At 42.6% G+C, this 44248-nt stretch carries 42 protein-coding genes, 3 tRNA genes and 3 pseudogenes; 3 read left to right on the top strand and 45 right to left on the bottom strand.

The genetic code is table 11. The features are described from left to right. Window positions 1-26: 26 nt before the first annotated feature. The 4 genes from radC to gyrA all read right to left on the bottom strand — a co-directional run bounded on the left by radC (window position 27) and on the right by gyrA (window position 4427). On the bottom strand, window positions 27-710 hold the full coding sequence (radC, locus tag HMPREF2685_RS05835; RefSeq protein WP_003011667.1) for a RadC family protein: 684 nt from the start codon (window positions 708-710) through the stop codon (window positions 27-29). Between the two features lie 54 nt (window positions 711-764). Further along, window positions 765-1043, bottom strand: a complete 279-nt coding sequence (locus HMPREF2685_RS05830) for a porphobilinogen deaminase (protein WP_070465872.1) — start codon at window positions 1041-1043, stop codon at window positions 765-767. Between the two features lie 170 nt (window positions 1044-1213). Continuing rightward, complete coding sequence (locus HMPREF2685_RS05825) at window positions 1214-1957, bottom strand: class A sortase (protein ID WP_070465869.1); 744 nt, start codon at window positions 1955-1957, stop codon at window positions 1214-1216. Between the two features lie 13 nt (window positions 1958-1970). Beyond that, window positions 1971-4427 carry a DNA gyrase subunit A gene (gene gyrA / locus HMPREF2685_RS05820; RefSeq protein ID WP_070465866.1) on the bottom strand — a complete coding sequence of 819 codons (2457 nt, stop codon included), beginning with the start codon at window positions 4425-4427 and terminating at the stop codon, window positions 1971-1973. Between the two features lie 198 nt (window positions 4428-4625). On the opposite strand from gyrA, the gene HMPREF2685_RS05815 reads away from it, so the two are divergent. Next, complete coding sequence (locus HMPREF2685_RS05815) at window positions 4626-5612, top strand: L-lactate dehydrogenase (RefSeq protein WP_070465864.1); 987 nt, start codon at window positions 4626-4628, stop codon at window positions 5610-5612. Window positions 5613-5700: 88 nt separating this feature from the next. Here HMPREF2685_RS05815 and HMPREF2685_RS05810 read toward each other — a convergent pair. The 13 genes and pseudogenes from HMPREF2685_RS05810 to parE form a co-directional block, all read right to left on the bottom strand. Next, window positions 5701-5772: transfer RNA gene (locus HMPREF2685_RS05810), tRNA-Arg, on the bottom strand. 76 nt (window positions 5773-5848) lie between these two features. Then, on the bottom strand, window positions 5849-7048 hold the full coding sequence (rpsA, locus tag HMPREF2685_RS05805) for a 30S ribosomal protein S1 (protein ID WP_003011990.1): 1200 nt from the start codon (window positions 7046-7048) through the stop codon (window positions 5849-5851). Window positions 7049-7216: 168 nt separating this feature from the next. Beyond that, window positions 7217-7288, bottom strand: a tRNA-Gln gene (locus HMPREF2685_RS05800). A 9-nt stretch (window positions 7289-7297) separates the two neighbouring features. Then, window positions 7298-7378 (bottom strand) — tRNA-Tyr (locus HMPREF2685_RS05795). Window positions 7379-7430: 52 nt separating this feature from the next. Further along, window positions 7431-7661 (bottom strand): DUF2969 domain-containing protein, encoded by a 231-nt coding sequence (locus tag HMPREF2685_RS05790; protein ID WP_003003589.1) that lies wholly within the window; start codon window positions 7659-7661, stop codon window positions 7431-7433. Between the two features lie 236 nt (window positions 7662-7897). Continuing rightward, window positions 7898-8920, bottom strand: a complete 1023-nt coding sequence (locus HMPREF2685_RS05785) for a branched-chain amino acid aminotransferase (protein WP_070465861.1) — start codon at window positions 8918-8920, stop codon at window positions 7898-7900. A gap of 175 nt (window positions 8921-9095) precedes the next feature. Next, complete coding sequence (gene parC / locus HMPREF2685_RS05780; RefSeq protein WP_070466683.1) at window positions 9096-11549, bottom strand: DNA topoisomerase IV subunit A; 2454 nt, start codon at window positions 11547-11549, stop codon at window positions 9096-9098. A 174-nt stretch (window positions 11550-11723) separates the two neighbouring features. After that, on the bottom strand, window positions 11724-12542 hold the full coding sequence (locus HMPREF2685_RS05775) for an aminoglycoside 6-adenylyltransferase (RefSeq protein WP_070465857.1): 819 nt from the start codon (window positions 12540-12542) through the stop codon (window positions 11724-11726). A 144-nt stretch (window positions 12543-12686) separates the two neighbouring features. Beyond that, window positions 12687-13061 (bottom strand): GNAT family N-acetyltransferase, encoded by a 375-nt coding sequence (locus tag HMPREF2685_RS05770; protein WP_070465854.1) that lies wholly within the window; start codon window positions 13059-13061, stop codon window positions 12687-12689. Window positions 13062-13087: 26 nt separating this feature from the next. Beyond that, window positions 13088-13534, bottom strand: a pseudogene (locus tag HMPREF2685_RS05765) (DUF6261 family protein); the annotation flags it as partial. After that, window positions 13528-14087 (bottom strand): annotated as a pseudogene (locus tag HMPREF2685_RS05760) (aminoglycoside 6-adenylyltransferase); the annotation flags it as partial. The pseudogenes HMPREF2685_RS05765 and HMPREF2685_RS05760, both read right to left, overlap by 7 nt. A gap of 341 nt (window positions 14088-14428) precedes the next feature. Further along, window positions 14429-15352, bottom strand: a complete 924-nt coding sequence (locus HMPREF2685_RS05755) for a hypothetical protein (protein WP_070465849.1) — start codon at window positions 15350-15352, stop codon at window positions 14429-14431. Window positions 15353-15354: 2 nt separating this feature from the next. Further along, window positions 15355-17304 (bottom strand): DNA topoisomerase IV subunit B, encoded by a 1950-nt coding sequence (parE, locus tag HMPREF2685_RS05750; protein ID WP_070465846.1) that lies wholly within the window; start codon window positions 17302-17304, stop codon window positions 15355-15357. Between the two features lie 187 nt (window positions 17305-17491). On the opposite strand from parE, the gene plsY reads away from it, so the two are divergent. Then, window positions 17492-18136 carry a glycerol-3-phosphate 1-O-acyltransferase PlsY gene (plsY, locus tag HMPREF2685_RS05745; protein ID WP_070465844.1) on the top strand — a complete coding sequence of 215 codons (645 nt, stop codon included), beginning with the start codon at window positions 17492-17494 and terminating at the stop codon, window positions 18134-18136. A gap of 57 nt (window positions 18137-18193) precedes the next feature. On the opposite strand, the gene HMPREF2685_RS05740 is transcribed toward plsY, so the two are convergent. The 22 genes from HMPREF2685_RS05740 to HMPREF2685_RS05630 all read right to left on the bottom strand — a co-directional run bounded on the left by HMPREF2685_RS05740 (window position 18194) and on the right by HMPREF2685_RS05630 (window position 38398). Next, window positions 18194-18604 carry a hypothetical protein gene (locus HMPREF2685_RS05740; protein ID WP_070465842.1) on the bottom strand — a complete coding sequence of 137 codons (411 nt, stop codon included), beginning with the start codon at window positions 18602-18604 and terminating at the stop codon, window positions 18194-18196. A gap of 56 nt (window positions 18605-18660) precedes the next feature. Further along, a complete protein-coding gene (locus tag HMPREF2685_RS05735) occupies window positions 18661-19026 on the bottom strand; it encodes a hypothetical protein (RefSeq protein WP_049474893.1) in 366 nt (121 codons plus the stop codon). A 99-nt stretch (window positions 19027-19125) separates the two neighbouring features. After that, on the bottom strand, window positions 19126-19911 hold the full coding sequence (locus tag HMPREF2685_RS05730) for an L-threonylcarbamoyladenylate synthase (protein WP_049474892.1): 786 nt from the start codon (window positions 19909-19911) through the stop codon (window positions 19126-19128). Between the two features lie 98 nt (window positions 19912-20009). Continuing rightward, window positions 20010-20600 (bottom strand): 3-isopropylmalate dehydratase small subunit, encoded by a 591-nt coding sequence (leuD, locus tag HMPREF2685_RS05725; RefSeq protein ID WP_070465841.1) that lies wholly within the window; start codon window positions 20598-20600, stop codon window positions 20010-20012. 11 nt (window positions 20601-20611) lie between these two features. Next, on the bottom strand, window positions 20612-21994 hold the full coding sequence (leuC, locus tag HMPREF2685_RS05720; RefSeq protein ID WP_070465839.1) for a 3-isopropylmalate dehydratase large subunit: 1383 nt from the start codon (window positions 21992-21994) through the stop codon (window positions 20612-20614). 24 nt (window positions 21995-22018) lie between these two features. Next, complete coding sequence (locus HMPREF2685_RS05715) at window positions 22019-22297, bottom strand: DUF1294 domain-containing protein (RefSeq protein WP_070465836.1); 279 nt, start codon at window positions 22295-22297, stop codon at window positions 22019-22021. Window position 22298: 1 nt separating this feature from the next. Further along, complete coding sequence (gene leuB, locus HMPREF2685_RS05710) at window positions 22299-23336, bottom strand: 3-isopropylmalate dehydrogenase (RefSeq protein ID WP_021153116.1); 1038 nt, start codon at window positions 23334-23336, stop codon at window positions 22299-22301. 12 nt (window positions 23337-23348) lie between these two features. Further along, the gene (locus tag HMPREF2685_RS05705) at window positions 23349-24911 is read right to left on the bottom strand and encodes a 2-isopropylmalate synthase (protein WP_070465833.1); all 1563 of its coding nucleotides are present in this window, start codon (window positions 24909-24911) and stop codon (window positions 23349-23351) included. Window positions 24912-25472: 561 nt separating this feature from the next. Next, on the bottom strand, window positions 25473-26105 hold the full coding sequence (locus tag HMPREF2685_RS05700; RefSeq protein WP_024055930.1) for a YpmS family protein: 633 nt from the start codon (window positions 26103-26105) through the stop codon (window positions 25473-25475). After that, entirely contained in the window at window positions 26074-26916 is an 843-nt protein-coding gene (locus HMPREF2685_RS05695; protein ID WP_049486214.1) for an SGNH/GDSL hydrolase family protein, read from the bottom strand. The genes HMPREF2685_RS05700 and HMPREF2685_RS05695 overlap by 32 nt, the downstream gene beginning before the upstream one ends. A gap of 14 nt (window positions 26917-26930) precedes the next feature. Next, on the bottom strand, window positions 26931-28199 hold the full coding sequence (locus HMPREF2685_RS05690) for a dihydroorotase (RefSeq protein ID WP_049483126.1): 1269 nt from the start codon (window positions 28197-28199) through the stop codon (window positions 26931-26933). An 11-nt stretch (window positions 28200-28210) separates the two neighbouring features. Next, window positions 28211-28675 carry an NUDIX hydrolase gene (locus tag HMPREF2685_RS05685; protein ID WP_003003493.1) on the bottom strand — a complete coding sequence of 155 codons (465 nt, stop codon included), beginning with the start codon at window positions 28673-28675 and terminating at the stop codon, window positions 28211-28213. A gap of 8 nt (window positions 28676-28683) precedes the next feature. Next, the gene (locus tag HMPREF2685_RS05680) at window positions 28684-29337 is read right to left on the bottom strand and encodes a uracil-DNA glycosylase (protein WP_049483129.1); all 654 of its coding nucleotides are present in this window, start codon (window positions 29335-29337) and stop codon (window positions 28684-28686) included. Between the two features lie 130 nt (window positions 29338-29467). Beyond that, window positions 29468-30973 carry a glycosyltransferase family 39 protein gene (locus HMPREF2685_RS05675; protein ID WP_070465830.1) on the bottom strand — a complete coding sequence of 502 codons (1506 nt, stop codon included), beginning with the start codon at window positions 30971-30973 and terminating at the stop codon, window positions 29468-29470. Between the two features lie 274 nt (window positions 30974-31247). Continuing rightward, window positions 31248-31760: a hypothetical protein gene (locus tag HMPREF2685_RS05665; RefSeq protein ID WP_049522565.1), complete on the bottom strand. Its 513-nt coding sequence runs from the start codon at window positions 31758-31760 to the stop codon at window positions 31248-31250. A 51-nt stretch (window positions 31761-31811) separates the two neighbouring features. After that, window positions 31812-32303: a DUF3592 domain-containing protein gene (locus tag HMPREF2685_RS05660; RefSeq protein ID WP_031575802.1), complete on the bottom strand. Its 492-nt coding sequence runs from the start codon at window positions 32301-32303 to the stop codon at window positions 31812-31814. 56 nt (window positions 32304-32359) lie between these two features. Next, on the bottom strand, window positions 32360-32959 hold the full coding sequence (locus HMPREF2685_RS05655) for a hypothetical protein (RefSeq protein ID WP_049483137.1): 600 nt from the start codon (window positions 32957-32959) through the stop codon (window positions 32360-32362). 142 nt (window positions 32960-33101) lie between these two features. Beyond that, a complete protein-coding gene (gene pyrE / locus HMPREF2685_RS05650) occupies window positions 33102-33734 on the bottom strand; it encodes an orotate phosphoribosyltransferase (protein WP_024055762.1) in 633 nt (210 codons plus the stop codon). A 428-nt stretch (window positions 33735-34162) separates the two neighbouring features. After that, window positions 34163-34855, bottom strand: a complete 693-nt coding sequence (gene pyrF / locus HMPREF2685_RS05645) for an orotidine-5'-phosphate decarboxylase (RefSeq protein ID WP_013903499.1) — start codon at window positions 34853-34855, stop codon at window positions 34163-34165. Between the two features lie 179 nt (window positions 34856-35034). Further along, window positions 35035-35973: a dihydroorotate dehydrogenase gene (locus HMPREF2685_RS05640; protein WP_049483142.1), complete on the bottom strand. Its 939-nt coding sequence runs from the start codon at window positions 35971-35973 to the stop codon at window positions 35035-35037. 9 nt (window positions 35974-35982) lie between these two features. After that, window positions 35983-36789 carry a dihydroorotate dehydrogenase electron transfer subunit gene (locus HMPREF2685_RS05635; RefSeq protein ID WP_049483144.1) on the bottom strand — a complete coding sequence of 269 codons (807 nt, stop codon included), beginning with the start codon at window positions 36787-36789 and terminating at the stop codon, window positions 35983-35985. Between the two features lie 184 nt (window positions 36790-36973). Beyond that, window positions 36974-38398: a DUF6688 domain-containing protein gene (locus tag HMPREF2685_RS05630; RefSeq protein WP_070465827.1), complete on the bottom strand. Its 1425-nt coding sequence runs from the start codon at window positions 38396-38398 to the stop codon at window positions 36974-36976. Between the two features lie 243 nt (window positions 38399-38641). On the opposite strand from HMPREF2685_RS05630, the gene HMPREF2685_RS05625 reads away from it, so the two are divergent. Then, window positions 38642-39550, top strand: coding sequence for a LysR family transcriptional regulator (locus HMPREF2685_RS05625; protein WP_049474876.1), 909 nt, complete (start codon window positions 38642-38644; stop codon window positions 39548-39550). A gap of 37 nt (window positions 39551-39587) precedes the next feature. Here HMPREF2685_RS05625 and HMPREF2685_RS05620 read toward each other — a convergent pair whose 3' ends face one another. The 6 genes and pseudogenes from HMPREF2685_RS05620 to HMPREF2685_RS10970 form a co-directional block, all read right to left on the bottom strand. After that, the gene (locus HMPREF2685_RS05620) at window positions 39588-40319 is read right to left on the bottom strand and encodes an NAD-dependent protein deacylase (RefSeq protein ID WP_070465824.1); all 732 of its coding nucleotides are present in this window, start codon (window positions 40317-40319) and stop codon (window positions 39588-39590) included. Next, window positions 40320-41087 (bottom strand): hypothetical protein, encoded by a 768-nt coding sequence (locus HMPREF2685_RS05615; RefSeq protein ID WP_053091124.1) that lies wholly within the window; start codon window positions 41085-41087, stop codon window positions 40320-40322. It abuts the gene before it with no gap. Next, window positions 41087-41797, bottom strand: a complete 711-nt coding sequence (deoD, locus tag HMPREF2685_RS05610) for a purine-nucleoside phosphorylase (RefSeq protein WP_049474996.1) — start codon at window positions 41795-41797, stop codon at window positions 41087-41089. Before deoD ends, HMPREF2685_RS05615 begins: the two co-directional genes overlap by 1 nt. Window positions 41798-42225: 428 nt before the next feature. Continuing rightward, on the bottom strand, window positions 42226-42936 hold the full coding sequence (locus HMPREF2685_RS05605; protein ID WP_186821440.1) for a type 1 glutamine amidotransferase: 711 nt from the start codon (window positions 42934-42936) through the stop codon (window positions 42226-42228). Then, window positions 42936-44168 (bottom strand): chloride channel protein, encoded by a 1233-nt coding sequence (locus HMPREF2685_RS05600; RefSeq protein WP_186821439.1) that lies wholly within the window; start codon window positions 44166-44168, stop codon window positions 42936-42938. Before HMPREF2685_RS05600 ends, HMPREF2685_RS05605 begins: the two co-directional genes overlap by 1 nt. 4 nt (window positions 44169-44172) lie before the next feature. Beyond that, window positions 44173-44248, bottom strand: a pseudogene (locus tag HMPREF2685_RS10970) (purine-nucleoside phosphorylase); the annotation flags it as partial.

The following is a 44248-nucleotide window of genomic DNA, read 5'->3' as shown; positions in this document are numbered from 1 at the left end:
TACCGATTTCTGTCCCACTCTCTTTTTTATACCAAATAATCAGTTTCTTCTCGGTAACTATAATAGTTTTCTTCAGATACAATCAAGTGATCCAATAGGGTTAAGCCCATCACTTCACAGGCCTCTAAGACTCGATGCGTTACTTCATCATCATTTTTACTTGGAAATACGGCACCAGATGGATGATTGTGAGCCAAAATGATGGAGGTTGCCATGTGTTTTAGTGCATAATGCAGGATTTCACGTGGCTCCGCAATACTTCGATTCACGGTTCCAATAAATATGGTCTGTTGATGAATAATTTCATTTTGCGTATTTAAATAGAGGGCAACCAGGTGTTCCTGTTTCTTATGGCCGATTTCCTGTTGAATTTTATGGGCCAATTTCTGACTGCTCATGATCTGTTCAGAACTCATTAATTCATCTTTATGAATCCTTCGTCCAAACTCAATCACAGCCTGAAGTTCGATGGCCTTCACCCGGCCAATGCCAGAGATTTCCTGTAGCTCCTCTAGGGTTAATTGACTTAACTCCTTTAAACTATTAACCGAACTCAAAAGACCTTGTGCAATCTCATAAACGCTTTTTTGCTTATTGCCTGTCCGTAAGAGAATGGATAACAATTCTTGATGACTCAGCTTATCCACCCCTTCAGAAACCAAACGTTCTCTAGGAAGCAAAGATGGTTCAATAAATGATATGTCGTACATAATTTCCTCCTCACTTATTAATTCGTAATAAATGGAGAAAACGACGATCTTTCATTATTTACTGGCAATTTCTTGTTTCAAATCATCTAACACTAAGACTTCATCTTTATTAAAGCGGATCTGGTAACCTGTTTGAACTTGCTCAAGCTCCTTTAAAAACTGTTGAATTTCACAGCGGATCAAGTACTCCTGACTCTGAGGAATGGCCTCTAAAGCTTGGTAGACCTGCTCTACTTCGTAGATTCCTTTCGTAATTAAACCATTTCGTGGAAAATCATTTACTAAGAGATTGTAGAAATGATGCAAGAGATGATAAATTCGCTCTTTCGTCACTATTCTACCTCCTTATCATACTCTTTCTCCTCTTATTATATACTGATTTTCCCTTAATATTATGACAAGTTCCTTACATTATATTACCAATCTCTTACAATTTTACAAGAATTTCTCCCAGCCTCCTACATAGAAAAGGCCCAGACATCTCTGCCTCGGGCTTTATTTTCTTAAAGTTGCATTTGATTATAAGACTTGCTGAATGAATCCAGGATGTCTTTTGGAGCCTTGTCATAGTCAATAGAGGTTTCCAAATTCCCTTTTACAATCGTACGGTAAGTCGCTGCAGCATCCTCACAAGTCACCAAGGTGATCTCATTAACGCCTTCACGATCTTGAATAACATCTACACGGTCTGGAGTCACGGTCTCAACAGATGAGATGACATAAGTATAGATTTTTTCTTTGTCCGTGATGTAGATCTTCATACCCGCCTTGGCTTTCTCTAATGGTGAGAATAACATGGCATTGGCTCCAGTTAGGCCAAATACGTGGTGACTAGCAAGAGAATAATTGCCTTGCCCCATGACTTGGTTTTCCTTCATGGTCCCTGCTCCGTAGTAAAGGGCTACATTTTCAAGTCCCTTAAAGATCGGAAGGTTCATGTTTAATTCAGGAATCGAAATTCCCCCAATTACTGGTAGCTTTTGAGCTTGCCATTGGGCATTGATGACGGCTTCCGTCGAGAGTGACTGGACATGTTGGAAATCAAAGCTCGTCTTCACTTCTTTATTCTTTTCAATGGTTTTTTTATCGACCTTGCTAACCTGGTATTGGTTGGTATGCCAAACCATAATCATATTTCGGATCGGAGCATTGAAAATCAAGAGAAGCGAGAGAATAATCAAAAGTGTTGCAACGATGTTGATAAGAGTATTGCGTAAACTCTTTTTCTTTTTTCTTTTGCGTGACATGCTGTCCCCTTATCTATTCGTTTTCTTCCACTACTTCTTCATCTTTTTCATCGGGCTGGACTGTTGTAAAGGTCACAATTTTCGCATCCTGATCCAGTCTCATGACTTTCACACCCTGAGTTGAACGACCCGTTTGAGAAATGTTAGCCACACCTATCCGGATCATAACTCCGGTATCGGTAATGATCATCAGATCTTCATCCCCTTTAACGGTTAAAAGACCAGCTAAAGGACCATTTTTCTCTGTAATATTGGCTGTTTTGATACCTTTACCACCACGGCCTTTGGTTGGGTATTCGCTAGCCATTGTACGCTTACCATACCCTTTTTCAGTGATGATCAATACTTCATCTTGATCCGTAACGACACTAGCCCCAACAACCTTGTCTCCTTCGCGGAGATTCACACCACGTACACCTGTGGCAGAACGTCCCATATTGCGGACTACAGCCTCATTAAAGCGGACAGAATAACCATACTTGGTACCGATAATGACGTCAGCATTGCCATCTGTAAGGAAGACATTGATCAATTCATCCTCATCACGCAGATTCAGAGCTTTGAGACCGTTCTGACGAATATTTGAAAATTCAGCTACATTGGTCCGCTTAACTAAACCTTGTCGCGTCGTAAAGAAGAGATAAGCTTCGTCACTGCGGTCTTGCTCCACATTGATAATGGTTTGAATCGATTCACCTTCGTCCAATTTTAAGAGATTGACGATTGGTAATCCTTTAGCTGTCCGGCCATATTCTGGAATCTCATAACCTTTCAGACGATAGACACGTCCCTTATTGGTAAAGAAGAGCAAGTGATCATGGGTGCTCGTAGAGACCAATTCACGGACAAAGTCATCATCTTTGACACCAGTTCCTTGAACCCCACGTCCACCACGTTTTTGAGCCGTAAATTCCGCTTGGTCCAAACGTTTGATGTAGCCTTTGTTAGAAAGGGTGATCAAGACATCTGTTTCTTCAATCAAGTCCTCATCTTCAAGAGAAAGGACTTCTCCGATCATCAACTCAGTTCGGCGAGCATCGCCAAACTTGCGTTTGACTTCTTCCAGTTCTTCCTTGATGATGGTCGCCACACGTTCTGGTTTCGCCAAAATATCAGCCAAATCAGCAATCAAGGCAACCAAATCATCGTATTCACTTTGGATCTTGTCTCGTTCCAAACCGGTCAAACGACGAAGACGCATGTCCAAAATAGCTTGGCTTTGACGTTCAGAAAGCTTGAATTTAGCCATCAATTCAGCTTGTGCTTCAGCGTCTGTCTGGCTATTGCGGATAATCCGGATCACTTCATCGATGTGATCCAAGGCAATGAGCAAACCTTCTAAAATATGGGCACGTGCTTCCGCTTTTTCTTTATCAAAGATAGTCCGGCGAGTCACCACTTCTTTCTGGTGCTCAATATAAGCACCTAAAATTTGGCGAAGAGAAAGAATCTTTGGAACACCATTTTGGATCGCCAACATATTGAATCCAAAATTGGTTTGCATTTGTGTCATTTTAAAGAGATTGTTCAAAATAACGTTAGCCGAAGCATCTCGGCGGACCTCAATCACAAAACGAACCCCCTCACGGTTTGATTCATCACGTACAGCTGTAATCCCTTCGATCCGTTTTTCTTGCACCAAGCGAACGATGTGCTCGTGCACCTTGGTTTTATTGACCATATAAGGGAACTCAGTGACAACAATCCAATCACGGCCACTCTTGGTTACTTCAATCTCTGTACGAGAACGAAGAACGATTGATCCTTTTCCGGTTTCATAGGCTTTGTGGATACCTGATTTCCCCATGACCAAAGCACCTGTCGGAAAATCTGGACCAGGAAGAACTTCCATGAGTTCACGGGTCGTTACCTCAGGATTATCCATCATCAGCTTCACTGCATCAATGGTTTCTCCCAGATTGTGTGGAGGAATATTGGTTGCCATCCCAACGGCAATCCCTGTAGCACCATTGACAAGAAGATTAGGAAAACGTGCAGGTAAGACCAAAGGTTCACGCTCGCTGGCATCATAGTTATCAGCGAAATCAACTGTATTTTTGTTGATATCCCGCAGCATTTCAAGAGCAATCTTACTCATACGAGCTTCGGTATACCGTTGTGCAGCGGCGCCATCACCGTCCATAGAACCAAAGTTACCATGGCCATCCACTAACATGTAACGGTAACTCCACCATTGCGCCATCCGAACCATGGCTTCATAAATCGAGGAGTCCCCGTGTGGGTGGTATTTACCCATAACATCCCCTGTGATACGGGCTGACTTCTTATGTGGTTTATCTGGCGTAACACCCAATTCATTCATTCCATACAAAATACGACGGTGAACAGGTTTCAAACCATCACGAACATCAGGAAGGGCACGAGCTACGATAACACTCATCGCATAATCGATAAAACTCGTCTTCATTTCTGATGTTAAATTCACATCAATTAGATTATTATCCTGCATTCAAAAAATGCCTCTCTTTACTTAATTCACCATACTATTATAACACATTTTAGCCTATTTTTCTTCTTAGGAACACAAACGTAAAAACGTTTACATCAAGGATTCATACTGTTTCAGATGACAAAGACTTTCAAAAGTGGTAGAATGAAGTCGTATGAGAATCTATCTCAAAAAAAAATGAAGGAGACGTTTAGACTCATGGATTTGACTAAACAACACAAAAAAGTTATCCTTGTCGGTGACGGTGCCGTAGGTTCATCTTATGCATTTGCACTTGTCAACCAAGGAATTGCACAAGAGCTTGGAATTATCGAAATTCCTCAATTGCACGAAAAAGCTGTCGGAGATGCGCTTGACCTTAGCCACGCCCTTGCCTTCACTTCACCTAAGAAGATCTATGCGGCTGAGTACGCTGACTGTGCGGATGCTGACCTTGTTGTAATTACTGCAGGTGCTCCTCAAAAACCAGGTGAAACTCGCCTTGATCTTGTTGGTAAAAACCTTGCCATTAACAAATCAATCGTAACACAAGTTGTGAAATCAGGATTTAACGGTATCTTCCTTGTAGCTGCTAACCCAGTTGACGTTTTGACATACTCTACATGGAAATTCTCAGGATTCCCTAAAGAACGCGTTATCGGTTCTGGTACTTCTCTTGACTCAGCTCGTTTCCGTCAAGCACTTGCTGAAAAATTGGACGTTGATGCTCGTTCAGTGCACGCCTACATCATGGGTGAACATGGAGACTCAGAATTCGCTGTATGGTCACACGCTAACATCGCTGGTGTAAACCTTGAAGAATTCCTTAAAGATACTCAAAACGTTCAAGAAACTGAATTGATCGAATTGTTCGAAGGTGTTCGTGATGCTGCTTACACCATCATCAACAAAAAAGGTGCTACATACTACGGTATCGCTGTTGCTCTTGCTCGTATCACTAAAGCAATCCTTGACGATGAAAATGCAGTACTTCCACTGTCTGTATTCCAAGAAGGTCAATATGGTGTTAGCAACGTCTTTATCGGTCAACCTGCCATCGTAGGTGCACACGGTATTGTACGTCCAGTGAACATCCCATTGAACGATGCGGAACAACAAAAAATGAAAGCTTCTGCTGATGAATTGCAAGCAATCATTGATGAAGCATGGAAAAATCCTGAATTCCAAGAAGCATCAATCAACTAATTCAATTAAAAAGACTCTCATACTTTGAGAGTCTTTTTTGAGCTTTGAAACGAACAAAAAAGGCTGAGAGTTCTCAACCTTTTTTCTTTCCACCCTGAGGGAATCGAACCCCCATCTCAAGAACCGGAATCTTACGTGATATCCATTACACTAAGGGTGGCAACTGTTATAGTATATCAAATTCTCGAGAATTTTACAAGTAAAAAAAGCTTACCGAGAGGTAAGCTTTTTGAATATTACAATTCGATATCGCCAAACAAGTCAGCCATTGAGAATCCAGTTTGAGTTTCTGGAAGATCAAAGTCGCGTTTTTCTTGTTTTGGACGACGTGGGCGAGATTGACGTTTTTCTTGTTTTTCGCCTTCTTCTTGAGCTGGACGTTCTTCAAGAGCTTTGATAGAAAGTGATACACGTTCATCTGCTGCATTTACTTCAAGAACTTTAACAGTTACTTCTTGTCCAACTTTAAGAACATCTTTTGGATTTTCAACACGTTTGTGTGAAATTTGTGAGATGTGTACAAGTCCGTCGATACCTGGCAATACTTCAACGAATGCACCGAAGTCAGTCAAACGTTTAACAGTTCCTTCGATAACATCACCAGCAGCCAATTTTTGTTCAACGCCATCCCAAGGTCCAGGGGTTGTAGCTTTCAATGAAAGTGATACACGACCTTCTTCTTCGTTCAAGTCAAGAACTTTCACTTGGATTTCTTCACCAACAGTTACAACTGATTTAGGTGATACGTTGCGTTCGTGTGACAATTCTGTCAAGTGAACCAATCCATCAACACCACCAAGGTCGATGAAAGCACCGAAGCTTGTGATACGTGCAACTTTACCAGTTACGACATCACCAACGTTCAATTTACCAAATACTTCTGCGCGTGCTGCAGCTGATTCAGCTTCAACAACTTCACGACGTGAAAGGATAAAGCGGTTTTCTTTTGGATCTACTTCTTTGATTTTAGCATCAAATTCTTGACCTACGAAACGTTCAGTGTTACGTACAAAACGAGTATCAAGCATTGAAGCTGGAATAAATCCACGAAGTCCTTCAAATTCTACTGAAAGTCCGCCTTTAACAGCGCGAGTTCCTTTAACAGTAACAACTTCTTCTTCACGTCCAACCAATTTGTCCCATGCTTTGCGAGCTTCCAAACGTTTTTTAGATACAAGGTAAGTTACTGTATCAGTATCTTTACCAACTACTTGACGAAGAACAAGCAATTCAAGTGTTTCACCTGGTTTTACCAAGTCGTTGATGTCAGCATCACGATCGTTTGTCAATTCGCGAAGAGTCAAGACACCTTCGACACCAGTTCCAGAGATTGCAACGTTAGCTTGGTTCGCGTCAACTGTCAATACTTCAGCAGTAACAACGTCACCTGGTTCAACTTGGCTAACACTGTTTAGCAAATCTTCAAATTCATTCATCTAAAAAATCCTCCAACAATCAAGTTTTCTAAAACTTGACATACTTATAATTATTTTTCCTAAGCAAGCACTCGCAATGAGATCAACTACAATCTTTAACGACTCATCCTATAAAGAAATAAAATACCTGGATAGATATTTTATCACTTATCTGATATTACCTAAGAACTGGGGTAGCTGGATTCGAACCAACGCATGAGGGAGTCAAAGTCCCTTGCCTTACCGCTTGGCTATACCCCATGGATGAAATGGAGAGAGAGGGATTCGAACCCCCGAACCCGAAGGAGCGGATTTACAGTCCGCCGCGTTTAGCCTCTTCGCTATCTCTCCATATAAATCAACAGGATCTATTATACCATTGATTTACTATGATTGCAAGCCCTTATTTATTCAAATTATAATTTTCTATTAAAATTTCAACGGCTTTTTCAAGTTTTTTGTAAAGAGAATCCACATTTCCATTTTTGATAATGGCAAATTGACCAGCCATGTCTGCAATTTCACCAATCGTTTTCTTTCCAATGGACAAAGTGAAACCATCAAAAGTGTCTTTTCCGACAGTTACTTTACTATCAACGATTTGAATCTCAATTTTCTTATCTTTTTTACTCATTTCAACCCTCTTTTCACTTTTTCTATTTTACAAAAATTCTCTTGATGACGCAAGAGAAAAGGGAGTGGGTCAGAAAGAATTTAGTTAGAAATTCCTTCTTTATCCCACCCCCGCAAGAGTCATTTGTCACTCTTCTATTCCTAAAAGCGAATGAAGAGAAACATTAGCTACTGCGTCTTTTCGTTAAGACTTGTTCTCATTGAAGCCTGGACACTTTTGTCTCATATGCTTTCGGTTTAATCGACTTTGACAATCCATCCTTCTGGCGCTTCAACATCACCAAATTGGATACCGGTCAACTCGTCATAGAGCTTCCGTGTGATAGGACCTACTTCTGTTTCAGAATAGAAGACATGGAAGTCATCACCGTGTTGAACGCCTCCGATCGGAGAGATGACAGCTGCGGTACCACAAGCTCCTGCCTCTACAAAGCGATCCAAATCATTGATAAAGACATCCCCTTCAATTGGTGTCATACCAAGACGGTGTTCTGCCAAGTAAAGCAAAGAGTACTTGGTGATCGATGGCAAAATAGAAGGACTCAATGGCGTTACAAATTCGTTATTAGCAGTGATACCAAAGAAGTTTGCAGAACCAACTTCTTCAATCTTGGTGTGCGTCGCTGGATCAAGATAAATCACGTCAGAGAAGTTACGATCATGCGCAATCTTACCTGGCAACATACTCGCTGCGTAGTTCCCACCAACTTTTGCAGCCCCTGTACCATGTGGTGCAGCACGGTCATACTCATCTTGAATCAAGAAGTTCGTTGGAACCAAACCACCTTTAAAGTAGTTACCGACAGGCATGGCAAAGATGGTAAAGATATACTCATCTGCTGGATGCACACCAATAATATCACCAACCCCAATCAAAAGTGGACGAAGATAAAGTGTTGCACCAGTACCATATGGTGGAACGTACTCTTCATTGGCTTTTACCACTGCCTTACAAGCATCTACAAACATATCTGTTGGAACTTGAGGCATCAACAAACGATCTGCTGTACGTTGCAAACGTTTGGCATTTTGATCTGGACGGAACAATTGGACGCTTCCATCTTTTGTACGGTAGGCTTTCAACCCTTCAAAGGCTTGCTGACCGTAATGCAAACTTGGAGAGGATTCGGACAAATGCAAGGTCGCATCTTCTGTCAATTCCCCTTTTTCCCAAGCTCCATTGCGATAATGTGCCAAATAGCGATAAGGTAAATTCATATATGAAAAGCCAAGGTTTTCCCAATCAAGTGATACTGTCATGATAGTGCTCCTTTTAATTCTTTCTATTCCTAGTCGATCTGATGCAGGTCGATTCAGTTTCTCAATCTATGTACACTATTGTACACCAATTCATGAGAATTTCAAGCGAAATTTTCAATTTTCAGAAAATTTATTTTCAAAGAAAGTCAGTCCTAGAATGGACCGACGCTTTCTTTTATTTGATAGTAGCTGAAAAAACTTCTTGATCCGAAATGGTATCGTTGACAAAGGATCCATTGCTTGTTCTTTCAGAAATGCTTAATTGTGTCAAATCAACTTCTGTCACCTGACCTGTTGTAGAAGTGATCTGAAGGATTTGATTTTGTTCTGCCACTTCTTCTTGGCTCGTAAAGAGATCAAAATCTCCCTGGTCAGTGAAGACTGGACCTGCCTTGAAGACACGGTGTGGTTTATTTTTCAACTCACGCAAGACCTGTAGTCCCCGTTTAGCCCGACTGGTCACAGGAATATCGTCTTGTAACATCCGTTTGAGACTGCCTCGTTGAGTCAGAATGTACATGCTTGGAGTTGTCGACTTAAAGGCGGCAGCAACTTGATCTCCGTCTTTCAGGTTAATGGCTTTGACCCCTGCTGCTTTGGCTCCTACGACAGGGACCTCCTCAATATTGAAGCGCAACCCATACCCATTTTTAGTAATAATCATGATGTCTTCAAGGACAACTGGCGCAACTGCTACGATACGGTCGTCTTGATCTTTTAGCTTAGCATACTTAGTCGATTTAGAACGATAAGTCCGCCATGGGCTCAATTCCTTGCGTTCAAAGCGCTTGATTTGTCCTTGTTGAGTTGCTGCAAAGTAAGTCACTCCTTCAAACTGATCCACAATCTCCGCAAAGAGAATTTCTTCCTCTTGCTCGAAATTGGTTAAAGTTTGACTGAGGTGCTCTCCGATATCCTTCCACTTGGTATCTGTTAATTCGTGAATTGGTCGATAAATGGCATTCCCCAAGTTGGTAAAGAGTAAGAGATGCTGAGTGGTCTTAGCAGGCTCTACGAAAATCAACTCGTCATCGTCTCGCTTACCGACTTCTTCCAGTGTTGATGCATTGAAAGAACGAGGCGAGGTCCGTTTGATATATCCAGCACGGGTTACGCTGACGAAGGTTTCCTCTTCAACAATGAGACTAGCTGTATCAATCTCGATCGTTTTAGCAGTGTCTTGCAATTCACTGCGACGCGGATTTCCAAAGAGCTTCTTGACTTCACGCAATTCCTTCTTCATGAGGTTGAACATGGTCCGTTCATCCCCAATGATGGCTGCCAAGGTCGCGATTTGCTCCTTGAGACTGGCATGCTCTTCTTCCAAGGTGACGATATCGGTATTGGTCAAGCGGTACAATTGCAAGGTAACAATAGCTTCTGCTTGTTCTTCCGTGAAATCGTAGCTGACCTTGAGGTTTTCTTTAGCATCTGCCTTATTATCAGAAGCACGGATCAAGGCGATGACTTCATCGAGGATGGAAATGACGCGGATCAAGCCTTCTACGATGTGGAGACGTCGTTCTGCCTTTTCCTTATCAAAGCGCGAGCGAGCGACAATGATATCCCGACGGTGTGCAATGTAGCTAGAGAAAATCGGTATAATCCCCACTTGACGAGGGGTATAATTGTCAATCGCCACCATATTGAAGTTGTAGTTGACCTGCAAGTCTGTGTACTTGAACAAGTAGTTCAAGATCAAGTCTGCATTGGCATCTTTTTTGAGCTCAATGGCAATGCGAAGCCCATCTCGGTCAGACTCATCTCGAACCTCAGCGATACCGGCAACCTTGTTGTTGACACGAACATCATCGATCTTCTTGACCAAAACAGCCTTGTTGATCTCATAAGGAATTTCGGTAACCACGATTTGCTGCTTACCACCTTTGAGTTGCTCGATTTCTGTCTTAGAGCGGACAACCACCCGTCCCTTACCTGTTTCATAGGCTTTCTTGATCTCGTCTCGCCCTTGGATAATGGCACCCGTTGGGAAATCAGGTCCAGGTAGAAACTCCATGAGCTTGTCTACCTTGGCAGATGGATGGTCGATCATGTAGACCACGGCATCGATGACTTCTGCAAGGTTGTGTGGCGGAATATCAGTCGCGTAACCAGCTGAAATCCCTGTAGCTCCATTGACCAAGAGGTTTGGAAAGGCTGCAGGCAAAACAGTTGGCTCTTTTTCTGTATCGTCAAAGTTCCAGGCAAATGGTACTGTGTTCTTTTCGATATCTTGCAGGAGATATCCTGCAATTTCAGATAAACGCGCCTCGGTATAACGCATGGCTGCTGGTGGATCACCGTCCATGGAACCATTGTTTCCGTGCATTTCAACTAAAATCTCACGGTTCTTCCAGTCCTGAGACATGCGGACCATGGCATCGTAGATGGAACTGTCCCCGTGAGGGTGGAAATTCCCCATGATATTTCCGACAGACTTGGCAGACTTACGGTAGCCCTTGTCATGGGTATTGCCGTCCTTATTCATAGAATAAAGAATCCGCCGTTGAACAGGTTTCAAGCCATCCCGAATATCAGGAAGAGCCCGTTCTTGAATAATGTATTTGGAGTAGCGACCAAAGCGCTCCCCCATGATGTCCTCCAAGGACATATTCTGGATATTACTCATATAAGATACAAAGCCCGTAAAATACAAAGTGAAAATTAGAAATTTATCTTTTTCACACAGCACTCAGGGCGTGTTCAACTCCTTTCAAAGAATGTTGAGTAGTCTTTTGTAGAAAAAGGAATTCAGTCACACCAAGTAACCAAACGTTCCTTTCTGATGTTTAAAATAGATTCATTAATGATTAGAAAGTTTCTCTTTAGCATAAGAAATCATTTTCTCTGCAACTTCCATATCGTAAGTAAATCCCATCTTTTGAGCCAGAATTTGAGCTTCTCGATTGAATAGCCCCATGGTAGCAAATAAAGAATGAGTGATTTTATCGAAACTAGATAAATCAAGCAAAGCTGAGAACTCCTTCTCTTGCTCAGCTGGTAGATAGTGGAAGAGGTACTTGTAGTTCTTTCCGATGTCAACTACTCCCCTATAGCTTGTCACCTGCCAAGCTAAGACCTTGAGCAATTCTTGCTGGCAAATGCCATAGAGGTGATCAGTCGCATAGATCAGCTGATTTCTTCGAATGGCCTTTACGACATAAGCCGATACCCACCAAAATTCATTGCAGGTGGCTACAAATTCCTCTTCAGTAGGCGGAGCGGTCCAGTAGCGCTTCAGATTAAGCTGATAGGCTTCAAACAAGCCTTTGTCGTCCTTTATAACTTCAAAATTTGCTTCACTGTCCACCCACTCTTGAATGTACTCTTTGGGGCAGAGGGTCAAATCGATGCGATTGCCATCTTCAAAGAGCATGAGATAAAGATGACGGTGTCCTAGAGCAACTTCTTGCTCAATGATGCGTTTACTAAACTGGTCCAGCCAAGATAAATTAGAAAGCAAATATTTTAGATTATCGACTATATAGACTACATCATAATCTTGGAACTCGTCCTTGGGAGCCTTTGGGTTTGTCCGCGAGCCGGACATGGCGACTGCATCGACCTGTAGAACTTTTGCGGTTTGCAAAATCACATCAAACATCTCAGTTTCAGTTCTCATGGGAATACCTGCTTTTTAGTGGAAACTCTTGATTCTGTATAGGACATGTCTATAAAGCGGACTGTCTGCTGGAACTTTTTCAATGCTAGTTCAAGCGAATCTGTCAAAACCAGTTTGTTGTCAAGCGTCATTGGCTGTCTCCTTTCATTCAGATTTTCTAAATCCTGTACCAACAGGCTTAAAACTTATTGCCCGATAAAATCCATCTGCTTCAGATATTAATTCAATCCGTGTCAAAGGATATTTTTTGTGGATCTCCTCAATCAGCTGCTGTCCCAGTCCTTTTCTGCGGTGGGATTTATCAATAATTATTTCAGCTAAAAAGGTCGTCAGCACTTCATCCGTCAGATAACGGGCAAAGCCAAGGATTTTCTGGTTCTCTTCAAGCACCAAGTAATGAGACAGATTTGTTGAAAATAGAGATGTCACTTTTTCCTCTGTAAAAGAAATCCATTTTTCACTTTGATAAAGGCTATAAATAGCTTGACAATCTTTTCTGATTGCAGGTCTGATAATCATCTTCTATTCCTCCAAATCTGTCAGACTTAATTAACACTCCCCACTGCTTCCGTTACCTTCATATCAGGTTTGCGTTTTTTATAGCGACTACGGATAGCGTTGAGATGGTCACGGAGATCGGAATACTGCTTTTTATCTGGATAAGCATAAGCGTTGATTGCAGTAAAATCCACAAGGAAGTCATAGATTTCTTGCAGTTTCGCTCGGACTTCCTTGTTTTGACTAGGTTCCTTGCCCTTTTGCTCAGTCAAGCGCTCCTTATAGGCTTTCTCAAACTGAGCCTGCGCCTTTGTCAAAGTTTCTACATGAGTTGTCAAATGCAGGGTTGCAAGCGCAGTTTGGTAGTCAGTATCTTTTAGCTCCTTGAGCAAATGGTTAACAGCTTCTGTCTCTTTCTCGTAGCTCATACTCGTTAGCCCAGCATAATTTTTGAAAAATTCGCTGAGTTTGTCGTAAGCTTCCTTGCTACCTGCCAAGCCAAGACTTTTAACAACTCTTGCTGACAAATACCGTAGAGATGGTCCGTTGCATAAATGATTTGCTTGCGACAAATTCCTTTGACAACGTAGGCTGACACCCACCGAAATTCATTGCAGGATGCTATAAATTCCTCTTCGGAGGGCGGAGCAGTCCAATAGCGCTTAGGATTAGGCGGATACGCTTCAAACAAGCCATTGTCGTCTTTTATAACTTCAAAATTTGTTTCGCTGTCCACCCACTCTAGGATATACTCCTTGGGGAGAGGGTTAAATCAATACGATTCCCATCTTCAAAGAGCATGAGGTAAAGACGACGGTGTTCAAGGACATTGTGCTGTTCAATCAGCCGTATTCCAAACTGGTCTAGCCAAGATAAATCAGATATCAAGTCCTCCAGATTCTCAACAATATAGACCACATCATAATCTTGAAACTAATCTTTGGGCGTCCAAGGATGAGTTCGTGATCCGGATAAAGCAATTGCTTCTACTTCAAGAGTATCAGCTATTTGCAAAATCAGATTCATCAGTTCATTTTCAGTTCTCATTTTGATACAATCAATTGTATTAATTTTAGTTTTATAAAATAAAGAACTGTATATTGAGTGTTATATAATGTAACATCTTATTATATATTTCTTTGAAACTATTTCAGTTCTTTCAACTTTTCGCGAAAATTTATTGGGAACTTAGGAAAAAATATACTTCCAACAATGCTGTACGTTGAAAAAATATAAATAAAATAGAGATGTGTCTTAAAAAGTTAATTAAATAATTATTGAGTCATTAAGCCCATTTACTCGATAATATACAGACTATAAATCCAAAACTTGTTTATACATGATCTGTTAGTATTAGTATTTGGATTAATTAATATCTTTATTACTTCCTAGCATTCTTCATTTTGCTTGATTATCCGTAATAATTTTTCAGTACTTAGTAGTTTATCTTTATATTCTTCACCACCGTGATAGTAGCAATCTTTTAAATTAGTATAATTAGGAGTAGCTGAAAGTAATTCTCTTTGGAATAATTTATCAGCTTTTTTATAATTTTTAGAAAGACGATAAGAAATATACATCGAGGTAAATACAGTGTGAATTACTAGTGTCAAAAGAATGAATCCGATTGGCCTTACTTTTTCAATATCAACTCCAATGATGAAAGTAGGAATTGATAGAATTATTAGTAATACTTCATTTTCAGATTTAATATCTTCTAAATCGAAAGTGTTTTGCTTTTTAAAAAATAAATATGAAGATAAACAAGAAATAAAAAATAGTAAGATAGCAAGTAACCAAAAATTCCATATTTTATTATCAAATAATTTATTCAAATCAAATTCTTGAAAAAGATTCTGAAATAAGTTATTTGTAGAAAGGAAGGGGACAAAAACTAAACTACAACAAATTAAAGAAATAAGTATAAAACTAATTACAATACGTAATTGATTATACCAACGCCAAGGAATCATTCCAAAAAAAATATAGGCATTAAAAATTAAAAAAATTATTAACAAAAGTGATAATGTAAATAAGATTACACTAAGAATATGATTTACATTATCAATTCTATTTAGTCCAATCGGAATAGTTAAAAATAATATCAGAGCAACAAAAAAATTTCCCGCTGCACAATACAAATATAAAGGTACTTTATAACGTAAACCATCTTTCAGAAATTCATTATTATCAAGTATTCTAAGAGAACTTTTATTTGTATAGGAAAGATACGATTCCCTCTGACTATCATTTAAAATTAATTTAATAACAAAATCTTTAACATTATCTATTGAATTACTAAATCTTTCCATAATCAAAACACCCCATTTTCTTCCAGCGTAAACTTAACATTGTCTTCAATCCATTGACGACGTGGTGCCGCCTTATCCCCCATGAGGACGGAGACGCGGCGTTCTGCACGAGCTAGATCATCAATGGTGACACGGATCAAGGTGCGGGTTTCTGGGTTCATGGTGGTTTCCCAAAGCTGATCCGCATTCATCTCCCCCAACCCTTTGTACCGTTGGAGGGTTGCCCCACGACCAAAGGTCCGACGTAGGTCTTCCAATTCACTGTCTGTCCAGGCATAAGCCACTTCTTCTTTCTTCCCTTTGCCTTTAGACATCTTGTAAAGAGGAGGCATGGCGATATAGACACGTCCTGCTTCGACCAAGGGACGCATATAGCGATAGAAGAAAGTTAGGAGCAAGGTCTGAATGTGGGCACCATCGGTATCCGCATCGGTCATGATAATAATCTTATCGTAGTTGGCATCTTCCACTGAGAAATCTGCCCCAACTCCTGCACCAATGGTGTAGATCATGGTGTTGATTTCCTCGTTCTTGAGGATATCACTCATATTGGCCTTTTCAGTATTGAGAACTTTCCCACGAAGAGGGAGAATCGCTTGGAACTTACGGTCCCGTCCTTGTTTGGCAGAACCGCCAGCAGAGTCTCCTTCGACTAGATAGAGTTCATTTTTCTTAGGATTTTTAGACTGGGCTGGTGTCAATTTACCAGATAAAAGTCCTTTGTCCTTTTTGCTCTTCTTGCCATTTCGGCTTTCATCCCGCGCTTTTCGAGCTGCTTCACGCGCATCCCGGGCCTTAATAGCCTTGCGAATGAGATTAGAAGCCAACTCTCCATTTTCCATGAGGAAGAAGGTCAATTTATCAGAAACAATGCTATCAACGACTGGACGAGCCAAGGGACTTCCTAATTTGTCTTTGGTTTGTCCTTCAAACTGCAAATGAGCTTCTGGAACCAAGATCGAAAGAACAGCCGACAAACCTTCGCGGTAGTCTGATCCTTCCAGATTTTTGTCTTTTTCCTTGAGAAGTCCTGTCTTTCTTGCATAGTCATTCATGGCCTTGGTAATGGCTGTCTTCAGACCTGTCTCGTGGGTTCCCCCATCTTTGGTGCGGACATTATTTACGAAGGACAAGATATTATCTGAATAACCATCATTGTATTGCATGGCTACTTCTACCTGAAAACCATCTGATTCGCCACTAAAGTAGAGAACAGGTGTCAAAGTTTCCTTATCTTCGTTCAAGTACTCTACAAAATCTTGGACACCATTTTCATAATGAAAGGCCACATGGTTATCTTCTTCCTTACGAAGGTCGGTCAGCGTCAGCGTCACGTCCTTAAGCAAGAAGGCTGATTCTTTGATCCGCTCAGCAATGGTATTAAATTTGAAATCCGTCGTTGAAAAAATGGTTGGATCCGGCATGAAGGTGACCTTGGTCCCTGTCTTAGATTTGGGAGCCGATCCTATCTTCTCAAGAGTAGTGACAGGCTTCCCGCCATCTTCAAAGCGTTGCTTGTAGACAGCTCCATCACGGGTAATTTCTACCTCCAGCCAACTAGAAAGGGCATTGACGACAGAAGATCCCACTCCGTGAAGACCTCCAGATGTCTTATAGCCTCCTTGACCAAACTTCCCTCCGGCGTGGAGGACCGTAAAAATCACTTCAACGGTTGGTTTGCCCATAGCATGCATCCCAGTCGGCATTCCACGTCCCTGGTCTTCTACCGATAGAGAACCATCTTTATTAATCGTGACATCGATTTGTGAGCCAAAGCCAGACAAGGCTTCATCGACCGCATTGTCAACGATCTCCCAGACCATGTGATGCAAGCCGTTTCCATCGGTCGATCCGATATACATTCCTGGACGTTTACGGACTGCATCCAACCCTTCTAGTACCTGAATGGCATCGTCATTATAATTATTAATATTGATTTCCTTTTTTGCCACAAGGAACCTCCTGTTTGTTCATCTTTTCTATATTACAGTTTTTTAGGAAATTTTGCAAAATTTTTTCTCTTTATATGGAGATTTCTATATCTCAGTATAAAATGCTGGCTGAGCATTTTCTTCAGATGTCACACTTGAACTCAAAAAATTGCTTTTTCTATTGATGGCTTTTTGTTATAATGAAAGTATGATAAAAGAAATAAGTGTTTTAATTTTAGCCTATCTATTAGGCTCCATTCCTTCGGGATTATGGATTGGGAAAATCTTTTTCAATATTAATTTACGGGAACATGGCTCGGGCAATACAGGAACGACCAATACCTTTCGGATTTTAGGGAAGAAAGCTGGGATCATCGTCTTTGCGATTGATTTCTTAAAAGGGACTTTAGCCGTTCTCCTTCCGACTTTCTTCGGAATTCAAGGGATCTCACCGATGGTCTTTGGTCTCTTAGCTGTTTTAGGCCACACTTTTCCAATTTTTGCTGGATTCAAGGGGGGAAAAGCAGTGGCGACAAGTGCTGGTGTCTTACTTGGCTTCTCGCCTATCCTACTACTAATTTTAGCTGTGTATTTTGTAGCCAGCCTGTATTTAACCAGTATGATCTCGTTTTCGAGTGTTACCGTTGCGCTACTCGCCATTCTATCTGTCCTCCTTCTCCCCTTGACTGGATGGATCTTGCACGGTTATGATCCGCTTTTTACAGTCATTGTCTTGGCCTTAGCGACCTTGATCATTCTTCGTCACAAAGACAATATCCAACGAATCAAAGAGAAAAAAGAAAATCTCATCCCTTGGGGAAAGAACATCACCCACCAACAACCAAAAAACTAGAGCCTGCGCTCTAGTTTTTTTGATTGGATTCTCCTTATACTTTTGAACAGATCCTCATTATAAAGCATCGACTAAGTCCATCAATATTTCCATAGGAGTTTTTCTCCTACGACCATTAACAGTTTCGATCATGTGATAAACTTTTAAACGATTGTCATTGCTAAAAACAAACTCAAAGCGAAATTGGCGTCCATTGGGTGCCACTGTATCAAATTTTGTTTTATATTTATCATGAACAGGGCTAACTGGAAATTTATTGAAGAGCAAGCGTCGTTTCTCTCCTGCTTCTTTCAGACAATTTTCTAGTTCCTGACAATAGTTGTAAAACAGCTGATAGAGGTCTACTTCTGAAATTCTTCTTCTCCGAACCAATGATTTAAAATCCGAAAAATTTCTGCGCGGGATTTCAATGCTAAATGAAAATCCCTCCCGATTGATTCTTTCTAAAAATGCATCTCTTGAAATCATAGAACCACTCTTTCTTTTATCAATCTGTAGTGAACCCTTATTGTTTCTATAAATCGTCAATCCATTATGTAATCAAGCAAATCCATCAAGGTTAGTTTCTTCCGACCATTGACTGTCTCAAATAGATTAAAAACTCTTAGTTGTTGATTCTTTTTGAATACAAACTCAAAGCGAAACTCCCGACCATTGCATGCAGCTACATAAAATCCAGTCTGATACTTCCTCTTATCCGCTACTACTTTCATTTGCCGGTGTTCTACCTCTCTACAAAGTAAAAGAAAAATCTGATAGAGTTGCTCCTCAGAGAGCCTTTTTCTCCAAACCAATGACTTGAAGTTATTGTACCGCCACCATGGGATTTGGATGTTGAAGGAAAAACCTTCCTGATTGGCTTTGTCGATAAATGCTTTTCTGGAGACCATACTAACTCCTCTTCTAATGGAACATCGTTTGACTCTATTATACCATCTTTTAACCTTTCACAAAAACAGCATCCCAAATGGAATGCTTTTTTCTGTTTCTTAATAGTATTCCCCTTGGCGGTAGTTCCAAGAGTTGAAATGATCAGATAAGTGCATCATGATCTTATCGATATCCAATCCTTTACGGATCACAACTGGACAAGTATTGACAGAACGGCTACCTGCTCCTTGTTCTGGAATCAGTTTTCCTTCGGCATCAACCATAGAGACCATCACACCTTGTTCATAGCGAGTTTCAATGGTCTTGTCTGGTTGGATAGAAGCTACATAATCATCTGCTTCGATGATCAAGTCCACGGCACCTTCGATACGTTCACCGATTCCTTCGACCTTCCCGCGGTTTCCTTTACCGGAAGGGTTGGCTGAAGAAGCGTAAACCATCTTACCTTCTTTTTCCCACATTTCTTTGGCAATTTGCTCACCAGCTTTACCAAATTTGATGACAAAGCATGAAGTTCCACGAACGTCTGTCATGAGTTCTTCACGTCCATCTCCGAAGGCTTGCAATTTTGCATAGGCATCTTCACGCCAAGGAAGGATACAACCAAGCAAGATATCTTCATCCCAATGTTTTTGGTAGAAGGCTTCGATTTCAGGATTCAATTGCGCAAGGGCACGAAGTTCGTCCATGCTTCCGCAAAGAACCACACCTGGTTTGTTGCGGTTGCGTTCTTTGGCTTCGAATTTACGTTCCAAGCCAGCCTTGTCACTGGTCATGATGATATAGCCAACTTTGGTAGGGCAGACGATACAGCCACCCTCTCCATTTAGAATATCAAATCCTTCTTGTGAAAGTTGTCCGTCCCATTGAATGTGTTTTGTCATAAGTCTCTTTCCTTTTCTATTCTTTTTAGTATTGTATCAAAAAACAGTCTCAAATTCAATATATTTTCAGAAAATTCGTAATTCAGTATACAATTTTATCATTGCCAGTAAGCTGGCCTGTTCTTCTCATAAGCTGCGATCAAGTCTTCATACTGAAGTGTAATCCCGATATCATCCAACCCGTTGAGCAATTTGTGCTTCCAATCTTGATCGATCTCAAAGCGAAACTCTCCTACAGGCGAGATGATCTTCTGCTCTTCCAAATCCACCGTCACTGGATCTGTCGGCTTCAAACTTGCCAATTGTTGACAAACCTCAAGTGGTTGGACAATCGGCAGCATGCCATTATTAAGCTCATTATTGTAATGGATATCTCCAAAAGATCCAGCGATAACGACTTTAAAGCCATAATCAGCTAAAGCCCAGGCTGCGTGCTCCCGAGAGGAACCGGCCCCAAAATTGTCACCAGTGATCAAAATGGTCGCCTTGCGGTATTCTGGCTTGTTAAAGATAAAATCTGGATCCTCAGTATATTGGTCATCCAAATAGCGCCAAGCATACATGAGGTATTTCCCAAAACCTTTTTTATCAATCAGCTTTAAGAATTGCTTGGGGAGGATTTGGTCAGTATCAATATTATCGTTCATCAAGGGAACCGTAGTTCCCGTATAACTGGTAAATTTCTCCATGCTTCCTCCTTTTACTCGACTTCCGGCATTTGGCGCACGTCGACAAAGCGACCAGCTATTGCTGCTGCAGCGGCCATTGCTGGGCTACAGAGATGGGTCTTGGCTCCAAATCCTTGACGATCTTCAAAGTTCCGGTTGCTAGTAGAAGCACAGTGGACCCCATCTGGAACCTTGTCTGGGTTCATTCCTAGACACATGGAGCATCCTGGATCACGCCATTCAAAGCCCGCATCCATGAAGATCTTGTCTAAGCCTAATTTTTCGGCAGCTTGCTTAACCGGACGAGAGCCAGGTACCACAATAGCAGTTAAGTTTGGCGCAATTTTTTTGCCTTTCACAAACTTGGCTGCCAACTCCAAATCGCTGAGACGCGCATTGGTACAAGAACCGATAAAGATATAGTCTAATTCAATGTCTGCTGGTTTTTGACCAGGTTCTAGATCCATATAATGATAAGCCCGTTCATCATTCATGTCGCGAATCTCTGGAAAAGGAGTCTCGAAGTCCACTCCCATAGAAGGGTTGGTTCCCCAAGTCACCATCGGAGCAAGATCAGATACATCCATACGGATGACCTTATCATAAACGGCGTCGTCATCACTAACCAGAGTCTTCCAATCAGCTACTGCGGCCTCAAAATCATCTGGCACACATTCGCGTCCCCGGAGGTAGTCAAAGGTCGTCTCATCTGGATTCATGATCCCCATTTTGGACCCGAACTCGATCGACATATTGCAGATGGTCATGCGTTCTTCCATGGTCAAGCGATCAATTGCTTCTCCCCGATACTCTACGACATAGCCAACTCCACAAGCAACACCGTAGCGCGCTATCAAAGCTAGGATGTAATCCTTTGAATAGATCCCTTTTTGTGGGGTTCCGGTGAATTCAACCAACATTTTCTTGGGTTTGACTTGCCAGATGGTTTGGGTAGCAAAGACATGCTCCACTTCACTGGTTCCAATCCCAAAGGCAATGGCACCAAAGGCTCCGTGGGTTGCGGTATGGCTGTCTCCACAGACAATAAATTTCCCAGGCTGGGTCCGACCGGTTTCAGGGCCCACCATATGAACGATTCCTTGCTTAGCAGAACCATGGGCAGCATGATCAATCCCAAAGTCCACCACATTCTCAGCTAATTTATCAATCTGGGCTTTTGAAATCACATCTCGAATATCAAAAATATTGACCGTTGGAACATTGTGATCAAAGGTTCCAAAGGTTAAATCGGGTCGTCGAACCTTGCGTCCTGCGTCCCGTAATCCTTGAAAGGCTTGCGGACTCGTCACTTCGTGGATGTAGTGTTGGTCCACATACATGAGTTGGGGTTGCCCTTCCACTCCTGTAATAACATGGCGGTCCCAAAGTTTATCAAAGATTGATTTTCCACTCATCGTCTTTCTCCTTTTATCTTCTTGTTAGGAAATCCATTGAAGGATTAGAAAGAGGGCACCTGCTAAAAGTAGGCTACTGCCCCACCAGCTAGCTTGAAAATACCATTTCCGCACCTTGTGGTGAAAGAGATATCCGCCTAGTAGAGCTCCGAATCCACCAAGCACCCAGCTCTCGAGTAACAGGACCTTTTCAGGAATCCGCCACCTGTTTTGGATAGCTTTTCGTTTATCTAAGCCATAGGTCAGAAATACGATACTATTCCAAATTGCGATTAGCACTAAACAGCGATCTCTCCAAGTCATCTTAGAGATTCCCAATAATGGCTGCAGTCATCTCTGCAGTAGAAGCCTGACCACCTAGATCCCGTGTCAAGATTCCTTGATTCAAGGTTTGATTGACAGCTTCTTCGATCATTTCTGCACCTGCTGTTTCTCCAAAACTGTCTCGGAGCATCATGGCAACAGAGAGGATCATGGAAATCGGATTGGCAATGCCTTGACCTGCAATATCTGGTGCTGAACCATGAATCGGTTCGTACATACTTGGTCCTTGGTCAGAATGACTGGCAGATGGCATCACGCCTAGTGTTCCAGGAAGGACACTCGATTCGTCAGATAAGATATCTCCAAATAGATTCTCTGTCACTACGACATCAAAGCGGGCTGGATTGGTAATCATGATCATGGCCGCACTATCGACAAGCTGGTGCTCCAAGGTCACATCTGGAAATTCTTTAGCAACTTCTTCTGCCACTTGGCGCCACAATTTAGACGTTGCCAGAACATTTTGCTTATCGATACTGGTCACTTTCTTACCACGTCCTTGCGCGATCTTGAAGGCTTGGCGCATAATCCGACGGATTTCTTCTGCACTGTAATCATTGATATCGCGCGCTATATCTTCTTTCAAGATATGCTCTCCAAAGTAAATCCCACCTGTCAATTCACGTACGACCACGAAGTCGACACCCTCGATACGCTCTGGTTTCAAAGGAGACAAGTGTTTCAAGGCGTCAAAAATCCGTACAGGACGAATATTGGCAAAGAGATTTAATTCCTTGCGAATAGCGAGCAGGCCTTGTTCTGGACGAACAGGAGCATTGTCATACTCAGGACTCCCGATGGCTGCGAGAAGAATAGCATCCGCTCCTTTAGCTGCTTTTAGAGTATCTTGGGGAAGTGGGTGGCCAGCGGCATCAATTCCAGCACCCCCAAAAGGTTTGTCTTCTAGACTATAATCAAAGCCGATTTTGGGAGCGACGGCTGCAAGGACCTCTAGTCCAGCTGCCATGATCTCAGGGCCAATCCCATCTCCTGCAAGTGTTACAATTTTCTTTGTCATATTCAGTTCCTCTTAGGCTTGTGGAAGATCACGGTAGGAGACAGCTCGTCCCATCTCACCCGCATTCTCTTTTTGAACCAGCGTGTTAGCATTGATATAAGCGATGGCAGAGGCTTTCAATACGTCAAAGTCCAAACCAGAGGCATTGAAAATCGTATCGGTATCAACATTTTCCACGGATACCAAGACACGGGCTTGGGCATCGATCCCATCAGTCACTGCATCGATATTGTATGAGGTCAAGCGAACCGTTTGGTTGAAGAATTTATCAATCGCATTAAAGATCGCTTCAACCGACCCTTGACCATTGGCAAGGAACTCAAGCACTTCCCCTTCTTCATTGCTGAGGCTAACCGCCGCTGTAATCGTTTCATCTGCATTGGTGGTTAAGCGGAGATCGTTAAATTGGAATCCTTCTGGATTTTCCACTGCTGTACCGGCAACAAGGGCGCGGATATCGGCATCTGTGATCTCGTGTTTCTTGTCTGCCAGAGATTTGAACTTAGCAAACAATGGCTTGATGTCTTCCTCTGTAAATTCCAGTCCCAACTCATGCAGTTTTTCGACAAAGGCATGTCGACCAGACAATTTTCCAAGAGGGAGACTATTGCTCTTAACACCCACCAACTCAGGCGTAATGATTTCGTAGGTAAGAGGATTTTTAAGAACTCCGTCTTGGTGGATCCCAGACTCGTGTGAGAAGGCATTGCCACCAACAACCGCCTTGTTTTTAGGAATTGGAATACCAGAGTAACGAGAAACCAACTCAGAAGTGTTGATGGTTTCATTAAGGACAATCGGACTTTCAACTTGGTAATAATCTTCACGGATATTGAGAGCAACCGCTACCTCTTCAAGCGCCGCATTGCCGGCCCGTTCACCGATTCCATTAATGGTTCCTTCGACACGACGGGCACCATTTTTAACAGCAGCGAGACTATTGGCCACTGCCATTCCTAGGTCATCATGGCAATGAGGGGAATAGATAATCTCGCGATCTGTCTTGACATGGTCAATCAAGTATTTGAAAATGGCACCGTACTCCGCTGGTGTCGTGAAACCGACTGTATCAGGAATGTTGATGTAGCTAGCACCAGCATCAACTGCAGTCTGTACGACTTGCAAGAGGAAATCCAATTCTGTCCGAGTTGCATCTTCGGGAGAGAATTCAACAATTTCAAATTTTGAGCGAGCGTAAGAAACGTGTTCTTTGATCGTTTCAAGGATTTCTTCCTTTGTCTTGTTGAGTTTAAACTCCCGGTGAATGGGACTGGTTGCGATAAAGACGTGAATTTGTGGATACTTAGCATCCTTCAAGGCTTCATAACAAGCATCAATATCTGATTTGACAGAACGAGCTAGGCCAGTTACGGCTGTCTTGGTCAAGACCTTTGCAATTTCCTGTACAGCTGTGAAGGAATCCGGACTAGCCGCTGGAAAACCTGCTTCAATAGCAGAAATACCCCATTTTTCCAATTGTTTGGCAATAGCAATCTTTTCTTTGATAGAGAAATTAACTCCCGGAGTCTGTTCACCATCCCGAAGGCTGGTATCTAAAAATTCAACTTTACGCATAGGGTCTCCTCATTTCTATGTAGTGGATATAAAGAAAAACATCTCACTCGGTTAACCAAGCGAGATGTTTTTGCCCGCTTGGTAAGCCAAACAGGACTAATGCTTCTGCACTAGCCCTTATACCTCAACAACAAAGCAAATTGAATAAACTTAGCTGTTTTCATGTTTGACTTTCTCCTTTGTTCAATGTCTTGTTTAGTATTTTAGCATAGGGAAAAAGCAATGTCAAGAATTTTCTGTAATATTCTGAATTTTTTGAATAGAAACAAAATAAAGCGTTCAGTTCTAGTTAGATTGAAGATAAAGTCATCTTAGAAACTTTCCTTAGGTGAAGACGGACGTCAGCGAACTTCAAAGAAGTTCCATGACTTAGTTTTGGACCTAAGGTTCCAAAACTCCCGAGTGCTAGAAACAAAAGTGTTTCTAGCACTTTTCTCACGGCGGAAAGTTTCAATATTTATTGAATAAGCCTAATAGTAAGTATCGTTTTTATTTTCAGCATCATTCTAGTTGTTTTATGTAAAATACAATTTTCCATCAATCTGAATAGACCCTGTTACTCTACTTCTTCTGATACAAATCAAAAACGATCTTGTCATTATAGAGGTCAATGGTATTGGCCTTGACATAGATTCCAAAGTCATTGTCGATTTCTGGTAATACAATGGTGATGGTAGACTGCTTGGGTGAGATCTGAACAAATTTTGGGATATTTTTATTTTTACTCAAGAGCTGCAAGACCATCCTTTGTGGAATTTGAAAGGTTCCAACTGAAAAATCCTTCACCGTCAAGAGGATGTTCCCATTTTCCAATTTGGATGGTTGGAAGTAAATATATAAGGGATACTCCTTTCCTAAGAGACTCAACTGCCCTTCTAATAGGATTTGCTGATTGTCCGCATAGACCTTGTAGTCGGACAGCTTATATTTTTTCAGTAGCGATTTGATAGTATCATTGAGTTGATCCCGAGTCGTTGTCATGGTTCCAACTTTGACATCTTTGGTGCCAACTGCTTGATGAAGCTGACTAACATCTTCTCTTGGCGTCGCTAAGCGTCCTTGCACGACTATAGCAAAGGCTAAGAGAAGGCTCACCAATCCTAAAAACAACCATTTCCAAATATTAATTTTTTGAAGGAAGGGGACCTTCTCGTTGATGGGATTATTTTTGACTCCAAGTTTTCTTCGTGGCATTGATTTTCTCCAATATTGCTTGTTTCATCTTTTCATAGCCCGTATTGTTAGGGTGAAAGCTATCCTCTTCATACAGGGCATCATTGATAACGGTAGTCTTCCCGTCACTGACTTCTGATACGCCCATTTTGCCATCAATTCCTTTATAAAGCAGATCATTGATCGGGACGAAATAGACCAGATCAAATTGCGCGATGGTTTCTTCCGTCCTCTCATTCCAACGATCGACAGCCGTCTGGATATTAGTTAATTCAGGAAAATTCAGGTAAAGAGGATTGTAGATCCCCACTACATAAATGGGAAGATGGGGATTGTCCTTTCTGGCCTTTGTAATAATTTCTTTGAGGTTCGCTGTATAATTCTTGAGCGGCTTTTGGATATCCGATAGGGAAAAGTCACTCAGATGATCGACAACGACTTTGCGCAGGTCATTTCCCCCAACCGTTAAGGTCATGACACGCGCCTTTTTGAGATCCTTCTGAAGATCTGTTTGCTTCTTGAGTCGATCTAAGATCTGAGCACTTGTATTCCCAGCTACTCCATAGTTGACAGGCTGGTACTGACCGTCATTTTCATTGGATAGGCTTTGGGCAAGAATGGGCACGAAGCCCCCTTGCTTGGTGCTATCCCCTACTCCTTCAGTCAGTGAATCCCCTAGAGCTACATAAGTATAGGTGATTTCTTTCGCAGCCGTTTTGGGCTTGGTCATACGAGGGGATGCAGTTGGTAGCAGAGCACGAAATAGAAAGACAAAGACAAGAAGGCTGGTTAAAAAGAAAACCAAGCCTTGCATCATTTTTTTAAGATTCATATGAATACGATCGCTTATCCTTGAAAAATCACTTGTCCATCACAGATTGTATAAGCAACTTTCCCTTTTAATGTTTCACCCACAAATGGTGAATTGCCAGCTTTTGAAGCGAAATGATCCGATACCAGACGATCTGCTTCTGGATCAAAGATGGTTAAATCAGCCGGTCCATCCACTGCGATATAGCCAGCATCAAAATCATAGAGACGTGCTGGATTATAGGACATCTTTTCAAGCAATTGCATCAGGCTTAAATGGCCAGCATGCACCAAGTAGGTCAAACCAAGAGAGAGCGAAGTTTCAAGCCCAGTCATGCCAGATGGTGCTTTGGTAATATCAGGAACATTCTTCTCATTTGCATGGTGAGGCGCGTGGTCAGTCGCAATCACAGAGATGACGCCTGACTTCAAGCCTTCAATCACTGCTAGACGGTCAGATTCCAAGCGAAGAGGTGGATTCATCTTAGCATTGCTTCCCTTAGTCAAGAGCAGACTTTCTGTTTTCGAAAAGTGTTGAGGTGCCACTTCTGCCGTCACATGAGCACCTAATCCTTGGGCAAATTCCACCACCTTGACACTTTCTTCCTTGGAAAGGTGTTGGATATGGAGGTGAGCACCTGTCGCATGGGCAATCATGGCATCACGCGCAGCCATTGAATATTCAGCTACACCCGTCGCCCCACAGACATGGAAGTGTTCCTTGGCAATGTTTTCATTCAAACCAAGAATGCCATTCAACTCAGGGTCTTCTTCATGCAGACTAATAAAGGTTCCTAGACGCTTAGCTTCTTCCAAAGCTTGGCGGACAACCTTAGTGCTTTGAAGGGGAATCCCATCATCTGAAAATCCTACTGCACCAGCCTTAAGCAGGCCTTCAAAATCTGTCAGGTGTTGACCGTCAAAGTTCTTAGTCACCGTCGCAACCGTATGAATGTGAAGATTTTCCTTGGCTGCAGAAGCTAAGACTTCCTCTAAGGTCGCAATATCTGAAATGGTCGGATTGGTATTGGCCATCATGACCACTCGAGTAAAACCACCAGCAGCTGCGGCTAAGGCACCCGTATGGATGTCTTCTTTATGAGTTTGACCGGGTTCGCGGAAATGCACGTGAACATCGATCAAACCAGGTGCCACAACCAGACCAGTAGCATCAAGGACTTCTTGTCCATCCGTTGGGAGGTTCTCAGCGATCTCTACAATTTTCTTTCCTTCAATGCGAAGATCACAGACTTGATCCAAGCCAGTCTTGGGATCCATTACGCGACCATTTTTAATGACAACCATTGCATTCTCCTTTATTCATAAAAATCAACATGCGACTCTAACAAGCGGTCGCCGTCATAGCGAAACATTGCTGAAAAGAAGGGTTTATCCTCCAAGAGCCACTCGACAAAGGTGTGGTCCCCTTCCCAGGTTGGTTTTGAGAGGACTTGATCATAAGGCACCCACTCCAAGGTCCCTTCGTTACACTCGATTAGTTCTCCTTCAAAATCTGTTACCTTGAAGACATAGGTGTACCAGTCCAAATCTGGAGTAAACTCCGGAAAGGTAATGATCCCTTTCAAGACTGGCTTGGCTCTAAGGCCCGTCTCCTCAAAAATCTCACGCGCCGCACACTCCTGTGGGGTTTCCCCGCGTTCTAATTTCCCACCAACTCCGATCCATTTGCCTTCATGGACATCATTGGGCTTTTTATTGCGATGCAGCATGAGAAATTCTTTCCCATTGTCAATGTAACAAATCGTTGCTAATTGTGGCATTTTTTCTCCTATCTTAACCAATCAATCGGCTCACGTCCCGCCTCTTTCAAAAATTGATTGGTTTTTGAAAAGGGTTGGGAACCAAAGAATCCTCGGTAGGCCGATAAGGGACTTGGGTGAGCTGATTCAAGGACCAAATGTCGATCGTTGGTAATCAGCGGCTTTTTCTTACGGGCATAAGATCCCCAGAGGATAAAGACAACTGGCTCCTCCAAATCATTGACCACCTTGATCACAGCATCTGTGAAAGGCTCCCAAATTTGACCAGCATGACCATTTGCCTGACCAGCAGGCACTGTCAAACAGGCATTGAGCAAGAGCACTCCTTGCTCCGCCCAAGAGGTCAGATCATGGGAACGCTTCTCTCCGATATCTGAGCGCAATTCTTTGAGAATATTTTGCAAAGACGGCGGCGCTGGTACATGATCCGGAACAGAAAAACTTAAGCCCTGCGCTTGATCCGGTCCATGGTAGGGATCTTGGCCTAAAATCAAAACCTTGACCTGATCCATCTCTGTCGTCTGCAAGGCCTTAAAGACCTTGTCACGCGGTGGATAAACCACTCCTTTGCTGTAGACTTCATTCATAAAGTCATTGATCTGGTGAAAATACCCTTCTGGAAGATGGGATTTGATGGCTTCATGCCAGGGTGAATGCTGCATGGAAACTCTCCGCTATCCAATAAATTCTTACCTTCCATTATACCACATTTGGCGCAGATCCACTGGATAAAAAAGAGGCTGGGACAAAAGTCCTAGCCTCTTTTTCTGTCTGTCAAACAAGCCAGAGCTTTTAGGTATTTTCTTTCTTGGTAAATCCTGCTAGACCGATCGAAGCGACTAGTAAAATTTGCGGTAAGAATTGGATGAGGTAGCGGGTTTTCCCACCTTCAAAGATGGTTAAGAAGAGCAAACCACCAAAGACCGCTAAGGAAAGGAAGTTAAATTCATCTGTATCTCGACGTTTGAGATAAGCTCCAACCAAACCAGCCGATAGGATGATCCAGATCACCTGCTTCACAAATTCATAATACTTGTACTGCGGGCGATCAATGCTAAGGAAATAGGTCCGCACCCATTTTGCCAGACCATTGTTTTTAGTCAGTGGCGCATAGAGAGGATTAATATAAGGTGTCTTCTCATACTCTAAATCTCGGTAAAGCCAACCTAGGGTCCCTTCTGCGACCGTCAAAGATTGCTTGTAGTAGATATGCCCGATCAAACCGAACGGTCCGTACTCCTTAAGACGGCGCTTGATTTCTTTGATCACATTTTCTTTTTTAAAGAGGCCATTGTTGTAATCCGAGCGCTTATCCTCATCAATATAGGCTAGCAAGCCTTCTTTCATATCTTCTTGGTTGTGCCCCATATCTGTCAAGCCCAGATTGATAAACAAGAGCGGTCCTTTAGCCAACCCTTCTTGTTTCAAGATCGGCACAACTGTTTGATGATTGACCGCCGTATTCAATCCTGCAAAGACAAATCCCGTCATAATCACGGTCACCGTAGCAATCTTGCCAAAGGCCTTCCAATTTCCTCTGAAGAAGAGTACAGCCCAAAAGGCAATCATGACAATAATAGTCGTTGGACGGATCAACATGGATAGGCCAGATAAGATGCCCAAGCCAACTATCTTCTTCCAAGAGATGCTTGCTTGGTCTTCCTTCAAGAGATCCAAGGCCCACCATAACTGAAGAGCGATCAAAGGAAGCGGCGGAATGTCCGTGTACATGGAATAGAAATACGGCGAGTAACAGATCAAGCTCACATAGAAGAGATAGACCAGATCAGCCGTTTTTTGATTGAAATGCTTCTGGGACAGCTTGTACAAGAGGACTGCACCCAGATTGACATAGAGGATATTGAGAGCCTGCATGACCCACAGACCGCTAGAGCCAAATAAGACATAGAAAAACTTCTCGTAAAGAAAGAGCGGAATGTTATTGGGATTGCGACTGAGGTAGTTGGTGATAGAGGATTGCTTAAGAAGATCAAAAGCCCCTTTGAAAACAACCGCAGCATCCCGACGGATAAAGAGCTCCGCACAGACCATGACAATCACCTGAAAGACAAGGGCTCCAAACAAGAAGCCTTTTTTATGCCGAGTCAACCAAGCAAAGGCACTCTTTAGCCCATCGCGTTTCAGCCAGGCTAGCAGAAATAGCAATCCAGCACCTAAAATGGCTAGCCATGAAATCTCTCTCAGATAGGTCACACTGATCAAGAACCAGTGGACCATCACTAGCAACATGACAACATGAAGCATCCCAAATAGAATACGTTTACTTTTCGATAACATAGGTCCATTATATCAAAAAAACAGCATTTCTGCTGTTTTGGGGTGGTACGAAATCATTCAGTTCAGGGAAATATCATTGTTATTTTCGATCATCCTTAAAATCAAACTCTATTTCCCGAGGCTCTGTGAATTCAAGGCCCCTATAAAAGAGAACGACCAACAAATATAAAATCAATCCCAAAAACAAGCGCATTTGAACAAAATATGCTAAAAACAGGACTATCATGCTTAAACAAATCAGGGCAAACAATTGACGTTTTCTCATTTTTCGCATTCACCACACCTCGGTTCCATTTGCTGTTTTTTGAAGATACTCTGTAGGCTTTATCTGACCAACTAATGCTAGTTCTGCTCCATTTTTTTCAACAAACCATTTCAACTGCACATATCTGGCAATAGTGACCAACCATAAAGTGATCATAACTGCAAAGAGAAACAAAAGGACATTTATCGCTCCTTCTCTAACATTCAAATCAAGATTTGCTTTCCCAAAGAAAAGATCCATGGGAAGGATCTTTCTATATGTCCTTGCTAATAATAAACCTAATGGAACACCAATCAAAGAAGAAACATTTGCTGGTGCTTTCTTTGAAAAAATTTGATCTTTAAACGAATAACTGGTCTGGTACACTTTTCGGTATCTGTCGAAAGGGATTTTACTATTGCGTTTGATAATAAATTCTTCCCCTTGATCTGTTACCAACAAAAAGTAGCCCCAGAGAGGCCTTTTCCCATTCAAACTGATATTAAAACATGTTCCTTTTGTGAGCATTGAAAATCCTCTCATTCAACCAAATATATATGAATGTGCTTTTTATTTAAGATGGGTCCGAACAATTCAACCTAACAAAGCTAGAATGCATACTAACCCAAGATAAATTCCAACCGTTAGAGTCATTCCGATTTTATAGAAACCGACTAAGCCGGCATACCGTTCGACAAAACCAATCTGTGGGTCGACTGGATTATAAAAGACTGTCATAGGAAACCCAATTGGGAATATCATCCGCAAATCCAGATTTTTACCTGCCCCAAGAACATAGGTTCTATCGAAAACATTGGTTTGTCTTGACTTAGAAGAAGTCTCTCTGAAATAAGCGTAGGTAAAGGTCTTTTGGTATCTTTCACCCTCGACTTGATACTCCACCACAGGCAGAGAAATAAGCAGTTGATTTTTGGAATCAAAAGCAACTACTTCTCCCAGAACTTTTGCGGTTGATTCTGTTTTCACTTTTATTTCACGGCGATACAAGGTGTAAAAGATAAGCAGCATGATCAAGAAAACAAGGGTCAAGATTCCCAAACTAAGCCAGAATGTTGTTACTGTCATTTGTTTTTTACCCTTTCACATAAACTAGTTGAATTCAAACCACTTGAAAAGTCATCTTACTCTCCTCTTTTCAACCAATTCTGTTGCTGTGCTTTTTCTGCAAGATCTTTTGCTTTATTAAGATCCAGTGAATTTGAATCTGATGGGGCATTGGATTCGATTTCTTCTTTCAATTCTTGCAAGGTTTGAACGTCTTTCGGAGTTAAATTAGAGACTGTGCTAGATCTTTTTTCTATTGAATTTTCTGGCACAGACTGGATCTCGCGATAGGTTTTGATCACTTCAGTTCCTGCGTCTGTTGTCGGAAGAGGACGATAGAACATGAAGAAACCAATAATTACAATGATGAAAGATAGAATCGATATCCCATTTCGTTTTTGAATTTCTTCCTGAGGAATTTCTACTCCTTTTGTTGATAAATTCTTCCATTCTGGATGTTCCTTCTCAGCTGCTTTTTTCTCATAAAAGACAGGTGCAATCAATGACTGATTGATGAAGGTGAGAGTTCCAAGACAGGTTATAAAAAAGGGCACTTCACGAGAGTGGCTAAGCAATATCTGAATATAAAATACACTAGCAATTATACCTAGGACGATAATAATTGTAAATCTAATTTTAAATTCCTTCTTCATTTGCAAATAATCTTCTTTTGTCATCTTATTCTCCCTTAAAAATAGTTTTTTCTTCATCCATAAAAACAATTACTACTATCATACCGGATTTTACTTTGAGATTCAAGTTAACCACCAACTAGTGAAAAGAGTATAAAAAAGAAGCGTTAGAAACGCTTCCGTGTTATTATTTATTTTGCCAAGTTTCTTGGTTTTCCTTGAAACGGTGCAACAACTCTAATCCTTCAGAAGTGATGTAACCTTGTTCTTCTGCCAAATGAATCAATTCTGTATAGTTAGACAAGGTTTCAAGTTGAACGCCAGCTTCCTCAAATTTCTTATCAGCTTTCTCCAATTGGTAGGTGAAGATAGCTACGACACCAAGGACATCTGCTCCTTCACGCTTGGCAGCTGCGACAGCATCCAAGACAGATCCACCAGTAGAAATCAAATCTTCCACTACGACCATCTTTTGACCTTGTGGTACACGGCCTTCGATTTGGTTTCCAGCACCGTGGTCTTTTGGTTTGCTACGAATGTAGGCAAATGGCAAATTCATCTTGTCCGCAATAATGGCTCCGTGAGGAATCCCTGCAGTTGCTGTACCTGCAATCACTTCCACTTCAGGGAAAGCTTCCTTGATTTTATCTACAAATCCATTTTCGATCAAGGTACGAGTTTCTGGATAAGCGAGGGTTACACGGTTATCTGTATAAATAGGGGACTTGATCCCAGATGCCCAAGTAAAAGGTTCTTCTGGTTTCAAATAAACCGCTTCAATTTTCAAAAGATGGCTAGCAATATCTTTAGCTAATGACATGACGACTCCTTTTTTACGATTTTAATCATATACGAATTAAATCATTTTTAGATTTAAACAACAACATTAAAGGTTAGTTAACGCGTTAGGGAAGATCCCATCCGACTTCCCGTAGAGCTACTTTAGTAGCGATTAGTCTTCCAACGATTTAGAGGATAAAACGATTATTTTTATCCTCTAAATCTAGTGAATAGTTTAGGGAAGGCCCTATCGGGCTCCGATTATTCCGACGATCACAGAAGAGAAACGATCATTTTCTCTTCTGTAATCTAGTGAATGCGTTAGGGAAGGTCCCATAGGACTTTTTAAATTCCGACACTTAGTTGAAAGAAACGATCATTTTTTTTCAACTAAGTTAGTGAATAGTTTAGGAAAGATCCCATCGGACTTTCCGTAGAACGTCTTGAAGCATAGCTTCTTAGACGTTCTTAACTATTCCACTGTCTCTTAATTTCATGGTAAGCGTCCCATGGGTTTTCTGCTTGGATGATTGGGCGTCCAACGACAATATAGTCAGATCCAATTTTATGAGCTTCTTGTGGGGTCATGACCCGTTTTTGGTCGCCGATTTCAGCTCCAGCAGGACGAATCCCTGGTGTGACACAGACAAAGTCTGATGAAGTGGCATCCTTGATCAAGGCTACTTCATGGGCTGAACAGACAACGCCATCCAAGCCTGCTTCTTGGGCCTTGCGAGCATAATTAACTACAGACTCTTGGACCGTTGTTTGGATGTTTTGGCAATCACGCATGTCTTCTTCACTGGTAGAAGTCAACTGGGTCACGGCTACCAATTTAGCTCCTTCACCAAGAGCTGCCTTGGCTTCGCGCATCATCTCTACACCACCAGCTGCGTGAACTGTCACCATATCTACTCCGAAGGTCCCCAGTACGGACATGGCTGATTTGACTGTATTTGGGATATCATGCAATTTTAAATCAAGGAAAATGCTGTGTCCAAGCCCTTTGAGGTAATGTACAATTTCAGGACCAACTGCATAGAAAAATTCCATTCCGATTTTTACAAATAATTTTTCGTCTTCTGGAAAATGCTCTAAAAAGTTTTTGACATCCTCGAAAGCTGGGAAGTCAAGGGCGATAATAGGACGTTCTTCACGCATGGATTACTCCTTTTTTGATTGATCATTTTGTCTACAAAAAAACCTTGCACGAGGCAAGGTTACACGAAAATTAGGTAGGAACAACTACCATGATTCACCGTCTAGACCTTAGGAGCCTCTCTGGACTGCTTTAAAGGTTTTTATTTATTGTAGTACGATATTTGGGAAAAGTCAAGGATTTACAGTAGATTTTCCCGTACATGTTTTCGGAAGTTCTCAAGGGTGTCAATACCATAGCGATCCATGACCTGTGGCAGATCTTCGATGATGGTTGGACAAGCATAAGGATCGGTGAAATTAGCGGTTCCAACTCCAATCGCAGAGGCTCCTGCAATCATCATTTCAATGGCTGCTTCTGCTGAATCCACACCTCCCATTCCGATAATCGGAAGTTTAGTGGATTGGGCAACCTGGCGGATGAGTTTCAAAGCAACTGGGAAAACAGCTGGACCCGACATGCCTCCGGTTCCATTAGCAATGATAGGCTTACCAGTCTTGAGGTCAAAGCGCATCCCAACCAAGGTATTGATCATGGTTAAGCCGGTCGCCCCTGCATCTTCTACTGCTTTTGCGACCTGCGTGATGTCTGCTACACTTGGTGTTAATTTGACATAGACAGGGACGGAGGATGCTTCTACCGCTGCTTTCACAGCCGCATAGGCCAATTCAGGAACTTGCCCGATTAAAAGACCGTTGTTCCCATGGTCTACGTTTGGACAAGAGATATTGAGCTCAATTGCTTTGACATTTGGCGCTTTCGAGATCTTGCCTGATACCGTTGCATACTCTTCATTGGAGAAGCCAGCTACATTGGCAATAATCGGTAGATCTGGATAATGTTGAGCCAACCAAGGGAGTTTCTCTGCTAGGACCACGTCTACGCCTGGATTTTGGAGACCAATAGCATTGAGCATGCCGGCAGGCGTCTCAGCAACTCGTGGAGTCGGATTTCCGAAGCGAGCCTCAGCAGTTGTCGCCTTGATCATGATGGATCCAAGCAGGTCTAAGTCATAGTATTTGGCATATTCTTGACCAAAGCCAAAACAGCCAGATGCCGGAATAATCGGGTTTTTCAAGTCTAAACCAGGTAAGGATACGGCTAGTCGATTTGCTGTCATAAGGTCCTCCTACATCACAATCGTACCGGTTTCAAAGACCGGTCCGTCTTCACACACGCGCTTATTAGCTGCCTGACTTTCATTTTCCAGATGCACTACACAGGCATAGCAAGCACCCATCCCACAAGCCATACGCGATTCCATAGAAATATAGGCGCGAGGATGGTCATGGAATTTGGTATTGACATATTTGAGCATGCCAGGTGCTCCACAAGAATAGATAGCGTCAAACTCCTGGTCCATCGAATCAACAATTGTTGAGACATAGCCCTTAGTGCCATAAGTCCCATCGTCTGTCGTTACAGTGACATGAGCAACCTGAGAAAGCTCTTCTTCCAAAATGACGGCTTCTTTGGTCGCAAAGCCGACAACCACTTCAACTTCTACCCCTTGCTCATGGAGTTGTTTGGCCACTTGGACCAAAGGAGGAACACCGATACCGCCACCGATGATCAAGGCTTTCTGACCTTGGCCGAGATTGGTAAGATCAAAGCCATTTCCCTGTGGCCCCATGACGCTGAGTTTGCTACCGATTGGCAATTGGGAAAAGATTGCTGTCCCCCCACCTTCGATGCGGTAGATCAAGCGACACGTCTGTGTCTCAGGATCAATCTCAGAAATTGAAATCGGACGGCGAAGGAGCTTGGCCCCATCAGGGACGCGGATATGAAGGAATTGACCTGGCAGCATCTGCGCCACCATTTCCCCCTTCAAGATCATAGAATAGATGCGGGGAGCGATTTCTTCTTGAGCGACGAGCTCCATCTCCTCCATCATGATTTTGCCAAAGCGTTTTTTACAACTGTCACTGACCATTGGTTTCCTCTTCTTTCTTTCAGCAAAAAAGACCTCGCAAAAGCAAGGTCCCACAAACGATCAGCTAGACTCCGTCCGCTGATCTTTATTCCGTCTTTCCTTGCAGGCCTCTCTGGACCTCTTAAAGGTTAAATTTGTCTCATTATATCGCGCTCCTTCTCGCTTGTCAAGTAAAATCAGTAACTTAGGAAACTTTACGGGGATCAAAATCTTCTGGGATCGGTTTGATGTATTGCATGGCAATTCGATTTTCAGGCTTACGATCAACTAGATAAAGAACCAGTAAAAAGAGCCATTCCAAGGGTTTCATCAGGTAATAGATCAGGTCCATAGCCCATTTCTTCTTGATATGTTTGGCAAAGGGATAGCCATAGCGGTCATAATTGCGACGCAAGAAGTGATGGAATCGTGGCGTCTTTTCTTCTAGCACCTGCTCAAAGGCATTGGCAATACAGAGCTGGCGATTCACCACAACAGGATGACCGTGCCGGACTCCCATCCGTTGGGGTTTGACAACTTTTTCATGCCCACCAGCCGCAACCGTACAGAGATAGTGCTCATCAATGATGAGATTCTGAGGAGGGATCTTTTGTGAGAAGGCCCAGTCAGCTGTATTGGTCCAGGCCTTGATCATGGAATCAGGCTGCTGCCCAAAGAGCATGAGTACTAGGACAACAAGAGCAAGGGTTGGAAGGGCGACAAGGACCGCTAGCCAAGGCCAGTTACGCGACTGGTTTAAGAGCCGATGGAGCCATTGAAGTAGACGATTCTCATAGCTTATCTCTGTTCGATCTTGCTGCCACTCCTTGATACGAACCCACAAGAGATGGAAGGAATAGATCAATAAGAAAAAGGTGTGAAAACTTGCTACCTGCAGTTGATTATCAAAAACTAAGAGAAGAACCACTCCTCCTAGAATGCCACTGATGCAGAAGATATTTGCTAACGGCGATAGTGAATTCGCATCCCGGTAGGAATAGATAATCAAGGCTAGTAAAGTAAGAGCTGCCAGTGTGAAGAAGGTCGGATAGGCTCTAGACCAGATCAAGGCATGTTTCTGAGAATTGATCAAGGGCTCATTCCATTCGTAAAAGGTCATATCCTTGACAATGAAAATAAAAATCGCTTCTAGAAAGCAGCCAAAGAGTCCAAACCAAAGAACAATGGTAGGCTGTTGTTTTTTCTTTTTTATAGGCTTAGGACTCGGTGATTCAATTGTGAATGCGTCATCTTCTCTTGCCTCTTCTCCTTCCTTTGGCCCTCTCTCTTCAAACAGATCTGGATCTTTGAGAGCTTCTTCCTCTGCTTCTTTGTACTGGAGGCTAGACCACCGACCGATCCCATAAATGATAACAAAAATATTGGGGACAAAGAGGGCTATGGTTAGACCGTAGGGTAAGATCTCCATCGTGAAGGCAATGATCTCCCAAACACTAAATTGGACGAATGGATCCTTTATTGCATAGATCGACTCACTAACAACAAAATAGATGTAAAAGGCTAATAGAATCAGTGCATTGGTCACAAAATTGATCTGCAACAGACCAGCTGTGAAATGGGTTTCCAATTCCTTATCCTTTTTCTTATACCAGGAAACGAGTTTTTTCATAAGATCTCCTCAATCAATTTTTTACCATTCTATCAATCAGATCTTACCTTCAGCAAGGCAAAACTGTATTTTTCCATCAAAATCAGTCCCCAGATGTAGATTTTGTTTCCAATCTTCTATTTTTTAACTATTTGATCTAGCCTAATTTCTATTACCTACCTCAGCCTGCGTTATTCTCTGATACAGTCCTTGAAAGACCACATTTTACGGGAAAAACGCGCTCTTTTATGTTAAAATAAAAGCATGAGAATACAACAATTACAATACATTATCAAAATCGTCGAAACCGGCTCTATGAATGAGGCCGCAAAACAACTCTTCATCACGCAACCTAGCCTTTCCAATGCCGTTAAGGACTTGGAAAATGAGATGGGAATTGAAATCTTTATCCGGAATCCTAAAGGGATCACTTTGACCCGCGATGGGATGGAGTTCCTCTCTTATGCCCGCCAGGTGGTGGAGCAGATTGACCTCTTGTCCGAGCGCTATAAAAATCCTGTGGGTTCTCGTGAGCTTTTCAGTGTCTCTTCACAGCACTACGCCTTCGTGGTTGAGGCCTTCGTTTCACTATTGAAGAAAAGCGACATGGAAAAATACGAGCTCTTCCTACGGGAGACGCGAACTTGGGAGATCATCGATGACGTCAAGAATTTCCGAAGCGAAGTTGGCGTACTCTTTTTGAATAGCTACAACCGAGATGTCCTCTCTAAGATGCTGGATGATAATCACCTGATTGCCACCCACCTCTTTACAGCGCAACCTCATATCTTTGTCAGCAAGACCAATCCTCTTGCCAAGAAGGAGATCGTCCACTTGTCAGATCTGGAAGATTTCCCATACCTTAGCTATGACCAAGGAACCCACAACTCCTTCTACTTCTCAGAAGAGATTCTCTCTCAAGAGCATCATAAGAAATCCATCGTTGTCAGTGACCGGGCGACCCTCTTTAATCTCTTGATTGGTCTGGATGGCTACACCATTGCGACCGGGATCCTCAACAGCAATCTCAACGGAAATAACATCGTCTCCATTCCCCTTGATATCGAAGACACAATCGAGTTGGTCTACATCAAACATGAAAAAACAGCTCTCTCAAAAATGGGAGAAAAATTCATCGAGTACTTGCTTGAGGAAGTGAAGTTTGATAAATAAAAAATATCTGAGTGTCTCATGTTCACTCAGATATTTTTTATTGTCTTAATTGTGAAAATACTTGGCCAATTTTCCCTTCAATAACCAGGTCTGCTTGTTTGTCTTGAGGGATATTGGTTTTATTGATGACAACCAGCTTCTTCCCTTGAAAATACTGGATCAAGCTAGCCGCTGGGTAGACCACAAGGGAAGTTCCACCGATAATCAGGAGATCAGCCTCTTGGATTGCTTGGGCTGCTTGGCTAAAGACGTCCATATCGAGAGGTTCCTCGTAGAGGGTCACATCAGGTTTGACCACCTTGCCGCAGTCCAGACAGTGTGGAACCGGGCCTTCTAAAGCTAGAAAGGCCTCCAAATCATAAAATCGCTGGCAACCCGTACAGTAATTGCGATCGGCGCTGCCATGGAGCTTCAAAACTTTTTTAGAACCAGCCATTTCATGGAGACTATCAATATTTTGTGTCACAACTGCCTGGAGCTTACCTGTATCTTCAAGCCGAGCCAAATACTGATGGGCAGCATTGGGCTTGGCATCTGGGTAGAGCAAGTACTTCTTGTAAAAGTCGAAAAAGTCCTCTGGATAGCGCGCAAACATGGTATGGGAGACCAATTGCTCAGCTGTCAAATGCCGCCCCACCTGAACACTATAGACACCGTCTGAGCTTCGAAAATCTGGAATATTTGACTCTGTAGAAACTCCTGCCCCTCCGAAAAACACGATCCGTTGACTCTGATCAATCATCTCCTGTAGTTGAGCAATCTTATCCATCTACTTCTCCTTTAGTAGCTTTTCCATGACAGCATTGGCCTGATCAAAATAAAAGTTAGCTTGATCATAATGGATGCCTGTGTAGCTTGCAAGGTCAATCAAATTCTTCATAAAATCCTGAGAAGAGAAACCCGTCGTCCGATGGAGCTCTTCTTCATCAAAGGGCTTGATCAAGTGGGCCAAGGGGTTGCGAACTGATTTTTCTAACTCCCGCAATTGTTGGGCCGCAACTTTGACGCTATCTGGCAAGTCCAACTGCGCAATCAACTCCGTCAAACTGGACGAATTGACCACACTTTCGCTGTGGAATTGCTGCAGGATAGGGTTGTCAGACGCATGCAGGCTCTCAAACTTCCAACGGTCATAACTCGATTCTTTGGAGTTATGAATATAGTTGGTAATATCAGGAATTTTCAACTGAATCAATCGCATAAAGATCCGATAGATGGCTGGGCTAACGGCACGAACAAAGTCAATAATCTGCTCATTTCGCAACTTCGCCTCTAAGTCATAAAGGTAGTTGGCCAACTGCTCGTCTTCTGGATCTTCATGCCAAAAAAGCTGAAAACCAGTCGCTTCTAGCAACTCAGTTCTCAACTTTTGATTCATGACGGGTTGGATATTAAGCTCTCGACGCTCCGCCATTAACTGCAGTAAGCTCACCAACAAATCCGGTACTTCTTCCTGCTGCTTGATAGATCGCAGAGCCCGGCTGTAGTGATAATTTTGGAGATCGTAGAGCCATTCATCATGAAGGAATTTTGCCATTAGTCTGCAATCAAGGTCTCAAGACCAACTTTCATCATGTCTGTGAAAGTAGTTTGACGTTCTTCAGCAGTTGTATCCTCATCTGGATTAACCAAACTGTCTGAAATCGTCATGATAGCAAGCGCATCAACATGGTGTTGAGCAGCAAGATAGTAAAGGGCTGCCGCTTCCATTTCTACAGCTTTCACACCCCATTTACCAAGCTCGATATTCTTTTCACCATAGTTTGAATAGAAGACATCTGATGATAAGACATTGCCGACGTGAGTCGCCATGCCAAGGTCTTTGGCAATGTGGTAAGCTTTGTCTAAAAGATCAAAGCTAGCGATTTGTGGGAAATCGTATTGAGGCCAGTCGTTGCGGATGATGTTTGAGTTGGTTGCGGCAGCTTGTGCCAAGACCAATTCACGAACATGCACATCCTCATTCAAAGAACCAGCCGTTCCCACACGGATCAATTTTTTCACACCGTAGTCGACAATCAGCTCACGCGCATAGATGGAGATGGATGGCATTCCCATTCCAGTACCCATGACAGATACACGGTGACCTTTATAAGTACCCGTGTAACCAAACATGTTACGGACTTCGTTGAAGCAAACAGCGTCTTCAAGGAAATTCTCAGCAATAAATTTCGCACGAAGAGGATCCCCAGGAAGAAGAATTTTATCAGCAATTTCACCCTGCTTAGCAGCAATATGGATAGACATAGTTTATGATACAAAGAGCGACCAGAAAGCGACTGAAAATTAGGAATCTGACGAGAAATCCTGATTTCTCAGTCAGATTATCTATTTTCCGAGCTTTCCGCTCGTGTTCAAATCAGAACACATGCTCTACCTTTCTTTTTTATTTTTTAGAATAGGCGTTAAAGAGGCAAAGTAAAAATAGGAAACTGACGACGCATCGCAGATGCTAGACAGTTTATCTTTTTTACACAGTTCTCCGCCCGTATTCAGTTCAGCGAATACGGTAAACCCATCCTTTCTTTTTTTATTGAGTAATTAGGAGAGCGACCAGAAAGCGACTGAAAATTAGGAATCTGACGAGAAATCCTGATTTCTCAGTCAGATTATCTATTTTCCGAGCTTTCCGCTCGTGTTCAAATTAGAACACATGCTCTACCTTTCTTTTATATTTATTTTGTTAATGAGTCCAAAAACGTAAAGAGTTTGGCATTCATTTCTCGATAATCGTAAGCACGAATGGCTTCAGGTTTTTGAACAAAGGTCAATTTTTGACTTTGTTTTTCTATAACATCTTCCCCGTCTGCAGCAATCAAGAGATTGACTGCTTCTGGATCAAATTCCAAGTGAGCTTGGAAGGCATAATGTTTCGGACTAAAGCGGATAATCTGACGTGGACACCCTTGACTGGTCGCAAGAACAACAGCATCTTTTGTCAATCCTGGCATATCGCCATGCCAGTGGCCAGTTTCAAGAGTTTCTCCAAACTCACCGACATGTGGATCTGTAAGTCCTTCAGGCGTCAAGGTCACAGGATAAACCCCAATCTCACGTTCTGGACTGTGTTCATACTCCGCTCCATAAGCAACAGACAGGAGCTGGGCACCCAGACAGACTCCAACAATATAACGATCTGCCTTCATGGCCTTTTGAATCAGTTCGATCTCTGCCTGAGGATCGTAGTATGGAAAAGCTTCCCGATCTTCATCTGGCGATTGAGGACCTCCCATCACAATTAAGAAGTCAATCTCATCCACTGTCTCTGGTAAAGCTTCATTCTCATAGACTTTGGTCGTGGTCACTTGATGACCACGCTCCTGCGCCCATTTTAGATAAGCGCCCGGTACTTCAAAGGTTTCATGCAGTACAAAATGTACCTTCATTATTTCTTCTCCCATCTTTTTCGAATCACGTAAGACAAACCAGCCGCAAGTACAAGCGGGATTGTCAAACTCAAAGGTTGGCCTGTAAATCCAAGACTTAGGGCAATAGCTGTTAAAGGAGCTTCTAGGGTCGTTCCTAAAAAGACGGTCGCTCCAAGTAACATCCCTAGAGCAGGATCCAGATGAATCCCAAGGGCTGTCAAAAGCAAGGTCACTAAATAGCCAGATCCAATCCCAAGGGCAAATGATGGTGTCAAGGTTCCCCCATAGGCACCATTGCGCAAGAGGAGATAAACCAGAAGCCCCTTCACTGCAAGAGTCAGTGGAAGATAAGGAATCGACTGGCTAGATAAGAGGGCTTGCGCTAGTACCTGGCCATTTCCCATAAAGATAGGGAAAAAGGCTACTAGGCTCCCCAAGACTAGAAAGGCTAGAGGAAGAGCCAAAAGAATCGTCCCGTCCTTCCGCCGTTTGTGACTAGCCCGCTTGGCGAGGAAAGCAAAGACCAGAGCCAAGGGAGTGACTAAGAAAGCAATCACAATAGCCTGTAAGAAACTGCTAGCCGACCATGAAACTGCGGACAGGTGATAAATGGCCTCCTGACCAACGATGGACTGAGCGACCCAGGTGGCCAGATAAGTGCTGGTCAAAACCAGTAGAAAGTTCTGCCAACTGTAGGCGAGTCCTAAGGTCTCAAAGACAAATAAGCTACTGGCAAAGGGGACCTGATAGACCGCAGCCAAACCAGCTCCAGCCCCACAGGCGATCAAGACTTTTCGCTCTTTGAGAGCTAGTGAGAATCCCTTCGCCAAGCGACCAGCTAGAAGAGCCCCGATCTCACGTGGGGCTCCTTCTTTTCCGACCGATGCACCTGCTCCGACAATTGCCACCTGCATCCCTGCATGAAGGAGGTGGGCTAAGGGCGCTGGTTCCCTGTCTCCAGGTAAGTCCATTTGCTGGCGAATAGACAGGATCTGATAACGCCTTTGCAGGAGATACCAGAAGCCAGCTGCCAAGCACCCAGTCACACACAAGACCAGAAATCTACGGAGACCTCCAGCTTCTTGGAATTGATGGAGTAAATCGGAACTAGCTTGGCCAAAGGCCAGTCCCTGCACTACTTCTAGTAGATAATGACAGGCAATTCCGACCAGACCTGTTCCTATTCCCAAGGATAAAGTAGCTAGAAGTAACCTCAGTCCGTAGGGCAGACTTTGGAGTCGTACTTTCATTGGATTAGAGTTCAGCAAGAATCGCTTTCAGCAATCCTTTGAAGTCGCCTTTGACGCGCTCTGTCACTTCTACCACTTCT

Source organism: Streptococcus sp. HMSC074F05, assembly GCF_001808725.1.
Classification (GTDB): Bacteria; Bacillota; Bacilli; order Lactobacillales; family Streptococcaceae; genus Streptococcus; species Streptococcus parasanguinis_I.
The sequence above is the reverse complement of the archived record's forward strand: the minus strand, read 5'-3'. Positions and strand labels throughout refer to the sequence as shown.

Excerpts from the sequence above, each read along its gene's own strand:
- HMPREF2685_RS05625 (WP_049474876.1), top strand. The coding sequence starts at position 38,642 with ATGAGAATACAACAATTACAATACATTATCAAAATCGTCGAAACCGGC.
- HMPREF2685_RS05665 (WP_049522565.1), bottom strand. The coding sequence starts at position 31,760 with ATGAGAGGATTTTCAATGCTCACAAAAGGAACATGTTTTAATATCAGT.
- HMPREF2685_RS05680 (WP_049483129.1), bottom strand. The coding sequence starts at position 29,337 with ATGCAGCATTCACCCTGGCATGAAGCCATCAAATCCCATCTTCCAGAA.
- HMPREF2685_RS05630 (WP_070465827.1), bottom strand. The coding sequence starts at position 38,398 with ATGAAAAAACTCGTTTCCTGGTATAAGAAAAAGGATAAGGAATTGGAA.
- leuB (WP_021153116.1), bottom strand. The coding sequence starts at position 23,336 with ATGACAAAGAAAATTGTAACACTTGCAGGAGATGGGATTGGCCCTGAG.
- pyrF (WP_013903499.1), bottom strand. The coding sequence starts at position 34,855 with ATGCGTGAAGAACGTCCTATTATCGCCCTTGACTTCCCAGCTTTCGAG.
- leuD (WP_070465841.1), bottom strand. The coding sequence starts at position 20,600 with ATGGAGAAATTTACCAGTTATACGGGAACTACGGTTCCCTTGATGAAC.
- HMPREF2685_RS05690 (WP_049483126.1), bottom strand. The coding sequence starts at position 28,199 with ATGGTTGTCATTAAAAATGGTCGCGTAATGGATCCCAAGACTGGCTTG.
- HMPREF2685_RS05735 (WP_049474893.1), bottom strand. The coding sequence starts at position 19,026 with ATGGTCTCCAGAAAAGCATTTATCGACAAAGCCAATCAGGAAGGTTTT.
- HMPREF2685_RS05700 (WP_024055930.1), bottom strand. The coding sequence starts at position 26,105 with ATGCCACGAAGAAAACTTGGAGTCAAAAATAATCCCATCAACGAGAAG.
- gyrA (WP_070465866.1), bottom strand. The coding sequence starts at position 4,427 with ATGCAGGATAATAATCTAATTGATGTGAATTTAACATCAGAAATGAAG.
- deoD (WP_049474996.1), bottom strand. The coding sequence starts at position 41,797 with ATGTCTATCCATATTGCTGCTAAGCAGGGTGAAATTGCTGATAAAATT.
- HMPREF2685_RS05655 (WP_049483137.1), bottom strand. The coding sequence starts at position 32,959 with ATGACAAAAGAAGATTATTTGCAAATGAAGAAGGAATTTAAAATTAGA.
- HMPREF2685_RS05705 (WP_070465833.1), bottom strand. The coding sequence starts at position 24,911 with ATGCGTAAAGTTGAATTTTTAGATACCAGCCTTCGGGATGGTGAACAG.
- HMPREF2685_RS05635 (WP_049483144.1), bottom strand. The coding sequence starts at position 36,789 with ATGGTCAGTGACAGTTGTAAAAAACGCTTTGGCAAAATCATGATGGAG.
- HMPREF2685_RS05730 (WP_049474892.1), bottom strand. The coding sequence starts at position 19,911 with ATGACAAAACACATTCAATGGGACGGACAACTTTCACAAGAAGGATTT.
- HMPREF2685_RS05620 (WP_070465824.1), bottom strand. The coding sequence starts at position 40,319 with ATGGATAAGATTGCTCAACTACAGGAGATGATTGATCAGAGTCAACGG.
- HMPREF2685_RS05825 (WP_070465869.1), bottom strand. The coding sequence starts at position 1,957 with ATGTCACGCAAAAGAAAAAAGAAAAAGAGTTTACGCAATACTCTTATC.
- parC (WP_070466683.1), bottom strand. The coding sequence starts at position 11,549 with ATGAGTAATATCCAGAATATGTCCTTGGAGGACATCATGGGGGAGCGC.
- HMPREF2685_RS05715 (WP_070465836.1), bottom strand. The coding sequence starts at position 22,297 with ATGACTTGGAGAGATCGCTGTTTAGTGCTAATCGCAATTTGGAATAGT.
- HMPREF2685_RS05770 (WP_070465854.1), bottom strand. The coding sequence starts at position 13,061 with ATGATTATCAGACCTGCAATCAGAAAAGATTGTCAAGCTATTTATAGC.
- plsY (WP_070465844.1), top strand. The coding sequence starts at position 17,492 with ATGATAAAAGAAATAAGTGTTTTAATTTTAGCCTATCTATTAGGCTCC.
- radC (WP_003011667.1), bottom strand. The coding sequence starts at position 710 with ATGTACGACATATCATTTATTGAACCATCTTTGCTTCCTAGAGAACGT.
- HMPREF2685_RS05600 (WP_186821439.1), bottom strand. The coding sequence starts at position 44,168 with ATGAAAGTACGACTCCAAAGTCTGCCCTACGGACTGAGGTTACTTCTA.
- HMPREF2685_RS05815 (WP_070465864.1), top strand. The coding sequence starts at position 4,626 with ATGGATTTGACTAAACAACACAAAAAAGTTATCCTTGTCGGTGACGGT.
- pyrE (WP_024055762.1), bottom strand. The coding sequence starts at position 33,734 with ATGTCATTAGCTAAAGATATTGCTAGCCATCTTTTGAAAATTGAAGCG.
- HMPREF2685_RS05775 (WP_070465857.1), bottom strand. The coding sequence starts at position 12,542 with ATGAGAACTGAAACTGAGATGTTTGATGTGATTTTGCAAACCGCAAAA.
- HMPREF2685_RS05755 (WP_070465849.1), bottom strand. The coding sequence starts at position 15,352 with ATGGAAAGATTTAGTAATTCAATAGATAATGTTAAAGATTTTGTTATT.
- HMPREF2685_RS05685 (WP_003003493.1), bottom strand. The coding sequence starts at position 28,675 with ATGCCACAATTAGCAACGATTTGTTACATTGACAATGGGAAAGAATTT.
- HMPREF2685_RS05605 (WP_186821440.1), bottom strand. The coding sequence starts at position 42,936 with ATGAAGGTACATTTTGTACTGCATGAAACCTTTGAAGTACCGGGCGCT.
- HMPREF2685_RS05675 (WP_070465830.1), bottom strand. The coding sequence starts at position 30,973 with ATGTTATCGAAAAGTAAACGTATTCTATTTGGGATGCTTCATGTTGTC.
- HMPREF2685_RS05790 (WP_003003589.1), bottom strand. The coding sequence starts at position 7,661 with ATGAGTAAAAAAGATAAGAAAATTGAGATTCAAATCGTTGATAGTAAA.
- HMPREF2685_RS05660 (WP_031575802.1), bottom strand. The coding sequence starts at position 32,303 with ATGACAGTAACAACATTCTGGCTTAGTTTGGGAATCTTGACCCTTGTT.
- HMPREF2685_RS05695 (WP_049486214.1), bottom strand. The coding sequence starts at position 26,916 with ATGAATCTTAAAAAAATGATGCAAGGCTTGGTTTTCTTTTTAACCAGC.
- leuC (WP_070465839.1), bottom strand. The coding sequence starts at position 21,994 with ATGAGTGGAAAATCAATCTTTGATAAACTTTGGGACCGCCATGTTATT.
- HMPREF2685_RS05615 (WP_053091124.1), bottom strand. The coding sequence starts at position 41,087 with ATGGCAAAATTCCTTCATGATGAATGGCTCTACGATCTCCAAAATTAT.
- rpsA (WP_003011990.1), bottom strand. The coding sequence starts at position 7,048 with ATGAATGAATTTGAAGATTTGCTAAACAGTGTTAGCCAAGTTGAACCA.
- HMPREF2685_RS05640 (WP_049483142.1), bottom strand. The coding sequence starts at position 35,973 with ATGACAGCAAATCGACTAGCCGTATCCTTACCTGGTTTAGACTTGAAA.
- HMPREF2685_RS05785 (WP_070465861.1), bottom strand. The coding sequence starts at position 8,920 with ATGACAGTATCACTTGATTGGGAAAACCTTGGCTTTTCATATATGAAT.
- HMPREF2685_RS05740 (WP_070465842.1), bottom strand. The coding sequence starts at position 18,604 with ATGATTTCAAGAGATGCATTTTTAGAAAGAATCAATCGGGAGGGATTT.